Here is a 57,671-nt window from a genome sequence, read left to right as displayed (position 1 = left end):
TTAATGATGAGCAATTTACCATTATTCAACATGACATTGATGAAATTAACAACTTACGAGTACTTAATCCCCAAAAGCCTGCTGAGTGGTTAAAACAACATAAAAATCTCCAATGGCATGCCGGCATCTGGAAAAAAATTATTAAGAATACGAATGAAGCCAATAGGGAAATTAATAACCTTCCTGTTTATAAACCAATTGAATCAACTCCCGTAGCCAAGAATAGAATATTATCGCGCATGGCTGACGGCTTTAAAACCGGAACGAATTCAGTAGCGGGGATTGTCAGTGCTTTTGTTAAATGGGCGGTTTTATCACCTTTTAAAGGGTATGGTACATCGTTTAAAGCAGTTTGGAATACGATAACCCCACAACGTAAAAATCTGGGACTGGGTTTATGGATTGCAATTAATGCTATGACTTTTACATTAAGCCTTCCTTTGGCAGCTGTAGGTTCCATTATTACTATTCCTGCTGAGTATTTAAAACCGCTCACTAAAACCATTGGGAAAGGTTTAAATTATTTATATGGGAAAATGTACCCCACTGATACCTCCTATAACCTGGAAATTACTGAACAAGAAGCTAGTCGAATAAAAGTTATGACTCAAAGTGGAGCTGATGAAATTTCCCAAAAAACTGCATTAACCATTGTTGGAGAACAGGCAGCTAGAACGCCAGAACAGGTTAGAGATGCTATAATGACCCGTTTTGGAATGGTTCTTTCCTCACAAGTTGTCTCGGGAACTGAGACGGAGGAGCTTAGCACCATAGATTCTGTTATAGGTTCTTTAGTGTCATTAGATGATACAGACCGTGAAATGCACAGAATAATTCGGGCAGTTGAGTCTGTAACACCGGGCGGAGCCTCACCTTTCAAATTACAAGGTGGTGAACATGTTTTTAGTGTTGGCGGACAGCCTGAAACGGTAACAGCGTTTGAAAGAGATCTTATAAGTAAACTCGTGGATTCACCGCATGTCTTTGAGTCTTACGGCTTGAAATTCACTAAAGAGGAACTCGATAGCATCACCAGCTATCATCAAAATCAAAAACGTTCCGAACCTTTAATTAATCTAATGAATCATGTTTGCAGTGAGTGGGGGGGGTATGAAAAAATACCTGGCCAGAATGATTATCGACAATTAGGTCCGGAGGCATTTGCAAGAGGCCAAAAGAGATTTCAGGAAAAATTATACTTAGCGGGTAAATCGTTGCAGAAAGCGGCATTAAACCTTAAAGAAGGAGAAGCATTATACATTGAAACAGGATTAGAAGGTCATGCCATGCAACTTGTTATAAAACGACAAGGCGGTCAGTTTAAACTATCAACATATGATTCGTCTGGTGCATTAGAAAATACGGCTAATAGCCAGTCACTTTTGGGTTTACTAAAATTGTCACGCATCGGTTACAGTGGAATGAGGAAAAATGCTCTTTCATTTAATGTATCCGAAGATCGTCTTAATTCTGAGGATGGATTGGCCTATTTAACTGAGTTGATCCATTCAAACAGCTTCGCTGGTTGGGCAAAAACCCATATAGAAGGACATGTAAGACATACCTCAATGGAAGAGCGAAACCAAATGGGACACTCCCTGGTTGGCAGTATCAGAAGAGCTTTTGCTTTAAATGATCAAGCTTATGTTTATCAGCGCTATATTGAAAAGTTTAGCTCACTTGCACCTGATGACGCACCACCTCAATTTGAGGAGTTATTACAGCGACCGCAAAATACCGGTAATTGCTACGCTAAAAAATCACAATCCAATGAGTTATATGAATTAGGAAAGCACACCTATAAAAAAGTTCGTCTGGCGATGTTGCTTGAGCAACGAAATGCTCTGCTTGCTGATATTTGCGGTGATAAAAAAGGTGAGCGGGCATTCGTGGATGCAGAATATATTCCCATGCTTAAAGAACTGGACTCCGAATATCTTTCTCCTGGAGAATTGCATGAAGCTTCAATGCGTTTAACTGAAATAAAAGAACCACCTTCCAGTGAGTATTATCAAAACTACTTTAACTCATTGTTAGATCTTAAAGAAAAATTGGAAATACGACCACAAAATAGAAACAGAGATCTTACAATAAGGCGTATTGAGCAAAAAATTGCAAGTCATGCTAAAGAATTTTATTTGTATTTAAAAAATGCGGGAAGGGATCCGGAAATTGAAGAATATTTTGTCCCACGGGTCTATCAAGACCCCTCTTTTTCCTGGGATGGGCATGTAATGCCTTTCAAAACGGATGATGAGGGAAATATACATCCAAAAGGTTTAGATAAGCTATCAGAGCACGCAGCTGCATTAGCATGGAAAGCAAGCCTGCAAATGTTAAATCATCAGATTCAAAAATTAAGTGTTAATGAGCGACATATACATTCTTCTGACCAACGCCTGGAACATACTAGTTATTGGCGTGTTTCAGGAAAAGTCACATTAAAGGATTTGGAACAGGCGAACCTAGTATCATTTGTGACAGGTTTTGCCAGAAAAGAAGATATTAAGATTGAAATAAATATAGATGGTACGCGCAAAGAAATTGATAAAGCTACCTTTTTTCGTTTAGTGGTTGCTAATAAAGAAGCCTTAACGAATTCCAAAGTGATGGGATTACTTGATGCATTACGTAATTCAAAACCTGAAATCGAAAAAAGATACATTAAAGAAGTCTATTCTGCTCAACGACAAGCCTTCGTGGAAAAGTTAACTTCTAATATAGAACAAGCAACATCAGCAATAAATTCAACTATCAGACGCTTGGAGCAGGGGCAGGAAAAAGTAAACGTTTTAATGTCAGCGTGTCAGGTAAATATTGATAATCTCAATGATGAAATTTCTCGGGAACAAACATTAATCGGTATTGGAAATAAATCTGTAAAAATTTTAAATCTTGAGGCAAGACTTCGGCTATTAACCCAAGAAATGGAAGAGTTTAATGCTTTGAAGATATCCGTCGCTAATAAGCTGCTTAACCTACGTGGAACTAATGCTGAAAAAGCAAAAGCCGAATCAATCCTGGAAAGGTTAAATACTAATGATAGCGAGTTAAGTACGATGAATGCTGTTTCACGGGCTTTTAAGGAGGCAATGAATGAACTTAACGATGTTCACCAACAACTTAAATCCCGGGTTAGGGAATTTGAAGTAGACGAAGTAGAGCAACAATCCAACCACCGACTGAAAGAACTAAAAGCGTTCCGGGAAAAAATTATCAGTAACTATCTGGAAACCAATCCTGAGTATCGGCTTCTGGATGATCTTGCCATGGGGAGGATGGGAATTGAGAAAGAAAGAAATCCAGACTTATACTCTCAGACTCCTGAAAACAGGGAAGAATTCTATAAACAGGGGAAAAGAGCTTTCGTAAAAGGTTCGGTACTCCAGCAGATTCAGATGTTAAATCAAAAACTGAAAGAGCGTATTACTGGAGGAATTGAGCTTAGACTCCTTCTTGGAAGTGAAAGTTATAGCCCCAGTTCGTTAGATACAATGGGTAGTGGCAATAGCATTTATGCAAACTTAGAGGAGCAAACAAAATCTATTATTCAGACACCGATTTCCCCTGATATAAAAACCGAGTGGATGAAAGAAATGTTTGTTATATGGCTGCGTCATGAAGATAAAGAAAAGCTATATAGCCTGCAAAAAAAATCTACCGATGAAGTGGCAATCAGAGAACATTTTTATCACTTCCTTCATCAAAAAGCCAATATTAAACTGGCTGCGTTGAAAGAAACCGGTTTTCCTTTGGAACTCTCAATTCAAGATTTGGGTTGGAAAACGATTACTGAAGTTGAGATGATTAAGCATCGGGAAGTTCAGCATGCAGGTGCAATTAAGATCGCCCAACAATTTAAAGCCGTGTTTAACAAATCCGAATCAGTCAATGTACGAGTGCAGATTGTGCCTCCCGTACGACTCAGCGCTATGGACTTAATAGCAAGCCATGATACCACTGCAACTGTTCGAGAGTTTAATTCACCTGATAACGTGGTGTTTATTCCTTTATACTCAGATACTGTCATTGATGGTAGTACTCTGGATTTTTTGCGGGAAAATCCAACACCTACCCCACCACAGGTGTTAACTGAGACAAATTGTAATGAGTATTATCGTGCAATAAATTCTTATCTGAACAAATTAAAGGCACATCAAGGATTAGAAAATAAAGACCAACGTATCACGGAATTTTGTCATTATGCTATCAATACCTTTGTCTTGCCATTTCCACCAAGTACCGATCTGGTAAATAACTTTTCGACCTCTTTGTTAGCGCGCTATAAGGACGACAATGGAAGCTTTGATCCGTTATTTATGAAGCTGGAAAACACACAACGCGGTCAAATTTTAACAAATTTAATCCGATTGAATTTAACTCAAATACCTCATGTTGTCGGGGGAAAAACTCCGGTTGATTCGAAATTCTATTCAATTATCAAGCATTGGGAACGATTAATTATTCCCAAAGACAGCATGTTATCTGAAAAAATTGCGTCCCTGGAGCCTGGAGGTTCGATACCAATTGCAAGTTCACTGGTTGAAGCTGTCGACGCAGCAATTCAATACTCACCTATTTGCCTTGAGGGAATTATTGAAGGTCAAACAGGGCAACAAATAGCACTAACAGATTATGGGAAACAAAAACAAGAAGATCATGACGAAAAATTCACTGGCTTACGTAAATTAGCAGATCGGCTCGGCATGCGTAATGGTGTTAAACTTTTAGCACATCAGTTTATGCAGTTCTATGATGAAAAAATGCTGCTCTCGTCCGATGGGCTTAATAGCACAGCAGGCCGTGAGCTCTTTTTGAGGGCTTTTATTGATGCATTTGCCAATAGTTCAGACTCTGAAAAAGAAGAGCTCTTATCTTATGTTGAATTAATTCGATTTGATTCTGAGCAGGCAAAAACGTGCAAGCTCATGGTTTCGCACGAAGCGTTCCTGGAGGAGGCTATATATCGAGCTTCAATTTTGGATTCAAAAGCATTTAAAGACACCAAAGAAGCTTTGTTTAATAAGTCAAGGGAGCTGATAACAGAATACACTGAACCAATCCAGAGAGACGGACTTAAGAGACTTTTTGGTTTTGCCAAAGAAATTAACTTTGTTGCATTACAAATTCAAAACGCTCGTGTTAATGGGGCATCACAATATGAAATTGATTCATTGTACGCAAAACTGATTTGTGCCAATTTGGCCTATCAACTGATGTACGATCAAACTCCCGAAGATACTTTAATAGGCATTGGCAAAAATTTTGAAATCACCCGTGAGATGGCTCTAGTTCAAGCTAACATTAATAAAGAACAAAATCACATGATTCAATTTTCCCAGGATTTAATAGATCCTGATAAAGCAGATGTCTTTAAAACGGAATTTAAAGCTTTTGCAGAGGCCAAAAAATTCAATGATATGATGGTTGGTTTGCAGGGAAGACCTTCACCATCTCCCGTGCCTGGTTTCATCTCATTGGGCGGTATTAATAGCCTGGATACCTTGAATGGGGCAATTTATATTGGCGCAAATAAAATGGGATATATGCCAGCGCATATACAATCCAACATCGCTTTAGAACTATTATCTATTCATCGACTACCATTTAAGCCTAAAGACGGTGGTTATATTTATACAGAAGGTAAAAAAATAAAAGCATCAATCACTCCGCAACACGATGGAAGTCTGGTTATTCAGCGCGAATTAAATTCTATAGAGGGTAGTGATACTACCTTACAGTATATTCCACCGGAAAAAATAGAGGGAATGTTGCCTATTTCACTCAGAAGAAGAGTACATGCTGATCATTTTTTTATTGACAAGGAAGGGGCTATCCATGCATTTAGTTCGGATTTCACACCCGTCTTAAAATTAAGTAAAAATAATACTGTTTGGAGCGGTTTATTATTAGACCAAAACAAGATGCTTACTTCCGTCGTTTTAAACAATGAACTGGATATTATTAAAGAGCTTGCAACAATTTTTCCCACGGAAGAGCTGATTGCAGTTGATGACAATACTGTATATGTACCGTCAATTTCTAAATATGTTACTAAAGATCCAGACTCAGCACATTATTTTATCGCAGATTCACACGCTGATCTCTCAACACGAAAGCATTTGGAGATAACTAAAGAAGGAAATGCTATTTTACGAAAGGTACTTATCCCGGCAGAAATCGAAGAAATTGATCAATTGGAGAAAAAAATTGGTGCATTGAAATCAGATTTGACTGCCATTACTCAATCGAGTCTGGTCAACCTGCAATCTAAACGTAAAATTGATGATTCCATCAAAGCTTATGAAGAACGTATTCGTGAAATAAAAGATCTTGAAATTTTTATATTTGTAGCTGATTCACAGAAAATTCAAAACCTTGAAGAAAGCTATACCCGATCACGAAATGAAATGCTTGAAGCTTATGCAGCATTTAAAGATGGTGGTAAAGACAGAGAGCAACTAGCCTCTAAGTATGACGAGAGCAAAGCCGTATTTTTTAAAATTCAAAGTGAACTTAAAAAAGCTTATGCGACGACCGATTATTTACGTGTATATCAGGACAAAGGGGGGGCTTTAAGAGCAAAAGATTTCCAAAGCATTTTGTATATTGGGGCAGTAAAGGGAAAAATCACTCTTTTGACACAAATGTTAAGTGCCAATATTCTTGCCGCGCCATTAAACAAGAACGAGCTGGAGATTCTACACAATCTACAGAATCAATATGCTAATGCGTCTAATAAAGAAGAACGCCTGGCACGACTTGCACTAGCCGGTATTGAGGTACAGCACAACCTATTGGAACGAACTTCTGCTGCTACAGGCAAGTCATCTCAATGGGATAGAGCAGTTTACATGAATGCTATTAATGGATTTAAAGAAGCGATATCAGAAGTACAAAAAGCTGAAGAATCAATACCTATTCATCAATTTTCAGAACTATGGCGGGCTATAGAATCAGAATTTATCAACGATAATGACATTATTAATATCTTTTCCAAACCTGTAAAAGAATGGTCAACCAGTACCAAACAACCCCTAAGTCTCAATACGAAAACCCATAATATGCCTATTGAAACTTTGGCAGCTCAGTCTCTTGTGCAATTTCGAGTTTATGAAAATCCACTTTCTCTTATTGATAAAGAACAAATGGAGCTTGCAACCAGGCTAAGGAAACTGGAAGGCTTTGAAGATTCCATTCAAGCACAGGAAGATGGTTTTTACTATGAAAATTATGGTCTCTTTAATAACAAAGTATTAGAAAATTTATTTAATGTCACTGACAAACATCATGGTGTAGAGGGTCTAACCAAAATCAACATTGTCGATCTACTTAATCTAATGAAAGAAAAGAAATGGATAAAAGATGTTGCCAATATGGAGGGAAAATATCAGATTAATAAGCATCCGAGTGAATTCTTTTCTCATCCTGACGTAAGTGCTTTTCTAGCTGAAAAAGGTTTTGGCAGAAGTGCAATAAAAACAATCTCCGATCGATTAGAGACTTTTTTTTATCAGACCGCAGTAAATGGAGGAACATATACGTTTACAACCGGCAATAAAGAGGAGTTAGTTGTCCTAATAAATAATGAACAAAAAAAATACAACCTTGAGTATCTTGAAGCTAAAGATAAAATTGAGTCACTTTTAGCTCAGTCTCCAGTAGAAATCACTATGGCGGATTTGAATGCAGCGTATTTGCTAAATGACTATAGAGATATTCTTAGTAATTTTCCCACAGAAAGGCAGGATAAAATACAAATTGCTTTAAATAATGCGATGACACGAATGCTTTATTACAAAACAGAGTTGGACCACTTAAATGATGTACAAAGTACCTTTGAAATGGGACAAGAAAATAAAGCCATTTCCATGCTACATATTAAAAGAAACTATTCTCTGGATAAGCTTCTTTTGTCTGAGTCCAGGCTAAATACAAAATCGACACCTGAAGACATGGTACAAGAAGAACAAGATCAAAAGATGCAACGGGCATTTTTATTATTTGAATCTGAATTTACACACCGTTGTAATATACGTCAGGTGAATGTGTTTCGCGGCTTATTGTTAGATGACGAAACCAATCCGGATAAAATTGATTCTGCACAGGCAAGAATGGGCTTTGGAAAAACAACCCTTTTGCCTTTGGTGGCGCTGTACAAAACTGGAGGCGATAAATTAGTTCGTTTTATTGTTCCAAAGTCCGCTCTGGAGACCAATACGACTGACATGTCTAATACCTTAACTAATGTACTGGGTAAAAGAGCTGTAAAGGATGATTTTCAACGTTATAGTATTGCATCCGATCCCAAGCCTGACATGCTATCAAATAGTATCCGTCTTCACTCTTTGCAAAATGTAAAAGAAGATTTAAAAAAACGTTTAGCTTTGTATCAGAAAATTATTGTCAACAGAGAGGTTTTGGTTCAGGCTCCCAACGTTAGGAACTCTATGGAGTGTCAAGCTAAAATCTTTTTAGACATGTTACTGAGAACCCCTGAAAAACCAACGGAAACTGAACTATTACAAAATTCAGAGTTAATGGAATGCATTTCTTTATTAAATAAAATTCGCTCAATAACAACACTATCTGTTTTTGATGAGTTAGATGCCACGCAAGATAGTGCAACAACCGATGTTAATTATACCTCGGGCAATAAATTACCTTTCGATTCCAAAGAAATTTATCCCTTGGAAGTCATTACTCAAACTATTCTCGCTACAGAGGATAAATTTCCCACTCATTTAGCAAATCTATTATTAGATAAATTTGATATTCAAGGTGAAGAAAGGGGCGCTGTTTATAAATACGTCCTGTCTTTGGAAGAACAAGAACCCAGCTTTGTAACTCCGGCAAATAATATACCCATATATTTAATGCGAGCTATCTTGACTGATCCAAAAGGTATGCTCACACTGTTCACTGAGAAAGAGGCTGGAAAAGACTTTGGAGTCTGGTTTCAAAACGGTACCGATGGCAAGAAAAAATATGATTTTGAAGCGCTCAGAACGGATGCTGAAGGGCAAGCGAAAAATCCATTATTAATTACTGTTCCTTATTCATCTGCGAACCAGCCAAAACCTCAAGGTTCAAGATTTGACAATCCGGAAGTAACTGCAATTACAACTTTTCTTTATTATCTCGATCCTAATACGGAAATTTCTGCAGTTCCGCATTTTGAGTTTTTAATAGAATCATTTAGAAATGGTTCAGGAGAAAAACCCTATCTTGATCCTACAGGCCAACAAGTTGATCCAGAGTTTGCTGAGGCTTTAGATATTATAAAAAAAATTGCTGAAATACCGGAAATTGTTTCGCGAAATGAAAAAAGAGATGCCTGTTTTGCAGAGATAGATCGTATACCTGCGTTTAGAAGGATGTTAGCGCGTACTGTTATACAAGAACAAATTAAATTTGATGCTGGAAAAGCGAACAGTAATCGTTATGAACAAGGAACAGCTCATGACACGGTGATTGGATTTTCTGGAACAGCGGGGGATACATCATCTTATTTTAAAGAGAATATGCTAGATCCAGCAGCCGATGGGAATATGACTTTAGGGATTATGGCTCGTGCAGAAAATCAGAGTACTCATATTCTTAAATCAGTAAATTTATCAGAGGCAGATGAACATTATACAACGGCAATAATTGCGCGACTTGCAGCAACTTTCGATGATAGTACCAGAGCTTTAATCGATGTCGGAGGGCTGTGTAAAATATCCAACCGCGAAGTAGCTAAAGAAATTGCGCTGCAATTGAAAAAAAGCACCAATTCAAAACTCAATAGCCTTGAAGGCGTCATTTTTTATGATGATGTCAGTAATATGAAAAAGGTTTTGATGTTGGATGTGCATGGCAAAGAAATGATAAAGGATTTAACGCTTGATCTGGTTGCGAAATCCGACCGGGAAGGTACATTTTTTACATTCTATGATCAAAGTCATTCTCGAGGAGCGGATATCAAGCAAATGAATGGTGCCAAAGCGATCCTTACTGCAAGCCTGACTCTGGATAACAATGATTATAAACAAGCTATTATGAGAATGAGAAAAATTATTGATAGAAATCTACAACAGTCCTTTTCTGTTGCAGTACCTGATACCGTCAAGGATAAAATATTTGAGGATTTAAAGCTTCCTGAAACTCATACATTAACAGGTAATGATATTGGCTTTTGGCTGAGACACAAAGAATTAAAAAGTGATTTAAATAAAGTTTCGATATTATCTACTGAGTTGGATGCTTTAGTTAAAAACGCAATCCTCCAACAACAGGCAGCGATAACGAATTTAATGTCACACTCGAACTTTAATCCTGAGCAAATTAATATCTTTAAAGAGTGTATTCGTGAATTAAATGATTTATCTAAATTCATTTCTAGTAGCTCGTCTGATCTACAGGCTAAATATGGTGGAGTCTATGGAACGATAAAGAAGGACGTGTTTATAGAGGACTTGCATAAGAGGTTTAAGACTAGAATGGCAGATGTGTTTACCTCTGTAAATAAAGCCAGAACAGGATTGGCTCTCGATCATGTATCAGATAAAGTTAAAGAGCCTTATTTTGATATGGAACGAAAAATAATTGAAAGACGCGCAGCACAAATTCCTCCTGAATTCACTATACCACGTGAAGGAAACATGTTGTCTGAAGAGCAATCCGAAACAGAAAATCAATCACATAGCCAATCAGAAAGCCAAAGTCAAAGCCAAAGTCAAACTCAGACCCATGCATTTTCTGATGTAAAGAATGAAGAAGTAGTTGTAGAGATCAGAATTAAAAAACCCAATATTACTGTAAAACTGCCAACTCTCGATTTCCTAAGGGATGAACAGATTGCTAATCTTTTATTGGCGAGTCAAGCTCCCCATATGACGCATTTATTTAAAAATGATGATCCTATTAAATGTAGTCCTGGTTATCATGAGACTGGTACGAGTCTGATTCCTCCCATTCGCTATTTTCTGGCCAGAGAGTCAGGAAATCCCAAGATCATCATAGTGACTCAATCTGAAGCAGATGCTTTTATGAATGCCGCTGTAGACGGTTGGAGTTTATATGATGTTCGTCATGGCAACCAACAGGGTTTATTACCTCTGACAGGTTCCAATGTTGATTCATTAAAAGGAATACTTTTAAATAAATTGCATTTTGCCTCCTATCGGTATCACGTTAAAGGAAACACTGTTGACGAACTAGCTGTCTCTCTTGAGGGAATATGCACAAAAAAACAATTGGAACCTCTATTGACAGTGCACTATTCCAATACAAAAAATTGCTCCAATGAAAATCCTGTATTTGATTTTTCTGTTTTTGGCTTTGATGGTATTGATCAACATACGGTCCAAATTGGTATAAAACCGACAAACGAAACCATCATCGATGATAAAGGCATTACACATTTTAAAAAAGGTATTACCATATCAGCTCAGATAGCTGACACGCCTATTCTAACGGAACAGACAATTGCCCCTGAGTCAGAAAAAGGAAATCCAGAATCAGGAACTACAGATATTTTTATTTCATCTCAATTAAATGATCGTATATTAATGAAGAATCGTCCCAAGTTATCAGTAATTGAACAAGAAATTAGAGCATCTTATGAACAAGCCATGGTAAAAAGGTTGGAGATACGTAAAGAAATTGCAGAGGTTAAGGCTGCTAAAGCTGCATTGAGGCAAGAATATGAAGGTGACATCGAATATGGGCCAGATAAAGATTCCCAGGGATATCCAATTGCAGTAAAAGGGAAAATAAAAGACTTGGAAATGAGAATAGATAAACTTGTCCAAGAAGCAAAAGAAAAAATGGCAGCTCAATTTCCCGAATCCGCTAAAAATGAACTCAACCAAAGGAAAAAACATCAAGAGACCCTGGATCTTCAACTCCGATCTTTTTGCGCTGGCTTCGGACAATATGAAGAAGAAGGAGGTCTTAGAGTAGATGGCGTAATGCATGAGAATTTGGGCGATGCTTGTATTTATTTGATGCAGCAATTATATGCACAACATACAGTTAACAGGTTGAATCCTTCCCAAATTAGTGAACAACTGGACGAATATATTGACCAGGTTTTTGACGCTGTTGTGGAACGATATGAAGAGCATATTACCCCCAATGGTAAAGGCACATTAATGGACTCCCTTTACAAGTTAGCACGAGTTTCTAACACTCAGGAAAGTTATAAAGATATTAACGTAGAGGGGATGAGTTTAAGTGGTTTTTTGGGTTCCCACTTATATGATTTAGATATCTTTGATAATTTTTCCGATTTTAATGAACCAGAGCGATGCGCGAAAAAATGGGCACCTTTTATTGAAGGCATCCAACGTGAAATCATTCGCGCCAGGCGGGTTGAAAATTTAACACAAGAGGAATTTTACGAAGCAATGATGCTTCGGGTAAAGCATACAGTCGTTCAAATTAATAATGATGAAGAAATTGCTGAACTTAGAATTCCTAATATAAGGGAATGTGTTACAACGGTTATGCAAAGATTATCCATCTCAGTGAACTCAGAAGAAGATGAGGAAGAAAATAAAGCGGCCTTAAAAAGAAATTTGAGAAATGTAGTTACAGAAAGATTACTTAATGCCACAGCTAATCCATCCTCACAAGATAGAAGGGAGAGAAATTTCTTTGTAATTCTTAATGGCATTATGAAGAATAAACTGGGTAAGCCTGATTATGATTTACCCTCAGAACTACTGAATTATGATAAAGCACCAGTTAAAGCCGAGGATATTAGACCAGCAATTATTAAAGCACTTGAAAGTCAGCATATGGTAGTTCCCACTAAAGAAATTGAAAAAATGACGCAAGATGCGGTTATTTTTTTGAATGGTCGTAAGGCTGCTGAAAAAATACTCAATAATTACAAGGCCAAATCATCACGTTCCAGAGAAGTTTATGTTGAAGGTTCAGATCGAGAGCGAACAAAGGGTGCTATTTTGAATGAGGATTTTAAAATAATAAGAGACCTTGATAGAAAAGTATTACCATTACAAATGCAGTTAATAAAAGCAAGGGAACAATATAAAGCTGATATGAAGAAAAAGGAAGAAGAGCATGTTGGGATTCGTGATAGAGCAAGACAAAATGATGAAGAGGTTAATAAATTAAGTGAAGAAGTGTCCGCGTTTAATAAATTAATAAGTGGAATTAAAAAATTATTGAGAATTTTTGAAAATAATCATATTAAGGTAGCTGAAACCAATCCTTTAGAGTTTATTGATGCTCATTTTGATGTCCCTGCTATCATTGAGAGAGCTGTTATTGCTGACGCTGTTCTAACATTCACACCTCCTGAATATTTGGAAGTTAAAAAAGATATGAACGCACAGGCTGAGCAATTGCACGGACTCGATGCAGGGCGAGAAGAATACTGCGGTTCTTCTTTTGATAGAAGTGTACATTCTGTAGTTATACCCGAAGCGACAATAGTTCGCCAAAGGGAATGTGTCATCAACCTATTGGAATATCAACATGAATCGGAGCTTCAATTAATAACTCCAATACAGGATGAATGCCCATTAGTAGAGCAGGGTGCAGATGTAAATGAGCCGGGACTGGAGGGAGAATTGAAACGAGACCCTGCCATCGAAACAGAGCAAGATGCTGGCAACCCTCATTTTACAGGTAAATTTAATGCTATAGAAACAGATAGTCAAAGACAAATGAAAGAAAAAATCATTAGTTGGCGTGAAGAGCATGTAGAAACCAATACGCCCTCCACTAAAATTTAAATTTTTTGGGACAGTCAAGTCACTATCGGGTGTAACTTAATCTGATTTCAATAAGATAGAAAGCATTTGAGTCACTTCTAAAAAGTATTCGTTGAACGTTCAGATGAGTCCTTGTTCGGGGATTGTATATACATCCGAGCTGCATCCTGCTGCTGGAACATCACTGCGTTCTTTACTTGATTTAAATATACTGTGTCCCGGTAAAAAATAAGAACTTCTTCTTTTGTGAAAACTCCCGTCTATAGGTGCTTTGCTCTTTGCTGGTTCTTTTGTATCTCCCAATTCCAGCAAGGGCATTGATGGCTCTATCGATTTTTTCAATTCCTCCAGTTTAGCCAAGAGTGATTCTGGGCTTTTCATTCCCGTTAATTGTTCTGGCTTGTAATACAACTGATTGATTCTAACTAGCTCGGGAATAGCTATCGTTAATTTACTTAAAATGCTGAGTAACAAGAGTAATTCTTTATGCGGTACAGTTTGTTTTTTTGATTGCTTTTTTTCATATTCTTTTTTGAACGTTTTAATTATTGAAGTGATAGAATCCATTAAAAAAACAGGTAGATGTTTAGGTTTGATTGTTTTTTTAGGGGTGATAACGGATGGAATAATATCATTTAATAAATAGTTGCTGATTAAAATGTTTAAATTTGATTTGAAGTGTTCAGTAGTATGTTCCCACTGGATGGCATCACTTTTTCTGGGTTTTCGTCTTAAAGAAGCTCTATGAACACTGTCCTCATCAAGGCAATTATACGCTTTTAAAAATACAGGAAAATCAGTATGGAAATGGGTTCTTTCAAAATTGATTAATAATTTAATTTCCAAAACATTCTTTAATATTTCACCACATGCTTCAGCGCGTACTATTTTTTCTGAATTATCATTGCCGTCATGCGCAAATGTCATATCTCTACGCAATAAACCTAAAAAGGGGAGCGTTGTTCTAAATTGTAGGTACAGATTGCGCATCACCTGATAATTTTTATCTCTGGAGGTTATGGTATCGATCTCCAGGCGATAAGCATTATCTTCTGCAGATAAGTCTGTATCAAAATTGACGATACGAGAGATATTCACATTGTTAAAGATACTGCTAATTACCATTAAATGATTAATATCTGGATAAAGTTCATCATTTAGAGGGCATAAAGCCTGGGCAATTTCAATGAGTAGTTGCAGCGCGTTAATTATATTTTTTTTTGGTTGAGATAATATTTTTACAATGAAGTAATTACTTAGCTTGTTAAAGTTTTCGGTAAATTCAACAATATGCGGTGCCAGGGTACTTTTACCTGTTTTGGCACAATTGTTGTCACAAGCATGCCCTTCTTCTTCACTGTTAGGGCATGCATCCATTTTTTCCCAGTTTTTATTATGAAATTCTGAAATCGATACCTGTTGATAAAAATAAATAGTGAGCATTCTAAGTTCATGGGCTATGATTCGTACTTCTTCAGTTCTTTTAGCTCTGCTTTTTGTAAGAGCCTGATCAACTATCCTATCAAATGATGTATGCCGTTTGACTAAATCAGGCAGATTTATGCTTTGATTTAAAATGTAATAATTACGTAACAATGGAAGTTTGACATATCCGGAACATAAGTCGTGGACTTTTATCAAGTGCCGATTGATGTCTTTTCCAAGTGTCCCTAATCCCATTTCCTCATCAACATTTAATTGGGTTAATAACAGTATCTCTATTGTACTATTTGCTTTTGGCTTCACAGAGTCAATTGCGTTGTAATATAGCAGTTGTAACACCACGAAATTTGCTACTATCTTCTGGTCTTTATCAAAAAAGGGATATAACGACCTCAAATTGATTAATAGTTCAAATAGAGACCATGAACTCAAGATTCCCAAAGCCCTATGGGTTATAACTGAAAAATTAAATTTCCTTTTGGATTCATGCGATATTTGGCACGAAGTGAGCTGCCATAAGGTTTCTTTAATCTCATTTTCTTTTTTACCTGAATTAAATATTGGTGGATCCCTTGGCTTGGAATAGGCAATCGAAATATGAGAAGAAAGTATGTTAAGAAAATTGTATATTAATTTAGAGGTTTTACTTTGAATTCGAGAATACAGTTCATCAACACGAGTATAAAAACTACTGATAAAATCATCGATTATTTCCTTGTTTTCAGGTATTTGAAATAGCGGTTCACGAGATAAATCAAAGTCATCAGCCAATAAACTCTTCTCGCACAACTCATTGAATTCATTGTATAACGATACAGCGATTACAGAGCGTTTATTGGTTTGATATGCTTTAACCAGATTTTTTAAGAATTGCAGAACCATTTTATTCCCAATAACCTGCCTTTCAGCTGTATCAGCTTCCTGCTCTAAACTCAAATCTGATGAAGCTGGTTCTGAGGCATCTGAATTCGGATACCTGAATGAGGGGTGCAAGGATTCAAGGCTGCTCAATGTTGATAAAGAGGTATCGGAAGTACGTCTGGTTGAAAGTAACGGACACGATTTACGTAAGCTTTCCACGCTTGTCGGGCTTCCTTTTCTATGGCTTGAAACCTGTGTTCGATATCTTAGATCCAGAGTGCTTACTGTACTTAGATCAATTGCCAATAAGGCCAATCTTAAATCACTATTGAGTTCAGCCAGTTCCAGAGCAGTTTTGCCATCATTGTTCTTTACTGATCTATCGCATTTGTTGTCTACCAGCTTTTTAACAGCCCAAAGATTTTGCGTTAAAATCGCTTCATGCAAAGGCGTGTTGCCGGAGGTATTTTGTGTATCCATTTTATTGGGAAAATATTTGAATAAAACATCCATTGTTGCACTTGTATTCTCATCACCTAGCGCTGCGTGGTGGAAGAGAGTCCATCCATTTCCGTCAGGGGCAGAAGCAATTTCATGCCAGGATTTATCCTGGAGTATTTTCCAGGTAGTATCTTCTAATAGTGCTTCGAGAACCAGATGTTTATTTTTAATGACTAAAAGATGAAAGACAGTTCTATCCAATATATAGCGTGAATCAATTAAATCAGGTTGGGTTATAAACCATTTTATCAATTTTCTTGTAATTTCCATGTCATCTGTATCAGAACTAATTAACGCCTGTATTCTTGCTTGATTCATCGTGTTTTTCCTTAGTAAAATCCTGATTAAACTTCATCTATTAAGGGTTATATAGATTGGATATACCCCTTTAATTGAGGTTGGAATTTTAAAATCCTGGCTTATCTTTTATTAATTTTCTTCCTAACTTATGATAAAAAATAAAGCGGCATGGTATCACAATGATCACTTGAATTGAATCCTGGCATATTTTTTATATGCACTAATTGGTCAAATTAACCTCATATCGAACGAAAGGAGATATCACCTGAAACCAGCATAATTCCTGTTTTTGGAGTTCCTTCAGCACGTTCGTGATCTGAGTAATCCCCTCATAATATTTAAATCGGAAAATGAATTTATTTAAGCCATAATGGTCACATAAATACCCGTCATTGCGAGCAACGCGAAGCAATCTAGAAAGGAGCCTGATTGGAACTGTGTTCTGGATTGCTTCACTTTGTTCGCAATGACGAACGTTTATTCTTAATGGCCATATAAATACCCGTCATTGCGAGCAACGCGAAGCAATCTAGAAGGGAGCCTGATTGGAACTGTGTTCTGGATTGCTTCACTTTGTTCGCAATGACGAACGTTTATTCTTAATGGCCATATAAATACCCGTCATTGCGAGCAATGCGAAGCAATCTAGAAGGGGGCCTTATTGGAACTGTGTTCTGTATTGCTTCACTTTGTTCGCAATGACGAACGTTTATAATGAATAGTAGAACATTATCCTCGGTAGAATTATGAGGCGATACCTCAGTTCGTGATGACGAAATTCTTGAGGTTATTGAGTGCTAATCAGTTAAAACTTCCTACTAAAGCCTGAACAATCAAGTCCCAGCCATCGATGAGTATGAAGAGTAAAATTTTCACTGGCAAGGAGATACTCAAAGGCGGCATCATCATCATGCCCATGGTCATCAGGATTCCGGATACAATCAGATCAACCAGTAAAAAAGGTAAAAAAATCATAAACCCTATCTGAAAAGCGGTTTGTAATTCACTTAATATGAAAGCAGGGATGAGTTGATACAATTTTATTTCATCTGCAGAAGCCGGTAGAGGTTCTTTTGCCAGTTGAAGAATGACATGCATGTCTTTTTCTCTGGTCTGCTTAATCATAAATTGTTTTAATGGTATGGCTGCTCTGTTAAGAGCAGTGCTGGTGTTAATCTCCCTATTCTCATAAGGCTGATAGGCTTCTGTATAAATCGCTTTGGCGACAGGCATCATGGTAAACAGTGTTAAAAACAGGGAGAGGCTGATAAGTACCGTGTTGGGTGGTGTTTGCTGTAATCCAAGAGCGTTTCGTAGCATGGATAAAACAACAACAATGCGGGTAAAGGAAGACAGCATAATTAAAATACTGGGCGCGAGGCTTAAGATGGTCAGAAGCGCGAAAGCCTGTAAGGCTGGAGATACATTATCCTGATCAAAGTGTATTGGTCCGATTTGGGTTCCAGCCAAAGCATTACTGATAGGGAAGAAAAATAAAAGAAAATAAAGAAGGTGACTCATGTTTCTGGGAAAACGATGAATGGGTTTCTGCCCTGAATGAACGCTTGGTGTAGCAGAAAGGGGGGAGTGAGATACAGTGTAAGCATTAACATGGCTTGTTGAATCGGGGGACAACCCCTCAATACTGGATTGATAGTGATTATTCATGATGTAATTCAGTGTCCTGCAAGGGAAGTAGGGTTAAAGCATTTTGATTATCTGCTAATAAAAACTGCTGCCCCTGATAATCAATAACAAAGATTTTGGTTTTGTTATGTACTGATACTTGTTCAATGACCTTGCATTTGGAACTCGTAGTCTTTGATTTTTTTGAATATTGGGCAAGAATGAATAAAACCGCGAGCAAAACAAACAGTATCAGCACATAGGGAGACCAATGCGTATTCGTTACAAGCTCCTTTTTAAATACCACGGGTTGGTTTGCTAATAACGGATTTATCCAGGAAATTAAAATTAATAGTAAAAAACGCTCCATCAACACATGACCTCTGTAATCTGGACGGCGAACTTGTCTTCATAACTCATTAATTCCCCTTTAGCGATTACTTTATCATTAAGAAGTACTTCGACAGGTTCATTGGTTTTTTGTTCTAAATGCATGACTTGTCCGGATTTAAGTTCCCTTAACTGAGCGATTGTTACCGTTAGAGTGCCAATACGTATGGTGCATTGAACTTCAATACTTCCTACCAGACCTAAATAATTGTGATTAACTGTTTGAGCCTCTGGTTGGGAATGGTGTTCAGCCAGTGCTACTTTTTTTACTGTTGTATTCATGATGACCCTTTTAAAATGATTGATTTGAAGTGATTGGATTGCCCCAAATCGGCACGGGCAACCAATTGGTGATTTTGTGTTAATGACATCGGAGCGCTTATTGGGTGATCCGTAGCAATTACATCTCCAACTGATAAAGTAATGAGTTGGTGCAAAGGCAGAGTGAGTGGATGGAGCTCCAGATTTAAAGCTAAAGTTTGGTTTGCCAATGCCTCTTCCAACGAAACCGGTTGTGTGCGTTGGCTGTTCCGTTGAGGCAGGTTTTGATACACCCAATTGGGATGCAGAATAATGGTGAATTGAAATGTACAACACGCTAACCTGAGCAGCAGGCTTGTTGAACCTCGGTAAAACCAGTCCTGAGTAGAGCTTGTCTCAGAATCAATAGTGCATTGATTGACTTTCAGAAGTTGATGGATAAGAACTGAAAACAGCTCCTGACTTACGGAATTAAAACAGGGGTTGTCTTTACCAAATAAAGCCTGATTTAAAACATTGAGATAATGTGTATCAATACATGCCAAGGTACTATCATTCTCTTTAATTGAATAACCTTCATTCGGTGAATACTCTTTTGTAGGTACATGAAGCTCCATAGTTACAGGATGCAGCGTGTATAAAGTGTTCCAATTCTGTAGTTCTCTGAGACATTGTCGAGATAGTTCCTGTAGCTCAAATGAATTAATTAATCTAAAGGGTTTTATCATCTTGATTCCAGATCCTCTAATAGTTGTTTATCTATATCCATTATTTGAGAACAGGCCTGAAACATTCTTTGCAAAATGACGATATTGGCAAATTCGGTAGTGGAATCAACATTGGATGATTCCAGTTGCTTTGCTTTTATGCTGCCAAATCCGTCTTTATTAGCACGACCAATATGAGTTCCTCGATCATTTTTTGCTTGAAACAAACTGTCATGGGTTTGAACCAGAGTGTGTTCCAGTTCATCAAAGCGCGCCAGACCAATGTAAATGCCCTGTATGGTTTGACCATTATCGTAGTTATATGAAATTTGTCCGTTTTCATCAAAAGAAAAACTGATTTGTTTCCCCTCACCGTATCCATCATTTTGATAGGCTTCAATTTGGGTACCTTCAGGATTAAGCTTCGATTCTTTGAGTTGAACGGAGTTGTCGGCTCCATCTTTAAAAGTACCAAATTGCAGTTTTATTTCCTGATCGCCATTCATTGTAAAGTGAATGGAACAATTCTCCAGTTTGGCTCCTTGGGATGTACCATTAAAGATGATTTTCTGATCTCCTAAAATAGGAGAAATATCTGCGTCAGTACAGGTTACCTTGATTAAATTCCAGCTTGTTCCATTATCATTTATAGTTGTATTACCTTCATTAACCAACACAGGTGTTGATTCGAATTCCAGTTGAACTTCATGTGCTTTGCCCTGTTTGTCATAAATTTTTGCAACAGAAAATTTAATATTTTTATAATTGTTTTTAAATGGACCAGGTTGATTTTTTTCATCGTCTGTTTTTTCCTGCAGGATGAATTGGCCATTCAAAAAAATCTCATGACTGGCTTTACCTGGAGAATTTTTGGGACCTTTTCCATGAATGGGCACCAGATTACCGGCATTATTATACCCTTGGACTTCACCTCCGCTGTGTCTATCGATTAAAATGCCATCATTGTTGAATTCAAATTCACCATCACGAGTATAACGAAGCTCGCCGTTTTTAAGTCTGATGACGAAAAAGCCTTGTCCAACTATAGCTAAATCGGAGGGGTTACTGGTTTCGAGATAATTACCATCACTAAAATTGGTTGCATTGCCACCGATACAAACTCCTGAACCCAGACCTTCTTCGCCACTGCCATTACCTAACGAAGAATAAAAAACATCATTGCGTTTAAATCCAGGACTTTGCATGTTCGCCACATTGTTGGATGTATTTTGTAACCCATAGCTGGCGGCCAGCATTCCTGACATACTTGTATAGTAGGTGTTGCTCATTATCGCTCCCTGACTTCAGTTATTTGACCCAGCTCTACTTTGGGGACTTCTCCGTTACTCATGGCAACAGTCACTAATGGAGGTGAGTCATCATGAAACTCGACTTTGGTGACTTGACCTTCACCCTCAATATCCTTTACCCGTACTTTTTTACCTAATAAAGCAAGACTCTGGTTTCCACTGGTCATTCCCAGTAATTGAGTCAAATGTTCATTCGTTGTCCTTGCTTCCTGAAGTGCAGAGAATTGAGCCATTTGAGCCATAAACTCACGGTTATCAACTGGCTTTAAGGGATCCTGATAGGTTAATTCCTGCATGAATAGTTTTAGATAATCTGCTTGATTAACACCGGAGGCACTCACGGGTTCAGTCATGTTGTACTCCATTAATTAGTAACTGTTTTAAAGAAAGGCCTTTATTTTTTAAATTGAGTTTTATCATGTGTTTTAGTTCAAGTTGTTCTTCTTTATCCAGCTCTTCCGCATAAAGGGATAGTTCGACCTCATCGTTTTGAATAAACAGGTGGTGGTTTTTATGCTGACCTTTGCAAAGATCTTTGAATTCAGCGGAACGTGTTTTTTCAAATTGAAGTTTCTCCGATGCGTTTATTTTTGAAGCGGAATTGGATTCTGAAACAGGTAGTTGTGAATTATTCTGTTTCAGTTCAACGATAGCTCTCATTAATTCTGTTGATAGTAGTGTAAGACGATTATTTGAGTTCGTTTTGGAGTGTTCCGTTGTTTGCTGCATTTGATCGGTATCAATAACTGTTTTTGGATCCGACGTAGTGCTCAGAGTGTCTGTCGTGCTTCGTTCTGATACGTTGTCACCATGCTGATCAAGAACCGGGTGATGTTTAAATTGCAAACTGGATTGCTGCAATTGATCTTGATGTTGCCAATAAAACTCATCTCCGCTGTTTTGTTTGGTCGGGGTTTGTAACCAATCGTCAAAATCAGGTTGAGTCTTTTGATTATTTTGAACGTTTTGAGTCAGTGATACTAAAGGGGGTATGCTTACTTTCATACGGACTTCCTGTTTTGGAGCACCCATTCTTCAAGAGTGTTTTCCTGTGATTTTATGTGTTGTTGTCTGCTAGCTTGCTCTTCACGCTCCATGTAGTGTTCCAACATTTTGAGTTCTGTTTTGATGCGGAGCAATTTATCTTTTAATTTGGCTTCCAATGCCTGGTGATTTTTTAAAATCATCAGTAATTCTTCTTTCTTTTCTTGTTGCTGGGTAAGAAAATTTAATTTATTGATTTCCAGATCAGGATTGATGCTGATTGACGCAATACAGGATTGATTTATTAGGTGTTCCAACTCCTGGATTTGTTGCATCACGATCCGGGATTCATTTTCTGCTGCCTGTAAATGGATGCTCAGCTCATTATTTTGCCAGGTTAATCGGGTCATTAGAGCCGTTAGAGTTTGACTCATTGCAGAATCTCCTTAAAGCTTTGGATAAGTTCATTGAATGATAAAGAGTGATCTTCATCTTGGGTTAATATCTGATTAATGGACGCGATTCGGCTGACAGCATGATCCAATAAATCATTGGTACCTGGTTTGTAAGCGCCCAGCTCGATCAGATCCTTGTTTTGTTGGTAAATGCTTAATGTTGAAATCACATGCTTGACTATTTTTTGTTCCTCACCTGACAAGAGTTGACTGGCCAGACGTGAAATACTGTGCAGCACTGAGATGGCTGGATAATGGCCTCGTTGTGCTAATTCCCTTTTGAGAACGATATGCCCATCCAATAATGCACGCATATGATCGGCCAGTGGTTCATTAAAATCATCACCTTCGACCAGTACGGTATATATAGCGCTGATACTTCCTTGTTTTTGGAAATTCCCTGTTCGTTCTATTAATCCAGGTAACAGCGAAAATACACTTGGGGTATATCCTCGAGCTGTAGGAGGTTCACCCAAACTCAAGCCGATTTCTCTTTGTGCCATGGCAAAGCGGGTAATGGAATCCATAAATAACAGAACATCTTTACCTTGCTGGCAAAAATACTCAGCCAGGGCGGTTGCTGTATAAGCTGCCTGACGTCGCATTAAAGCGGGTTCATCACTGCAGGCGACAACCAGAATTGATTTTTTAAGAAGGTCTTTATTTAAATGATGATGAATAAACTCATTAACCTCTCTTCCACGTTCCCCAATTAAAGCAATGATGTTGATGTCACTGGTACTCTGTTGTGCAATTGTTGCCAGCAAGGTCGTTTTTCCCACGCCACTGCCGGAAAATACACCGATTCGTTGTCCTTTTCCCATGGGAAGCAAACTGTCTATAGCATGAACTCCTGTATAAAGGCGTTCTGTAATAGGTTCGCGGATGAAGGGATTTATTTTTTTATTTTGAGTCGGCATGTTTTTTGTGAAGGAACATTGAATGGGGTGATCGATGGGAGAAGCGAACGCGTCGACTACATGCCCAAGCAGCGAAGGGGACGCATTAATTGTTACTGGATAACCCGTCGCTCTAACTCGATAACCCATACGAACCGGGGAAGTATCATAGGGCATCAGGTACACTTTCCCTTCTTCAAAGCCAACCACTTCAGCTTGCATAATTAGTTTATGGTTTTGATCCAACAGTTCACACACTTCGCCAATAAAGGCATGTGGTGGTCCATTGGCTACCAGTTTTAAACCAACACACTGTTCAATTTCCCCCCATCGCTCTACGGACTGTAATCGGTTAATCCAGGAGTGCATGTTGTCTCCCATGTTTCATATGAATGAGTATTTCTTTTAATCGTTCAAGACGTGTTTCCAGGCTGGCATCAAAAACTCCATGCTCCGTTTTGATTAAACAACCACCTGGTGCAAGACCTGGGTCGGCTTTGATCAACAATCCATTGAGATGAGCTGTCTCCAGTTTGATATTGGCTTGGTGTAACGTTTTAATTTCATCAGGATGCACATGTAACTCAATGCTTTGTTTACTATTTAATTGTCTTAATATTTGGTTGATTTGCTGGTGGAGCGCTTCGGGTTTTTGTTGTTGCTCTATGAAATATTCCTGGGTAATTAATAAAATGATATCCGCAATCTCATCGTGCAAATGCAGTCGATTTTGCTCTATAGCTTGAGGAATAGCTGACAACAGGGTCTCCAGGTCTTGCTTTGATTGGGCCATTTGTTGTTCTGCAAGTAGCATTCCCTCCTTTTGTCCCGCTATAAATCCTTGTTGAAAAGCCTGAGTTCGAAGCTCTTCCAAGTCGGTTTCATTTATTTGGAGGGGCATTTCAGTTTTTTGGTCAATTTCATCAGAAGTTGTTACAGGTTTTGCGCCTATAGTAACCGTTTCATGACTGATTAATGCCTGTTGAATTAATTTAGCCATAATTCATCACCAGTTGATCATCAAAATTAAGCTGGTTTTGCCATTGTCTAAATACATGTGACCTGGTATCGGATTTCAGTGTTTTGACCTGATCATTCATTATGTGTTGAATTTCACTCCCATTATTCAGTGATTGAATAAAGTGCTCGCTCCAGGGAAATTGGCCCCGTTCGAGGATTATGGCGATGTATAACGAATCCTGGTGCTTCAGCTCATCACAGAGTGCGGGTAACTTTAATTCAGGAGTTACTTTGACAGAATCCTGATAGGCAAAAGCCCGAAATCGCCGTGCTTTGGCGAGTAATTTCTTCCCTTCTAATAGCTCAAACTGTTTTTGTTGACTTGCAGTTAGTTGATTCAGGATCCATTTTTGATCGGATCTTGGCAAAGCAGCTATTTTTAATAATAATTTTTTGAGTTCTTTATTCATGGTGAGACAGCCAGTGCGTTAATTCGATTAATAATCGTTGGCGTTTTTTATGCCGAGCTTTTCTTATCATCAACACTGTTGTAGTACTGATGGCAAGACAAAAAATCCAAAAAAGCAGAGGCAACTGAGCAGGGGATTGTTCCATAGGAGCAGGTGGGGTGATGAGTGGCTCTAGCTCCAGATTTGGGGTATCCATTGGTTCAATCAACGCTTCAACATTAATAACATCCCCACGATGCTCATTGAAACCTACGGTGCTTTTTACAAGTCTGCGGATCTGATCCATAGTCTGAGCTGGTGTATTTTGCGGCACAATAACACTGATGGTAAGGCGCTCAATCGTCCCGCTGGCTTTTTTGAATAATTCTTTTTCACTGCCTAATTGGTACGATTTCTCAAGAGTGACATCCTGATTGTGTTTGTCTTTATCTGTTTTTCCGGAAGAAGAGTGGGTTATTTCTTTTTCATGAGTGATTAATCCTTGAGTCTGGGGTTTGATTAATTCTCTTTGTAACTCATCATAGTTGATGGCTGCGTCAATTTTCACCATAACCTGCTTGTTAGCGAATATTTTATGAAGCATTTGAGTTACTTTATCATTGAGATAATTCTCTATAGTTTTCTTGGTTTTGAAGTGATTGGAGGTATCATCCGTCTCTCTCTGGGACAGTGTATTGCCGTTTTGATCGACTACTACTACATTTTGAGCAGTCAAATGGGCAATGCTTGCCGAGATCAATTGCTGAATACTTTGAATTTGTCTGTTGCTTAGAGTGTGTTTTAATTGAAGGGTCACTGCGGCTTTAGGTTGATTGTCTGTTTTATCAAAAAGATGATTTTCAGGAATGACTAAATGAACTCTGGCTTGTCGCACCTCTTCTAAACTGGAGATGGTTCGTTCCAGCTCACCTTGTAACGCACGTTGATAATTGATTTTTTGCGAGAAATCAGTCATTCCGAAGTCACTTTTATCAAAGAGTTCAAAGCCAACACTGCCTGCCAATTGCACACCGCTGCCCATAATTTTAAGACGGGTTTTGGCAATCAGATTTTTATCAATCATGATGTCTTTGCCACCGTTTTTTAATTGGTAATTGATGTTGTTTTGTTCCAGATGACTTACAATTTTATTGGCGTCCTCTTCTTCTAAATGATTAAAAAGTACTTCATAGGTTGGTGATAACAACCACCATCCTGAAAGGGATGTAACAATGAGAATGAGTATTAGTGAAAACGAAAAACTTAATTTTCGCTGTATCGTTAAATCATTGAACCAGTGTCGTGTTAGGTGTAGATAATTCACTTTAGATTTGCTCTCTTAATAATTCTTGATAGGCCGACATCAAGCGGTTTCGTATTTGTTCTAAATACTGAAACGATAATTTGGCTTGCTCAAGCGTAATCATGGTCTGATGCAGATTCTCTGCATGACCACTGGCTAATTGGGTTAACGCCTCATCTGCTGCATTGAGTTGGTTATTGGTTTCAGAAATTTTCTCCCCCATCCAACTGGAAAAACTCGCCTTAGGTTGTTCAGGGCGTTCAATCGAAGGTGTTGTTGTGGTTAAAAGCAAGTTATTTACTGGAGTAATGTTCATCGTTCCTCTCCAATACTTAAGGCTTGTAAATACAGACTGTGAGCTGTATTGATGATCTTGATGTTCGCTTCGTAAGCACGTGAAGCGCGCAAAAGAGTAGTCATTTCATCAATGGTGCTTATACCAGGGTAGGTGACATAACCTTGCTTGTCTGCAGCTGGGTGGGATGGCTGATATACCTTATTGGGTGGTACTTCTTTTGAGACTATTTCAACAGAATCAATCCCTGTTTCATCCCCTTCTAATAAGGCAGAGAAGGGTTTTGCAGTGGTTACAACCTGACTTGCCTGAAATAATGAGCCGTCCGTACTTTTCAGAGAGTGTTGGTTGGCGATGTTATTGGCTACCACATCAACACGAAGTTTTTCTGCATTCATTCCCTGGGTTGCAATCGCATAAATTTGATCGTAATTCATTATTGACTCGTTCCTTGTAATGCCAGTTTCATGATTGCCAGTTTTTGATTTAAGCCTTTGATCAAGGCACGATAGTGAGTCATATTCTGGACGTTTAATGCCATTTGTTCATCGATAGATGATTGGTGATCGCTCAATTGATAAAAAGGCTTAATAGCGGATAGTTCGTCCGAGCTGCCAATGAAGTGAGTTTCAGTTAATTGTTGTTCAAAATTCACTTCCATAGTCTGGTAATTAGCGCTGTTGCTATTGGCAATATTATTGGCTATGGCGGTCTGACGCATCAAAGATGCATCCAGTGCCATGCTTACCCGTTCTATAGTAGAGTCTGAGTTCATATTAAGTTCCTTATTGAATGACCAGTTCAGCATGTAATGCTCCAGCCCGTTGCAGACTTTCTAAAATTGCAATGATGTCTCTGGTTGAAGTCTGTACCTTGGTTAACGAGGTAATTAAATCCGCAACTGTTGCTCCCTGGTTCAGGTTTACTGTATTTGCCGATGCTTCTTTAACATTGATATTGGTAGAGGGAGTTACGGCTGTATGGACCTGTCTTCCCATGTTTTGAATCAGAGTGGGTTGAGATACATTAAATTCAGTGGCAATTGCTATTTGCAAATTGCCATGAGATATAGTGACTGCATCAATTTGTACATCGGCTCCTGCTACAACGACTCCAGTTCGTTCATTGACTACGACTGTGGGTAGATGATCAGGAATTATCTCGATGTGCTCCAGTTGACTCACAAAACGTATAAAGCGCTTTCTGTAGGGCAGGGGAGGATGAATTTCAATATCCTGGGCAGAACGTGCCAGGGCTGTATTTTTGCCAAATTTTTTGTTAATGGCCGCTTCTATATGATCTGCGGTAGTAAAGTCAGGATGATTTAGAATTAAATGAAGGTCTCCAGTTTTATCGACTACATCATTATAAAGTGTTTTTTCAACAACAGCCCCACCGGGGATTAAGCCGGTAGTTGGATGATTTTTTTGGATAACATTGCCATAGAGATCGTATTTAAATCCACCTATGGAAATTGGACCTTGAGCCAGAGCATAAACCCGATTATCAGCTCCTTTAAGAGGAGCCACCAATAAAGTGCCGCCCAATAGACTTTTCGCATCGCCCAGAGATGCGACATTGATGTCAATTTTATCGCCTTGATGAGCATAGGAGGGAAGATTGGCGGTAATTATAACGGTGGCGGTATTTCTGCTGTTAATCTCGTTTGGATTGATATTGACACCAAAAGTCTGTAATAAATTGGATATCGCCTGAGTTGTATCTTTATTCCGTCTGGAGTCTCCAGAGCCAGCTAATCCTATGACCAGACCATAACCACTTATCGGGTTCTCCTGTAAACCTGAAAGACGAGCCAAGGATTTCAGGTGGACAGCGGAATATACGTTTTGTTGTAACGTAATAGAGACGAGGAATATCAGCAGGGTTTTCAATTTTTTCATCAGACTAACCCTACAAATGAGAGAATTTTATAGAAATAATTTCGTGTCTGAGAGTCTGAAACGGAACCATTTCCTGCATAAGTGATATGAGCGTCTGCCAGACGGGTAGATAACAGCGTATTTTGGGGACTGATATCTTCGGGTCTTACTATGCCGCTTAACAATATGTGTTGTTGCTCACCATTAATAGTAATGGTCTGCATGCCCTCAACAAGATACGTATTGTTAGGAAATATTTGTTTAATCTGTACGGTTAGGGAGGCTTTAATTTTACCATTGCGTCCTGTTTTTGCTGCTGTTTTCCCTTTTCCCTTCAGACCAAACTCTACTTCATGATTATTCTTGTTATACCCAACTTCCAAAGCTGATTTTATTTCTTTTCCTGATGACAGGTCAGCACTGGTCTGAGCATTGGATGTTTCCAGAACAATGACCGTAAGTATATCCCCGGGTAATGAAGCGACACGATCAGCAATTAAGGGGCGATAAACTTCTTCATTGAATAAATTGACAGCCCAACTCATTTGAGGCGAAAAAAATACAGTGAGTAACAGAATGATTAACTTGTTCACGATGAAATCTCGGCTTGATGTGGTGCGATGACTTTCGCTACAAAATATTTATTGGACAGAGGATTCTTCATGCGAATGAACTGACCGGTATATCCATCATGTTCTGCTATAGCTCTGGATAGTAAGGAAATGCTTCGATTCATTACGGTGACCTGAACCCATTGTCCCTTGATAATTTGTGGTGTGGGTGCTACATCACTTTGTTTTAGAATATGATTTTTATTAATGGATTTTTTTAGCCAAATCCCCTGTGGCAGTTTGGTAAGCGGTTTATCCCTTAATCCAGCAATATTACGTTTTTTTAGAATAAAATCAGTTTTATGCAACTGGGTTCTATTGGTGATCGGGTATTTGGCCACCAGTACGGATTGAAATGCGTTAATCTTGAACCAGATGGGAATAGTGTGTTTACCATGTGTCAGACGAACACAGATCTGTTGTGCTGGTGGGTACGCTTCTGGAATTTCAACATGAAACTCTGATAATGGAAACTCACTGTCTTTAATTGTTCCTTTGGGACTTAGAGTAATGGAATCATACCTGCTTTTAAATTGATGTTCTAAAGCAATTTGTGCTTTATGGCGTAATTCATTACCAGTAGTCTGGAACAGCTTTTGAACCAGGGCAGTACTTTTCCCTTTCCATTGATAGTCTAATGATCCCGTTTTTCGGGTTACCCAATCGATGATTTGTTTTTTGCTAATCGTTTCCCCGGGTTTCGGATGACTGTCCAATGGGATTTTCATTAAATCGTTCCTGTCATTACTGATATCAATCAGATCACCCAGGTATTGCGCATGAGGTGTAATGTGCTTTTGAAAACGCATCACTGTCTCAGCATGAGCCTGTCCTAAAAATACAAAAGGAATCATCAGATTAATCACGAATTTCATTAGTCAATTTTTCCAGTTCATCAGCAATTTGTACTGCTTTTGCATTTAATTGGTAAACTCGTTGTGCCATAGTTAACTGCATCAGTGAATTAACCATGTCGACATTAGAGCCTTCGATTTGGTTTTGTGCTAATGATCCGAGTCCGCTACTGCCGGGATTGTCAGTCAACGGTTCCCCTGATTCATCAGTTGGCAGGTATACTCCAGCCCCGATTGGGTTCAATGTTTCAGGATTGATAAATTTGGCAAGTTGAATTGTGCCCAGTAACTGGGGTTCTGGTTCGTCACTCAGAGTAACTTCGACATCACCATTGGCTTGTATGGTTATCTTGGTAAAATCATCAGGAACCTGGATGTTATCTGCTAATCTTAATCCATCTTGCGTTGTAAGATAGCGGTCAGAATCGATACTCAAGGTTGAGTTTCTTGTATAGGCAATAGTGCCATCGGTATTGAGGATTTGAAAAAAGCCCACTCCATTGATTGCTACATCATTCCAGTTGTTTGTAGCTTTCAACGGACCTGTAGAAAAATCTTTTCCTGATTTATAAACAGCAGTGCCTAATCCAAGTTTTATAGAGGCTTGGTTGTTAAACAGCGATTGCTCTCCATTGATATTCTCATAGAGTACGTCCTCGAACGTTATTTTAGTGGCTTTGTAATTGGCAGTATTGAGATTAGCCAAATCATTGGCAATTTTATCTATATAAAACTCTTCGGATTTAAGACCACTTGCGGCAATTGAAAGCGCGTCAGACATTTCCTTCTCCTAGCTGATTAATTGCGTTTGAAAGCAGATTATCCGCTGTTCGCATGACTCGTTGACTGGCTTCAAAGTGACGTGAGGTTTTTATCATGTCCATCATTTCGTCAATGGATTTTACGTTTGACTGCTCAATGAAGCCCTGTAATACACGTGTAGTACCATCGGAGGGATTTGGCGACTCATTGGTTTGATAGAGTCCATTGCCAACATAGTCAAGTAACTGAGGTTGTTCAAATCGAACAATATTGAGTTGATCTACTTTATGATGATCTATATAAATAGAACCCTGAGTATCCACTGTAAAGGAGTTGTCTTCAACTTTTATGGCACCTCCTTTTCCCAGTACCGTTTCACCTGTAGCAGTACATAATTCGCCCTGCTTATTGATTTGAAAATCACCACGTCGAGTGTAGAAAATACCCTGATCGCTTTGCACCTGAAAATAGCTGTCTCCTGTCAATGCGACATCATTCAGGTTATGGGTTTGAGTTAAAGTACCCTGGATGCTTATTTGCGCCCTTTGTACCTGCTGTATTGAGTTATTGAATTGGGGTTCTAATTGATCATCAAAGCCTGCACTTTCTACCAGCTGTCTTTTAAATCCAGGGGTATTCATATTCGCCACATTTTGACTGATCGATTGCAGTTTTAATTGATCAAATTCCATTGCGAATTGTGTTGCAGTTATAGCATCGAACATCTTATTTCCTTATTTTACAACCCCAAAGGATTCCACTTGAACATTGACCGGAATTTCATTCATTGCCAGTACTGTTAAATGAGGGATCACTCTTTGGGTTAATTGTTTTAAATGTCTTCTTAATTGCGATGAGCAAAGCAGGATAGGGCGTTTACGTTCGCCCAGCATATGCTCTACCTGATTAGCCAATGAGGTAATCAGACGTTCAGTTAAGCCGGGTTCCAATGAAAAAAACTCTTTATTGAGGATGTTTTGATTGAGTTTTTGTTCTAATGTGGCTTCGAGTGTCAGTACATGCAAACTGTCTTGATTGACGAGCAGTTTTTGACAAATTGGAACGGCTAAACCAGATCGTACCATTTCAGTCAGTTGGATGGGGTCGGGTATTTTTTTTGCGTGCTCTAATAAAAGTTCCAGTATTTGAGTTAAATAACGGATAGAAACTTTTTCTTTAAGTAAGTTTTGCAGTATGCGTTGAACATGGCCTAAGGGCAAAAGAGAAGGAATTAATTCATCACTTAGCACTTTAACTCCCGGTTGTAATAATAAGTGTTCTGTTTCTTCACGAGTCAATAATTCAGCAATATGAGATTGAATGGTTTCATTGAGATGCGTCGTTAGTACCATGAGTGGTTCACAGACGGTGAATCCGTTATCAAGAGCATCTTGTTTGTTTTGATGTTCAATCCAGATGGCTGGAAGACCATAACTGGGATCGCGTACTTCAATGCCGGCAGGTAAAAGAGTATTCTTGCTGCGCGTTGAAACTATTGCCAACGCCTTATCCAAATGCAGGGGGTTTGTTCCATCGTTATTGCCCTGTATGCAAATGGAATAGAAGGGAAATCCCAGTTTTTTATCTGTTTTGATTTTGACTTCAGGTAAAACAAAACCTAAATCAAAAGCAATTCGTTCTCTAATTATTTGAATGGATTCAAGCAAGTGGTTTTCATAGGGAATTAATTGGCTATAAAGTTCTTTATTAAGATTTATTTCAACAGGATGAATGCGAATTTTTTCATAGAGATTCTCCTCAGTTTCTACTATGTCCTCCTTCTTTTTTGCTTTTATGGCAAACCAGGTACTGCCCGCAAAAAGGCTTAAAATGAATAGTACAGGAACAGCAGGGATACCTTTTACAAATAATAGTCCAACTAAACTACAACAAACCATAATTAAACTTTTGGGATAGGAGCTTATTTGTTTTGCCACTTCACTGCCTAATTGTGCATCGGTAGCAGCACGAGTGACTATAATCCCAGTAGCTGTGGAAATAATTAAGGCTGGAATTTGAGTAACAAGACCATCACCCACGGTAAGAAGGGTGTACGTTTGAATTGATTCGGACAAACTGAATCCTTTCTGGATAAGGCCTATTGCAAATCCTCCAATGATGTCTACGAGAATAATCAGGATCCCGGCTATTGCATCGCCTTTAACAAATTTACTGGCTCCATCCATAGCACCATAAAAGTTGGCTTCTTTTTCAATTTGTGATCTTCTGGCTTTGGCATCACTCTGAGAAATACTGCCCATATTCAAATCGGCATCAATACTCATTTGTTTGCCGGGCATACTATCCAGGGTAAATCGCGCAGCTACTTCCGCTACACGCTGGGCTCCATTTGTGACTACAATAAATTGCACAATAATGAGGATTAGGAAAACAACCAAACCCATCACATAATTGCCATGAATGACATAATGTCCCATTGCCTGAATTACTTTTCCTGCATCACCATCAGATAAAATCAGACGGGTGGCTGAGATATTGAGCGCTAAGCGAAACAGAGTGGATATGAGTAACAGAGCCGGAAATGTAGAAAAGCTTAATGGTTTATCCGTGTAAAAGGTGAGCAGTAAAATGGTTAATGCCCAGCTGAAATTGACAATGAGAAGAAGATCCAGCAAACCCGAAGGAATAGGGATGAACAGGATAAATAGAATTCCGGTAGCAAACGCTATCATGATCAGTTCACTGCTGTTATTCAAAAAATGTGACTTACTGATCATGAGTTTTTCCTTGCTCGTAGAGTTCTCTAAAGATACTGGCTATGGCAGGATATAAATCTCTTGAGATCCATTGATTCAGTTCTATTGTTTGGTACAGCATGCGAGCTAACGCTTTGTTTTCTATTATGGGTACGTTGAACTTTTTTGCTAATTTTTTTACTTCTATGACCATTTCTCCTTTTGCCTTACAGACTACCTTTGGCGCAGGCATGGAACCGCGTTCATATTGAAGCGCGATAGCGATATGAGTAGGATTGGTTACCACCACATCAGCTTTTTTGACTTCGTTTAAAGAGGCGGTTTTCTGCCGAAGTTGTTGCTGTAACTGTCTTATTTTATTTTTGATTTTAGGATCGCCTTCCCTTTGCTTGTATTCATCCTTGACTTCTTGCTTGCTCATACGATTGTCTTTGTTGAACTTCCAGCGGGTGAATAATTTGTCAAACAAAGCAATAATAAAAAGCAGAATAATTATTTGAACCATGAGTTTTAAAAGAAATCCCATCATTACTTCGGGATCCTGAGAGGGACTGGTTATTATTAAATGCAGAATATTGGATAATTGAATCTTGATAATAAAAAATAAAAGAAGGAAGGTTAATCCTAATTTGAAGGTACTCTTTATTGCTTCAACGCATGTTTTGACTGAGAAAAGTCGTTTGAATCCTTGTATCATATTAAGGCGTTTAAAATCCGGGATTAATGGTACTGTTGACCAGATTATCCCTGTTTGAGCGAGGGTACACAGTATTATGGTCAATCCGCTCGCCAGAGCAAATGGTAGCCACAAGTTCAGCAATTGAGACAAAATGAATTGGTGAAGATGCATGACATTGTCACTATTGAATTGAAGATGAGCCGCAAAATGGAGTATGTGTCGAAGCATTGATTTAATTTCGTGGAATTCTTTAGGCCATAAGGCGGTGATCATTCCAGCCAATACAAGCAGAGTAGTACATGTAGTTAATTCAATACTTTTACTGGCCTGTCCTTTTTCTTTGGCTTTTTGTAATTTGTATGGTGTGGGTTTTTCGGTTTTTTCACTCATGACATGAGTTCCTGCCAGGTTTGAAAACATTGCTCAAACACCATATTAGATATTGGGTAAATGAAGCCAAGCATCATGGCCAGTAAGAATAAACCGAGACAAATCTTAAGAGGCAGGATCAGGAAATAGGTATTTATTTGGGGAATGTTGCGGGTGATAAGTCCACCGAATAAATCTATAGCTAATAATGCCAGGATGATAGGGCTGGCTATCATGAAGCCAACCGTAAACATAAAACCAAATTGTTTGATAATGGGGGTAAGTCCTGCAAAGATCGCAAGGGTTCCTGGTGGAATGATGACAAAAGAATAGGATAAACCTTGAAATAACCAAAGATGACCGTCAAGACCAAAGAAGAATAAAACCGCTAACATAGATAATACTCGACTGGATAAATATTCTTGACTGTGTTCGGCAGGGTTAAATAGTGCTAACGAGTTTAATCCGGTCTCATTATCAATTAACTGTCCTGCGATTTGAAAAACTGCAAAAGCGGCAAATAAAGCTGTAGCAAGTATCAATCCGTTGGCAAACTCTGCCAGACCACCTAATAGAATTCCTGTGTTATTGAGCTGCACCTGGTGCGATACGTTAAAAGTCAGTAAACAACTTAAAGCAAATACCAAGATTAATCTGATCATTATGGGGAGTTGATGTATTGCCTGAACAGGGGTAAACAATAAGACTGTACCGAGACGAATCGTGATAAAAAATAAATGGATTAACCAGTTGATAGAGATCGTCATGATTTGATTATCCCTGGAATACTGAAAAATATACCCTGAGCAAACTCAATCAGGGTATGCAGCATCCACTCCCCGCAAAGCATGAGCATAAGCACTAACGCTAATATTTTGGGTATAAAACTTAAAGTGGAGTCTTGTATTTGAGTTACTACCTGAAGAATTGAGACGACTAAACCGGTAATCAGGGCAACGAGAATGATTGGTGCTGCAATAAGCAGGCTATGCCAAAGTAATTGTTTGCTTAAATAAATTGCCAGATCGTTAGACATCATCCGTTTTCCATAGTTTCTAACTTGCAGTCATCCAGCTTGATTTGTTTCATTGAACTTGCCAAGCTTACTTTTTTTCCATAGTGGTGTTTAAACACACTTCGCGGATTAAAACAAATTTAAAAATGTTAAACAACCCTGTACGTTAAAAAAAAACCGTTGATCGTTTTTCGATTATTCATGTTGATTATCAAATTTTAAATTTGTCATAAATTACAACACCTCAGTGTTTATAATTATCTGATTTGGATTCTGTTGGTTCTGTATTAGGCTTCTGTGCTCCGGGAATGTTTAGAGGTATAAATTAGTCCTGTATTACTATTGCGCCTAATACAAGCATCGACTCAATGCCAGATATTTTCCCCTCTGGCTGATTTAATTATAATCTTTTTGGACATAATGTTAACTTGGTGTTATACTGCGCATCGCCTTTTATTTATTCATTACGGTTTATGTATGCCCAATCAAGTTAAACTTTCAACTAAAAGAACTCGAAAAACTCCTGGTAAATATGCTGACTTTCACCTTTCTTCAATTTTTGATATAAAAAAAGTTGAAACCAGTGCTATAAAGTCTGGCAAAAGAAAGTATTCATCTCAATTTGATAGGCAGACCTTGTTTTCTTCCTCTAAAAGAACACCAGTCGAAAAAATACTGCGTACAAGGTCTAATAAAAAATCAGCAAAAATAGAACAAATCTTGAGTAGTATTGGTATTGATAATATGAATGTGGATGAATATATACCTTCTCCGATCGATTTATCAGATACCGTTGCGGTTAAGATAGTTGACTTACTTAAAGAAATGGGAGGTCGCGGACTTTTTGCTAATGCCGATATCGAACAAGGTACTTGTATTGGTACTTATACAGGTGAAGAGTATTCAAGTAATGCAGAGTTTGAGCGTTATTTAAGTGATCATCCAAATGCAGATAACAGTTATGCTATGACTGTAGGACGTCGAATTATCGATGCGGCAACTAAAGGCAACTTTACCCGATATATTAATTTTTCTGATAGTCAGGATAACGTTGAATTCAGGGAAACACTAAGTAACGGAGTAAAAATAGTTGAGGTCGTTGCGTTAAAAGATATTCGTCAAGGACAACAAATATTAGTTAATTATAATACCTATAATGAAAATGCTTCCAAATTGTATTATTTCCTTAATCCTGGAGATGGATGGCTCTCTGCAAATGAAGTGTATGAGCAAAACAAAGCCAGTTATGAATTATGGACAATGTCTGGTGAATGTGAGGCATTCAAGATTGAAGATAATGAAACGTTTCTTATCAACCGTGTCGCTTCAGCAGTATTTTCTAATCAGCTTCTGACTCATTTAAAGAATGTGAATAGCAGTGAAATCGATCTTCCCATTCTTAAACTGAACTCATCTAATGAGATTATTGATTTTAAAAATGGTGATACTTTTACATCATTGATGATGGCTTGTTATTTAGGGCAGTCAGTAAACGTAAATTGGTTAATACGTGAAGGAGCAAACGTAGATCAACAGCAAAATCATTCGGGAAATTGTCCCTTATTCTTTGCCTTATCAGGATACAGTACGGAACAAGGTAATAAAAATAATTATTTAAACATCATGAGTTCATTAATTAAAAACAGTGCGAATTTATGTGTTCATGATAGAGCTGATAGATCTTTTTTACATAAGGCGATTGACATTCTCTCTGATACAGATTTTAAAAAGATACTGAACACTATTAAGACTCAAACCGGCCCAAAGTTTAATGAATTATATGATTATATTGACGAAGATAATTTTGATGTCGTTTTGTATGGCCTTAAAACAAAACAATTTAATAAAGTACAACTTTTATTAGAAGCTAACCCTGAGTTTTTCAATCAATATATAACTCGTGGAAAATCTCAACAACGAAGAGAAATAGAGTTATTTAGAGTTGCGATACAGGATTATGATAATGATGAGCTAAATTCACTACATGAAATGCTTGGAGAAGATGGACTGGATTTACCAAAAAATCTATTGGATGGATTGATTAACATCGATCAACTCAATTCAAATTGTTCAATGTCTTAGATATGATTCTGAGAATGTGTTAAGGATTCCGACGTCAAGATTAGTCTAAGTCCAGGTGTTTCCAGTTTTTAACTGGTTTCACCTTAAGCGCTTGATGGAATTGGTGGGTCGTGTAGGGATCGAACCTACGACCAAGAGATTAAGAGTCTCCTGCTCTACCAGCTGAGCTAACGACCCGCTTTGGAACCAAGAGCCCTAATAATAGCTATCCTATCAGCTTTTGTCGAGATCTGAAGCTGAAAATTGTTTCTGCCTGAATCTTTAAATCTGAGACTCATAACATGAGTCTATAGACTCTCTCATCTTTTTGAAAAAGACCATTGTGCTTTATAAGATAGAGTCAAGTGGATTTCTATATTGAATCAGATGGATAGTTCGAGTGATATTCTTTCCAGGTTATCATGTGTCCTTTGCTCTCGTCATAGAGCTTTAATGAAATCAAGGTATTCATATCCTTAAGTCCAAACTGAGACACAGTGTGAAAAATGGGGTTTTCGATATGACATTTGGGTAAATTATAAAAGGGGATACGTGGTACTAAAGTATGGATGTGGTGATAGCCAATATTTCCAGTAAGCCATTTAAGGGGTTGAGGTAATGCGTAAAAGGTACTTCCTAGTAATGCGGAATTTTTTAAACTCCATTCGTTGCCGGGAACAAAATAGCGATTTTTAAAATTATGCTGCACATAAAATAAATAAATTCCGACTATCCCGCCAATCCATTGAGGTACCAGGATGGCTAATAAATAGAATTTTATTCCACATAATATAATGATCAATCCATATAGAATCAGAACTCCAATATTGGTCAAGATAATACTTCGATGTTCCTTTTTACCAAAACCTTTTCGTTTAATAAAAATACGTTGCTCAATCATAAAGACATAAATACTGCCTAAAACAAACATGACTAGACTATTTCGATACAATTGATAGGCAATTTGCTGCAGCTTTTTTTTGTTCCTGTATTCATTTACAGTAAGCACCTGGATGTCTCCTTTCCAGGGACGTTTATCCGTGTTACCCCCACTGGAATGGTGAATAGTATGGGCTTTTTGCCAAAAATAGAAAGGTGTTAACAGAAGAATGCCGATGAACATACCTACCCGGTCATTGTATCGTTTGGGTTTAAAAAGATTCCCATGTGCCAAATCATGCAAGATGATGAACAAGCGTGTAAAAAGTAGTCCAAGTGGCAGCGTGAGGAAATATAAAGGCCAATAATTATTGTTTATGGCCACATTCATAATATAAATGCCCAAAATAAGTGGAGCCAGGGTCATTGTCATTTCAACAAAACCACGCCAATTGTTGATTGAATTGTATTTGTAGAAATTGAATTGAAGACTTTTCAAAGGATACTTCTTTTTAACCAGAACTCTATATTACTAATTATAGAGTGTATTTTATAACTTACTATTTATAAGAAGCATATATTCTGATTCCTATGGGAATAATGCATCCAGGTTCATTAATTCGTCATAGGTGCTCTATAATTAATCAAATGGATTTGATTTGAGAACGGGAATGATTTTAATTACCAGAATTAAATGGATACTTTTCATCTTTTTGTTCATCCTTTTGGGACAAAAGGATTTAAATGCCTGTCAATGTTTTAACGCTTACTTTCTTAATTCCGTTTTTTACACTAGCGCAGAAGTCAATTGTTATATTTCAAGAGATCATGGTGTAATCGTCAATGCCAGAATTTCTGATGGCAGGAATAATGCGGGTTCCTTTTTTTATGGGTGTTCTTTGAATTCTGTAAACAGTAACATCAATAGGGAATATTTTGACTTATATTCCAACGATAACGAATTATGTATTGATGAAATTATGCAGGCCTGCATGATGCTCAGAGCAGAGCTGTACTCGGAGTGATAGGCCTTGCTCTCATAGAGTGAATGCATTAGCGCAAATTCCTCATGATATAGAACCATATGCTATGCTTTAGTTATGTCAGATGAATCCTTAGAATTCCTCTATGAAAGTTACATTATTCAGAGATGATTATGAATCGATTTCACAAATAGTCAGAGATCAACTTCGGCAATTAATGCCTGATAATGAATTTGCTCAAACTGAATATTTGCTTTTTGGGCCTGAGTTCATGGCTCAGCCTCTGCGTATTTCTACACCATCAACTAATTTTGATTTTGATCCGGTGCATACAGGATATATAAATATTCTTAAGGATGAAATTAATTCGACTGATGACAGCCCAGAAAATAAGCAATTAAAAAAACAACAACTCGAAAGCATTATCCTCTTTGGCCAAATACTTTTTTCTCAGTCAGCAAGTCTTCATTTTTTAAATAAATCTGCGATAGACGCTTCGCTGGAAGAGGATAATCCTATTGCACTTAAGATAGAAAGATTAAGAACTTTGGTTCAAAAAGAAGGCATTCAATTTGAGTCTTCTAAGTTAGAGGCTTTATCAAGACGAAAGGAGTTTAATGATGAGCTTACTGATCTCAAGCGTACTATAAAAGATTCCTCATTAGATGAGGAGAATAAAGCTCAACTACTGGATAACTTGTCGAAAACTAAAGATTTTTATTATCAAGCGAATGATTTTAATTTTAAGTATGCGAATAAACCTTCAAGAAGTTATTCAAATTTTGTAAATAATTGCGAGCGTCTTGGATCAAAAATAGCACTTACTGCATCACTAGTAGCAATTGGAGCAACTGCTCTTTCTTTAGTTCCGGCTTTTGCCCCAGTGATGATTCCTATAGCGCTCGCCGCCAGTACTATTTCGCTGGTTATAGGATTACCCTTGGCACTGAAAAAAGTAGGTACAATGTTGTATAACTTAATTAGATTTGGGGCGGCGCCAACCCCAGGAGAGCTAATTACAACTGCTTTATTGGGTACCAGTCTGATTATGGCTGGAGTGAGTAATGTAATAGGTCAAGCTGTAAATTCAGGTGTTTTATCAAAAACAGCTCAATTGATTACTCAAGCAGTTGCTGCTGTAAGTAATCTGGGAAAAGCCGCTATAGGAATAGCCGGTCAAAATATTAGTGAAGAGCATTTGGATAAAGTGGAATTCTATAAGTCAGAGCTGGTTCGGCTTAAACCCCAAGAGCAAGGTTTAGAACTCAATATGCAAAATAGTGAAGAAGTTAACGAAGCTGAAAAAGTTGAAGCTGTTGAAGCTGTTGAGGATGTTGAAGAAGCTGATTCCCATTTAGATTCTGGTTCGCCTGGCATGCAATTGAGTTAATTCGACTACTCGTAATCATCGGTTTATCCAGGATTAGTTAATCAGTATTTGTGTTTCATTCCATAGTTTATCTGATCTGGAGAGACAATCTTTTGGTTCAATAAATTCCTGTATTCTGTATTTTTATTAACTAACCCTCTTGATTATGTTCTTGTTAGTGATCCTGTATTTTATATCTGCAACAGTTTTATTCATAGAGCAATATTAATGTTTGAATTTTGTAAGATAAATATGTACTGTAATAAAGCAGGACATTTTTACAAACACCGATCAAGAATTGGTACGTATTCCATGCCAATTCCTTGTTGGAGCAATCGAGTCTGTTTAAGGATACTGGATTCCGAATGCGTTTAGTAAAACATTGCGACATAATGGCGATTCAAGGAGAGAACCATGATGGGACGAATTAAGTTTGTTAGAATACCCTTGGCAAGTACTAATCCTGATACTTCTGTAACTCCTCGTGCAACAACTTCAAAATGTCCAACGCCAGCTCTTCCTCCTAAGGCCATATTCAACACGACACAAACGATTAAACCGGCGAACCATACTGCGCTTAGTGTTGTTGACCGAAAAATGAAATTTCCAGATTCGAGATTTTTTAATCAATTAAAATCTGAAGAACATAAACAGTTTTTTAACCGAAGACGGGAACGTTATAAATATTATGAAAATTATAGTGCGGCTCTTGCTTTGCCTTGTTCGAAATATGAATTGGTAAGAAAACAGAATGATCGAAGTGCGATGCTTGCACTCTCTAGAAACAATATCATCGAACACGCAAATCGGCGTGTTGATTTATTCTTTTATACCTTAATTGCTTATTATAAAACAGGCCTATTTCCTACAAATGGTCATACCAGTCTACAGCATGGACGAGGACGAACTTTATTTAGAGACGATAAAGAGTCAAATTTAACTCAGGCATGCCATAGTAGTTTTACTCCAGCATTACTCGATAAATCAATTTATCAAAAAAGCCGATTTGGAAAACAGCATAAAAGCTTACTCTCCGGCACTCACTTGATGGATAGTCTGAACTCAACTGTTGAGCTACCTCCATTTGTAAATGAACTGGATGATGTGCTAGAGCATCTGTGCAGACAAAAATCTTTGGAACTGGTAGGGCAGGTTTCGCAGGGAACATTAAATCCAATTGAGGGATTGGAACTTTTTCTTAAAATGATGAAGGACGCATTGACTGAACTGAAACAGTCAGCAGATAAGCGGATACCATCTGCTGTATTACAGCATTCTTTGTCAGGGCAAAAATATATAAATCCAAAATTGATAGATCTGGTTATGAGAGGGACGTTACGCACTACTTTTTTGACTGACACAGATACTGTTTCTGATGAGTACATTCAATTATTACTCAGGATGAACCCGGAGGAAAAAGCATTATCTGAACACAATAATGAGACCAGACAAAAATTATATCTGGATAAAATTGCAGACATGCAGAAAGAAATTCTGGAGACTAAGAGCGAATTAAATTACTCTACATCCAGATCTCACTGGAACAGATGACAGGGAGTTGACTCATTTACGTTACAGAACCCCATGGAGCCCACTTGATGAATAAAACTTTTCGATTTTCATATAGGCCTGTTGAACCAACACAAAAAAAATGGGTATGTGATGGGATAGTACAAAAACATATCAGCGAATGGCTGCATGGTGAGGGTTTAAAAAATACGTTTATCGACTTGGAACACTTTCCAGATCGTGGCTCATGGGGCATTCATTGGATAGCATATGATAATGAAATTCCTTTTGCCTATTTAATAACGTCGAAGCTTGAACAACTCTCTCCCGATGATAAAGAAGCGATTACTCTTGATTTATTTATATGTAATCTGGATTACCTTGGTAAAGGACTTGCAGTTCAGATGATTCATGAGTTTTTACTCAGCCAATACTCTTATGTTGACAGGGTACTTATTGATCCTGAAATAGCAAATCAACGAGCCGTTCATGTTTATGAGAAAGCAGGATTTCAGATTATTGAAGAATTTATTGCTGAATGGCATCCCGTCCCCCATTACAGAATGCAATTAGACATGGAGCATTTAAGAGGCTCGAAAGTAATTCAGGAGTAGGGTTATTAATTTGAACATCGGCCATTCATACTCTGTGAAAGATATCTGGAAGCCAAGACAGTGTCTAACATGAATAACTCAAGACACGAGATCTGGGGTTTTCCTGGAAATCATCTTTAATGTATGGTCATTGGGCTTTCTTGTTATAACACAAAGAGCAAGAGTAGCCATGCTAAAAATCAGCAGGTACAATAAATCCCAATATACTGGTATCAGATGCGTTCCGCCATAATTTCCATAATATGAAAACAGGCCGAGACCCACGAGATAAATCAAAAGCCAGGCTGCATTTGGTGCGTCAATGTCATGGGTGGATTTTTTTGCGATACGAGAATAAATCAGGTAAAAAACCAAACAAAGAAAAGTCAGAACCAATACTTTTTGAATACTTTTCAGACCGGACCAATAAATTCCAACAGTACATATATAAAAACCTGCCGATCCAACTATACCACTGAATCGTAGGCGAAAGGGTCTCGGGTGAGAGGGTAGTTGTTGGCGTAAACAAACCAGACTGATTGGGCCAACTGCATAGCTAATCATGAGTATTGCTACTAAAAAAGCAGAAATTTCTTGCCAACCATGTAACAAAAAGGACATTACTGCGGCAAGGAAGAAATTTATAATCAGACTAACCCATGGAACTTGATACTTATTCATTGTGTTAGTGATAGGTGGTGCAGCGCCTGTGGTACCCATACTGGCTAACATATGGGCTGCGGTGGTGCTGTATACTAAACCGGTAGAAAAAGGCGATATAAATGCATCAAAATACAGTAAAAAACTCAGCCAAATTAATCCCGCAAAAGTTACCAGGGCTGCAAATGGTCCAGCATCTCCAGCAAAGGAGAGCTTTGCCCAGCCTTGGGTAAGGGCCTGTCCGTTTAAACTGCCAATAAATGACCACTGTAAACCAGTATAAAGTAAGGTGGTGAGCACGATGGAACTTACAATAACTAACGGCACGTATTTGCCCGGTTTATCTATTTCTCCCATCATAATAATGATTTGTCTGAAACCTAAAAGAGAGAACAGTACACCACCACTTGACATTGCAGCCATTACACCTTCCCAACCGTAGGGCATGAACCCTCCGTATTGAGTAAAATTTTCACTATGGTAGTTGGTATACACTAATGCAATGATGGTAAGACAGGGGATGAAGAGCTTCCAGAATGTAAAACCGGCATTAATCCGAGCAAATAATTTAAGACCAAAATAGTTAAAGAATACGAAACTCATTAATAACACAATATTAACCAGAGATCCTATAGAGGTATTATGGTAATGAGTGCCAAAACGAGTTACCAGACCGGGTATGTAATTACTGGCATACTGGACTAACCCTTGTGTTTCTATAACAGGAATAATTGCCAGGGAAATCCAGCCCATGCCACTAATCATCACGCTGGTTAATCGACCATGCGTATAAAGAGGAAGACTCGCCAGAGCATCTGACTGAGGGAACATGGTACCAATTTCGGCGTAGGATAAAGAAAGCACCAGTAGTAAAAAGCCTCCAATTGGCCAGGCCAAAATTGCAGCAGGTCCTGCAAATTGCGCAGAATATAAGGTACCAAATAACCATCCGGAACCAATGATGCTGGTAAAGGATATCCATAATAAACCTAAAGGGCTCAGTTTTTTATTCATGTATGCTTTCTTGTTGTTTTAGTTGTTGGGTGTTGATATAAGTTTAGTCTAGCATTGTCCTTATTAATGAAAAACCCCAATTTTTTTGTTAAAAAGAATCGTGTTGTATTTCTGATAGGTTCCTGCTTATCGACTTGATTGAATCATCTTATTGCTGAAGATAATCGAGCAGGGTATGCTTGATATACTCTTAAATTTAGAAAGCAGAGAACCAATGAACTATATCCGAATTATTGTTTTGTTGATTAGTTTGATTGTTTTATTTCCTTATTCAACGAATTGTTTTTCACAAGCAATGACTCAGGAAGAATCAGATGCTGCCCGAATTTCAATGTTGGAACGCGCTTTGGCTCCTGAAACACCTGATGCGCTGGCATCGCTCTTTGCTTCAGCGAATAAACATAGGAACGCAGCGGTGCAGTTTATGTTATTTTCTGAACCGTTAAAAAATAAATATAAAGACAATTGGCCATATTGGGTCTCAGGTACTTCAAGTCCATGGATTACTTCGTTCAAAATTGATAAATCAGTGATAAATAAACATCAATGGCAATTTCAAATTACCTATCAATGGGCAACTGCTGATGGTCCATTTCAACCCTCTATGGTCCAGATGATTCGCGTAGAACCCGTTCCGAAAAATTTGAGTTCTTCACAAAAATTTTGGATTACACAATTGACTGAACAATAAAATTATATAAAAAAATAGTTTAAAAACAAATTTGTTCTATATTTCAGCCTATACTTTAGTTAATCAAATTTAAATTCTAACTGTATAGGTTATCACTCAGATGAATAATTTAAAAAGTGATCTAATTGTAGTTAGTAAGTTGGATTTATTTAATTATTATGGGGACTTTTTTTTATTGCCATTAGTTTGGTGTGGTGATGTATATTATATTTTTCAGTATTCTCAATTTGATGTGTCAGTAGTAATTGCTTTTATCATCGGTTTTATTCTATATGGTGGGGTACTTGAATATGGATTTCATCGATTTATTTATCACGGAAAACTAAAAAGTATTAAAAAAATGCATTTAATACATCATAAACTTCCTCAAGCATTAGTTTCTTCTCCTCCTTACGTTACTGCTATTTTGTTATTGATTTTGCATTTAATTTTTTTGAGTTTATTGGGATATCAATTAGGTTGTGCTTTTGTAGGAGGAATAGTCTTTGGCTATTTTTGGTATATTACTATTCATCACATGATTCATCATGTGGATAATGATCGATCAGTAATATTAGATTACTTCAAAGCGCAACATCAGATTCATCATGATCGTGCTAAAGAGAACTATTGTGTCAGCCAACCATACTGGAATAGCATTTACAGAAAATTCAAGTCAATTAAAAATTCATAAGGTCTCATAAATTAAGTAATGTTGAATATTTTTGTAACATCTCAATAAACCCATGAAAAACAATCATCCCGAGTGAAACGAGTGATCTCTTAAATGTGGCAGAAAGACGTGTTCATTACCCGTATATGGAGATCCCTCACGGTGTTTGGCAAGACGATAAAACCGATAAAACCAACCGTCATCCCGAGTGAAGCGAGGGATCTCCTGAAGGTGGCAGAAAATCCTGTTCAGTGCCCGTAGATGGAGATCCCTCACGGTGTTCGGGATGACGATAAAACCGATAAAACCAACCGTCATCCCGAGTGAAGCGAGGGATCTCCTGAAGGGGGCAGAAAGTCCTGTTCAGTGCCCGTAGATGGAGATCCCTCACGGTGTTCGGGATGACGATAAAACTGATAAAACCGATAAAACCAACCGTCATCCCGAGTGGAAGCGAGGGATCTCCTGAAGGTGGCAGAAAATCCTGTTCAGTGCCCGTAGATGGAGATCCCTCACGTTGTTCGGGATGACGATAAAACTGATAAAACCGATAAAACCAACCGTCATCCCGAGTGAAGCGAGGGATCTCCTGAAGGTGGCAGAAAGTCCTGTTTAGTACTCGTATATGAAGATCCCTCACGGTGTTCGGGATGACGATAAAACAGATAAAACCAATAAAACCAACCGTCATCCCGAGTGAAGCGAGGGATCTCCTGAAGGTGGCAGAAAATCCTGTTGAGTTCCGGTTTTAAAAGAGTTTATATGAGGTTAGGGCATTACTTGTTTTGTTGTATTAATCAGCTATCTAGAGATTTTATGGTAAAAGTGAGTGCCTTCGTCTGAAGCTGTATCAGAACGAAGGCTTGAAATTGCTCTATCGTCCATTAGTGGCAGCTGGATTCACTTCAGGAGTCTCTTTTGGATGGTGATGACGTGAACGATGTTTTCTCTTTTCTGCATGAAGTCCCAGATTGTTTATTTGATGCGCATGCTTCAAGGGGGGGGCTTCAGTTTGTCCATGTGTTGGTTTTACAAAAACTGCTTTGGATGATTTTTTAGCTGGAATTTCTTGTTCCAATCGTTTTATCACATCCCCTTGTCGATTTAACAGAGCTTGATACTTTTTCTGGAGGCGATCAAATTTATCCTGAACAATGAGAAGTTCTTCATTACGTTTCTGTATACGTTGAGCGACTTGTTCATAGCTTTTATCTCTGTCCGTTACAAATTCTGTTAACTTTGATTGAAATATTGTTCTATCTTGTTCATTTTTAATGGCTTGATCCGCATAAGATTCTACTACTTTTTGTAAGGATTGAACCACTGTATTAAGATTCTTTAATTGTTGTCCCATTTCAAGCTGAACTTGATTTAATTCCAAAGTTTTTTGAGACAATTCCCGCTGATTTTTTTCAAAGGCTTGAGTCACCTGAGTTATCTCTGTTTTGATTTGTTCATACAACCTGGTTTTTTCTTCTAGAGTGAGTTTTAGGTCTTGATCTGTTTTTTCTAAACTATGTTGAATGGATCGTAATTCCTGCTCTCTTTTTTTGAGCTCCTCGGCTTCATTTGAGAGTACAGAGACCTGCTCAGATAAATTACCGATCGCATCAGTAAGTCGCTCATTCTCCTGCTGAAATTTTTCAATTTCACCTGCTATTTGAACACCCAGATTTTCCATTGTTTGGATGAGATTGATCAAAGATTCAGCCAAACCTTCCATACCTTGTTTCAAACGATCAGTAATTTGTTCATCGTGGTTGTAATGATTATCCAGAACAACACTGCTTGGTATATAAGCAATCAGAGTCAAGGCACTGATGGCAATAAGCATGTATATCTGTAGTGCAATACCTAAAATCAGCGTAGGGGCTATCAATACAGTGCCCAAACCAATTTTTTGCCAGAGAGGCACTTTTCCCCAAAGAAGTGCTGCTCGTGTCAGCATGCTTTGATTTTTTGCCATATTATCGATTATTGAATTAATGAGGGCTTTAATCTCGGAAACACCTTTTTGAGTTTCTTCTACTTCTTTCAGGGATTTATTCACTTTTTCGACATCGATGATTGCGGATGACTGATCAAAGATGGCTTGTATCTTGGAGGCATGTTCTTGGGGTTCTTGTAATGCGTCCTGAGATAAAAGAGTGTTATCGATTTCTATGCTGGAAGAGGGCGTATCATTGGTAGCATCCAATTCTGTTTCATTGTTTTTATCAATACTAACCGGAGTGTCTGTCATATTCGATATCCTTATATTTTATGGTGACTTCATGCAACCGAACTCAATTCCTGGACAGGTTATTTCTATTGATTCTATCGGATAAATTTAAGTCAGTCATTGTTTTATTTAACCGACTTATTCTATTTTATTACCTATTGATTTCATTGAATTTTTTGCATATATCAAGACGTCAATTGAACTCATGGCTCAGATTTATTCAGATGAGGGTACTGTTATTTTAGGGTGGTCTAACAACCGATTGGTGTATGCAATAGCCAAAGCGGATATTATTAATGTAACATGAATTATTACTTGCCACATCACAGTAAAGTTACTTAGTTTTGAGGGATCGATAAATGTCCGTAACAAATGTATAGACGATATGCCAACTAATGACAGGGCTAATTTAATCTTCATAGCACCAGCATCGAGATGATCCAGCCATTCCGGTTGATCCGGGTGCGAATCGAGCTGCAGATGCGACACAAACGTTTCATATCCTCCCATGACCACCATAATGAGGAGGTTTGCTATCATGACTACATCAATCAGATCTAAAACTCCCAACATGATATGGGTGTCATCAAAACCATTGAGATGAATAATTAATTCAAATAACTCACCGATAAAACGATATACATAAGCTGCTAAAATGAGGATAAGCCCCAAATACAAGGGAAGTTGTAACCATCTCCCCATGAAAATCAAATTACTGATACCACGTTTAATGTTATTCATTACTGACCCGAATAAAACCCTAATGCTGAATATTGTTATGAATAGTAATCGTTCCTGTTACTTTTGTTAATACTTTTATTGTATTAATTAAAGGCAATTGAAGGTTGATGTGCGGAGTATGTTCCTCCGGTGAGTTAAGTCAAGGATAAATAAATAAAAATCAGTTTGTTAATTCTGTAAATATTTCGTAAAGAATTCCCTGCTTAAGTTTCTCTTAATGTTGAAAGACTAAGTTTATATAAAGATGTACATCAATTTTTCTTTATGCGCATTTACGCATCATGGAGAACTATATGACTAAGATAGTATTTTGTTTTGCGGGAACAGGTGATCCGGGTGATGGTTATGCAGATAGTTTAGAGAGTGCAAATAACTTTAAGCCTGACGTAATCCGAGTTTATATGAGAGGATGTCAACATGACAAAGTTGGCGGCGGTCTTCTTTTTCCCGATTTGGATATTGTTTCGAATAGTATACGCAAAGCATTTAATGGAAAAGATAAAACAATAGATCTTGATACACTGAAGGAATTGATGGGGGATGGAATTTGCCGTATTGAAGGGCCAACATACTTAAGTAAGCATCAAATAACGGATATTGGCTTACAAGGATTTAGCAGAGGGGCTGTGACAACCTTTGCCGTTGCAAAAAAACTCGATGATCTTAACATATCTATGGATATTATCGCCAATCAACCCGTTCCAGGTCAAATTGCTGAAAATACACCCGGTTCTTTGTTTTCAAAATATCATGATTTGACTAAGTGCAAAAATATCCGGGCAGCTACAACATTTTTGGCGTCGCATAATTTGGAAAATGGTGTTATTCAAAATTCGTTTTTTCAACAAATGGTCGCAAAATTTCCTTCTACCACGCGATCTAATACTTATATCATGCCACATCAAGCTCATCTAGAGTGGTTCAGACATTGGATAGTTCCTATTCATATAATCAGGCAATTTGCGCAGGCAGGTTATTCAACAGATCGTTGGACTAATTCAGCTGGAGTTTTGAAAACTCAGTATCGAGAAAACGATGTATATTTTACTCCTAAGGAGTTTTCTCAAAAGGTTTTTGGTATTGATTTGGCTACTGTTTCCAAAGATCCAGTTTATCTGGAAATGATTCAAGAAAAAGCCAAAGAAATATTACAAAACACTGATGTTCAAATAACCGATGAACAAGCAAGTGCTGTTGTCGCTATATCGAAAGTGAACGATCTGAGTGAAGAGCAAAAAACTCAACAGTTGGATTTAGTGTTGCAGGATAATGAGGCAGGAAAGAGTTTTACTCAAATTGTTAATAAAACTCATGATGTAGTTGAGTACTTATCTCATGTCACCAGAGGGGAACCAGGAAATCAATCAGAAAAATCAAGATTGATAGAAGAACATTCTAATGCGTATAAAAAAGAAATTTTTAGCAAAAGTTGTGAATATTTAAGTAAGCCGGCCCCTACCGCTGAAGATAAAAAATCGTTTTTGGTGGGTATTAATCAAGCAGATAAGGAATTTGAAGGAAAGGCTCTCAATGTTGATAGAGGAATTATGCGTAAAGCAATGAAAATCATTGCTAACACCATATTGCATGTCACTGGATTATTTTTGATTGCGAATACAATCAATATGGCTGTAACAGGTGATTGGTTTTTCTTTAATAAAACCCGTTCTGCACAGGTAGTTAATGCGGCTTCCAGTGAGATAAAAACATTGGCAAGTTCAACACAAGACACGATAGCGAAAAATCAGGATATAAAAACAAAATATCAGGATACGATACATGATGAAGTGCGACCAGATGATCTCCAAGAGCAACAAGGAAAATCTAATAAGTTATAACCCTGGTTATTGGTGTTAACAGAGTTCTGAAGGCATAAGTTAACTCTTGGATGGTTCTTGAGTTTTATTAGCCTTCACTCTGATGAACAGATAACCTATTACCACACCAGCTATAATTAATCCAATAGATACTAATGGCCTGGTAGCAAACCAGGCTATAGCCGTTGTGAGTAACCACACACTCAATCCACAAATAAAAGCGATAAAGCCAGTACCAAAACCAACAATAGTGCCCAGGAATGGCAGAACATCTGCCAGGACAACCAGTGGGTTAAGTATTAAGGAAAAGCCACCGATTAACATGATTAAACTGACCAGTCGTAAAATCCAGGCTATCATCTTGTTTTGAGATTGTGCTTCTTCAATCATCTGATCCGAAGAGTGCTGTCCCGTAGAGAGTAGAAATACTGGTTCACCAGCTGGAGCAAGAAAAGCCTGGAGGGTAGTTCCGGTTTGTTGCGCGATAATGCTGACCGTCTGTGGATATGCGGCAGTCAGATTGATGCGGAGATCACCTGGTTGTGGGGTATCAGGATTTTGCCCCAAATACAATTCGTTATTAATCAGATGAACAGGTTTGTCATATTGTGATTTTAACGTTTCCTTATTTACCTTGGATAAATCAACAGGTTGACTTACGTCAATTTGTTTAACCAATTCATATGGAAGTATGAAATCTCCCAAAGTTACTGATTGAGCATATTGTTGCGCTGATTGGATGGGCATGGATTCAGGATTTTGATGCCCTTGAGGGTTTTTAAATTGTGCGCTGCTTATCAGATTACTTGACCATATTTTATTATAGGAATAGGTTTTTGTTTGTTTTTCCGAGCCCCCCATTTGTGACTCTGTTTTCGTTTCTGTTTTTTCTTCCCACTGATACATTTCTACTTTACGGTTGAGGTTAATCGCATTGACAGACACATCCAATAGCGAATCCTTCAATTGATCTTTGGTCGTTGCCAATCCATTCAAATACACTACTTTCAAGTTATTTTGATTATTGATTGGTGATGACGGCACTGATATGAGGACTTTATGGGCTTGCTCCAGAGATTGGGCTGTGTGCAAACTATGCTGTTCATTCCAGAATATCAGCACGATAGCGCCTATTATTAATCCTATACCGATCAATATGCCTACAAAAGCATCTTTAATACGACTCCACCAGGAGCGAGTTGTAATTTCTTCAGTCATACTGGCTAACTCCTTTAAGCAAATCTTCCTTTAATTACTTTTAATAATAGTGCTAATTTAAGCAAATGGTTACTGTTGCGGGTACTTTTCTGTTTGATTTTATTTTGTTTCGAATGGGGTGAGTTATACTTAACATAAATGTTCCAAGTTTAGGAGCTTATGTGACTGTTTCATTAAATCAATATTCTTCCTTACCTGAGTTGATTGAATTGGGTGAAGAGGGGCTTAAAGGAGTTTTTGAAGAAATTACTAATGGAATACTAGTTACCAATGAGCATTCCCAAATTATTTATGTCAATCGCGCTTTTACATCCATTACAGGTTATGAAGCTCACGAAGTAATCGGCGATAATCCTGGCATGTTCCATTCCGGTCGTCATGATAAGCCTTACTATAAGAATATGTGGGATACTTTAAATCAATGCGGGCGCTGGCAGGGTGAGATATGGAATAGGCGTAAATCAGGAACTATTGTCCCGGAACTTTTAACGATTACTAAAATAGTTAATTCAAAACAACATGTATTTTACATCGGTATTTTTTCTGATATTTCATTCCTTGTTCAGGAAAATGAAATGAAAGTGAATCTTGCCTTGCGCGATCCACTTACGGGGTTATGTAACCGCACTTTATTCGAAGATCGATTTCATGTTGTTCAAAATGAGTATAAACGCCACAGTGCCGAAGTGCGATTTAAAAATAAACAGGTGGCATTACTTTTTATTGATTTGAACCGTTTTAAACAGATCAATGACTCCTATGGTCATTTGGTTGGCGATTCTGTTTTAGTTTTTGTTGCTCAAACTCTAAAAAAATGCGCACGAAGTATGGATACCGTTGCTCGGATTGGAGGTGATGAGTTCGCTGTTATTTTATCTGATATCACTAAAAATGAGCATGTAGAAGGATATTGTGAGAGGGTACACCAGGAGCTGAGTATTGGAACACTGAATAATGAGGTGCTTTTAATTCCTGAGCTGAGTATTGGTGTCAGTTTGTTTCCAACTGAAGCAATAGATTTTGATAAACTTATTGCCTATGCAGATAAAGCGATGTATCACTCTAAAAAGCTGGGTAGTTATTTAACCTTTTATTCTGATCTGGCAAAAAAAACTGGTTGCATTTGAAGCGGTGTGGCGTGCTACAATACATCCTTTATAATAAATGTAACTTGTGATTTTATTAAATATAATATGGCGACTCTTAATACACTGCTACAAACCTGTTCCGACAATGATGAAAAACTCGAGTTTATGTTTGATTCTTTTGAACGGATTAAGATAAAAGTTGATGAAGTACTTACGTTTGGTGCATTTAATAGTGCGGAAGTCATAAGAGCTCGCAATAAATATGTCGAACAAATGAAAATGGCAGAGCGGAATCGATTTTTTAGGGCACATTTTGAAGAGGCGGATTTACAAGCTATTCCTGCAATTTTGGCTGGTTATAAGATATTTGAGGATGACTCTAAATCCATAACATCATCCCCAGAGCTCCATTATGAGGAATTATTTAAGATCGGTTATCTGTATGGAACAGGAACATGTGAGATTTTTTCTATCGTTGGCGCTTATTTTATGGCTTTGGAATTTGAATTGGACTTGTCCCTTGAAACACTTTATTCAGATAGCAGTCATACTTATATCAGAGTACATACTAATCCTGAGTACATTATAGACTTCTGGGGGCCAATGCTTTGCTTCTATGATGATACTGTATCCTGGAACGAGTTTTTTGGACAGGATCTGTTGCGAAATGAAAAGGCTACAATTAAAAAACATGTTACATTTAACAGTGAACAACTTATTCAACTGGGACATAAGATTTTTACTCAGGACAATTTGGCACAAAGGTCTATAATACATAAAGAAATTAATGAGCAAGTTCATTTTGAAAGTCCTTCAACTTTGAGTTGCTGAATAAATATCGTTTCTTTGCTTATTCACATTTAAAAGAACGCATCCGGATGAATGAACAACTGATTTTAAAACACAGTACTTATCAAAAAACGTAGAAATACTAAAAATCTCTTGACAGTTTTGAGGTACCTCTTTAAACTGCGAGACTTATTTTGGGGCTATAGCTCAGCTGGGAGAGCGCTTGCATGGCATGCAAGAGGTCGGCGGTTCGATCCCGCCTAGCTCCACCATCAACATCTTTGTATGTTGATGGCAAAATAGTTCAGGGTCCCCATCGTCTAGAGGCCTAGGACACTGCCCTTTCACGGCGGTAACAGGGGTTCGAATCCCCTTGGGGACGCCATTATTTGGTGTTGTGTAGTTGTTAGTAGTAAAGTAGTACATTAAGTTCCAGGTCCCCATCGTCTAGAGGCCTAGGACACTGCCCTTTCACGGCGGTAACAGGGGTTCGAATCCCCTTGGGGACGCCATTTTAGTCAAGAGCTTTCTTGATTGGAATGACTGCAAAAACATCAAACAAATTCAAACCAAAAATCAGTATTCAATATCACTCTTTTAAACTAATCCAGCAGATTTTACTCAGTTATGTTGGGTACAATTTTTATTGAACTCATTCATAAATGTACCCAGCTCCTTTACACTCAATGTTGTTTTATTTTTAGCTATGTAGTCTAAGACGAGCTGATTAAAGCAGGCTTGATATCCCGTATTATCGTTGGACTTCAGTTCAGATAAGGTGTCTGGATCATTGGCAAACTGAATGGATGTTAATGTTGCTTTAGTACTGTCTTGTTGTAAATCAGTCTTGTATAAGGCTGTTGCAACACAGCAAGCCGCACAAGCATCCAGATCATCATATGCTTGTAATTTTTTAGGATTATTATTGCTAATAGAAAGAAAATCTCCTGGTGTAATATTGGAAGAAAAAGATAAGATATTTTTATTTTGCGTTACCTCATCCAAACCACCGTTACAACGATCTCCACCAAAAGGTAATGTTTTAATATGCAATTGGTCATGATCACGATTAACTAAATATATAGATGAAAAATGACCGCTCCCTCCTGTGTTGCTAATAGACAGAATGGTATAGAAGTGATTAAAGTAACCTATTACTTTATAATAACTGTAACTGGATGTAGAGTCTGACTCATCCTTCATTTTGTATTCAAAACCAACATATCCTTTATTTAGTAACTCTTTAGACTGTCCAACTACAACTATTGGTGCAAGACCACAGTTATTAGTCAATGACAGGGTTTTATTTGAACTTTCTTCCTGATCAAAGCATAAAGGATTAATTGGTTTATTGTCATACATTAAATCAGCGGGCATTGTTGGAGAGGGAGATGCGTTAATTATTGAGCTGATGCTGAATCCAAAAAAGAAAATGGGTAACAGTAACGTCGTAGTTAATTGATTCATCGGAATCATCTCCAGGGTCGATGTATTTTAATAGTGTAGTCCAGCAATTCGCTCTTAACTATTCCAGGGATCTTTTTTTCTAGCCCCGTTAATCAATAGATACAAGGTATTGAATACATCTGATCGATACAGCAATGCCATTTTGATTCTTCAATGATTGTGTAGCAGGCTTGTACTCTGTGGGCAGTTTATCGAGTATTAGGGGCTGTTGACAATTCAACTCCTCCTCCCTACGTGCCGCGCTTTATGCGCGGCATCCACTCATCCTGTATTAACATATTACAACACAAGATTCGTAGTTCAACTGGATACCGCGCATAAAGCGCGGTACGTAGGCGATTTGGGTCAATTGTCAACACGCCCTAGAAGCTTTTATCAGGCGGGTATTTATATTGGGGTAGTCAGGCTATACTCAATATTAACCTGATGAAATTATCCCATGCCATGATGCTTCGTAAATATAATAACAAGGGAGAATATACTCCTTTTCCTGGCCTTACGGTTGTGGCATCCGTGCAATCTGCTGATATGTGTCTTTGGTCCGAGGTCAACAGATTAATTACTGAATGTACTCTTCTCGATCTCTGTTATGCTCCTCTTTCTAACACCAGTTATCATATGACCGCACTCAATCTTTTTACAGAGCGGGCTATAGGAAGTGAGAAATGGAAGGATTTTATTATCTCGAACACACTATTTTTTAAAGCGATTCAAACTGCTTTTGAATGCAATGCTTTTTGTCCTGAAGTCAGAATTGACTCGCTTAAAGTGAGCAGAACCATTAAATTAGTTGTCAGTGTACCGTCAGTACAAAAGAAGGCTATTGATGACATTGCGAAACGGTTTGAGTTGAAAAGAAAAATCCCTCATCCTTTTCATATAACCCTGGCCTATCGTTTTAAAACAATTGATAAAAAAATAGAACATGAAATTGAACATCAATTAAACAAGAGTCTGGAGCATTTCTTGATTGGTCGTACTGTTCTACTGAATCCACCTGAATTGTGCTTCTTTAACGATATGAGCGCTTTTATACCTTGGGATGCATCCAGTTTTCCTTTCAAACCTTCTCTGCAATAAGCAATCGAAGAACTACTCTTTGTCATTAAATTGCATTTTGATTGAAGAAATCGTTTACGCCTTGTAATATAAGATTAATTCGTCATCTTCTGGCACATCATTAATAGTTTTAGATTCTCGGATTTTATTATCTATTAATTCGTGTTGCATTTTAGTCAGTTGAGCAAGTGTACCCCGACTGGTACTTGTCATAAACCATCCACGTTGGACAGAAAAAAATTGATTTAATGAGCTGTTAGAAGATAAACACTCTCTTAAAATGGTTTCCTGAGCATCGACGTCCAAACTTTTAATGCATTTGATGACCATCTCTTTAGCATGCGGATATCTGGCTAGCAGGGATATATGTTGTTTGCAGATTTTATCTTGTTGCAGATCATTTACCAGTTGCAATACACCCTCTTTATTAATTAAGTAGTCAATTAAATCAGGCGTAAACAATTTTCTTTCCCGGGGGGATATTTTACTTAAAGCGACTAATTCACTGCTCCGCTCAGGCTTATCCATTTTTAAAATGATCTCGAGTAAGGAGGTATTATTTCGATCTACAGAATCTGGATCTGCTCCATTTCGTACCATTACTATATAATTGTCTGCTGTAAAAGGTTGACTATGCCTTAGATTCATCATGAGCTGTATTGGTGTGCCTTCATTACTCGTGTAATGGATACTCTCTGGATGAATTTTGATGAGCTCCAGCGCATAGATGAATTTTGATCGTATAAACAAATGAATTGGTGCAGTTCCTGATTTGTTTCTTACATTCGGGTTAGCGCCCAGCTTGATCATATTGAACAGGGAATCAATGCTGTAATTTTCATTCAACATATAATACAAAGGCGTAAATCCGTATTTATCCTTTATATTGATATTGGCTTTATAGTGTTCAACCAGTTGAAAGGCTTCGGTCATGTGCTTATTAAAAATTAACAGATGAAGTAAACTGTACCCGCTAGCATTAAGAATATTGGGGTCTGCTCCTAATTCCACTAATGAAAAAGCGTCTTTGGTATAAATAGATTTATTGAGTAAATCCAGTAGTTTTGTATTTAAATCCATTTAAATGCTCGCAAGAAAAGCAGGCTATACAATAATAAAATTTTAGTTATTAATCCATAAACTTTTGAATATATTTATGATTATCTATGTGGGAGCTATCACTAGGGGCACTGTTATTAATCTATTGATTTTTCTTCCAATGTACCCTTATTCCATTCTGGCTGAAGTGTTCTCGTGAAAGTAATTATCTACTATTCAATGTAAATGTTCGTCTTTGCGAACGTAGTGAAGCCATCCAGAACCCAGCTCCAATTAGGTCCCGATGTGGATTGCTTCGCGTTGCTCGCAAAGACGGGGTTTTACAAGATCATTGAGACGTAAATAAATACTTCCCGGTTTTATAAATGATGAGACGATAATTATCTACTATTCAATGTAAATGTTCGTCTTTGCGAACAAAGTGAAGCAATCCAGAACCCAGT

43 protein-coding genes and 4 tRNA genes (1 of these 47 only partly in view) are annotated in these 57,671 nt (G+C 37.8%); 14 read left to right on the top strand and 33 right to left on the bottom strand.

Annotated features, from left to right (window positions below):
* Nucleotides 1-13,748: the 3' portion of a hypothetical protein gene (locus Lqua_RS07870; protein ID WP_058473711.1), read on the top strand. It extends 385 nt beyond the left edge of the window; 13,748 of the gene's 14,133 nt are visible here — the last part of the coding sequence; the start codon falls outside the window, past its left edge; the stop codon is at nt 13,746-13,748.
* Between the two features lie 99 nt (nt 13,749-13,847).
* On the opposite strand, the gene Lqua_RS07865 is transcribed toward Lqua_RS07870, so the two are convergent.
* From Lqua_RS07865 to fliQ, 25 genes are all read right to left on the bottom strand, one after another.
* Entirely contained in the window at nt 13,848-16,850 is a 3,003-nt protein-coding gene (locus tag Lqua_RS07865; protein ID WP_058473710.1) for a RasGEF domain-containing protein, read from the bottom strand.
* 783 nt (nt 16,851-17,633) lie between these two features.
* Entirely contained in the window at nt 17,634-18,500 is an 867-nt protein-coding gene (gene fliP, locus Lqua_RS07860; RefSeq protein ID WP_238585543.1) for a flagellar type III secretion system pore protein FliP, read from the bottom strand.
* Nucleotides 18,493-18,828: a flagellar biosynthetic protein FliO gene (locus tag Lqua_RS07855; protein ID WP_058473709.1), complete on the bottom strand. Its 336-nt coding sequence runs from the start codon at nt 18,826-18,828 to the stop codon at nt 18,493-18,495. The genes fliP and Lqua_RS07855 overlap by 8 nt, the downstream gene beginning before the upstream one ends.
* Nucleotides 18,828-19,130, bottom strand: coding sequence for a FliM/FliN family flagellar motor switch protein (locus Lqua_RS07850; RefSeq protein WP_058473708.1), 303 nt, complete (start codon nt 19,128-19,130; stop codon nt 18,828-18,830). Before Lqua_RS07850 ends, Lqua_RS07855 begins: the two co-directional genes overlap by 1 nt.
* A complete protein-coding gene (locus Lqua_RS07845) occupies nt 19,127-19,837 on the bottom strand; it encodes a FliM/FliN family flagellar motor C-terminal domain-containing protein (protein ID WP_058473707.1) in 711 nt (236 codons plus the stop codon). Before Lqua_RS07845 ends, Lqua_RS07850 begins: the two co-directional genes overlap by 4 nt.
* Nucleotides 19,834-21,105: a flagellar hook-basal body complex protein gene (locus Lqua_RS07840; protein WP_058473706.1), complete on the bottom strand. Its 1,272-nt coding sequence runs from the start codon at nt 21,103-21,105 to the stop codon at nt 19,834-19,836. Before Lqua_RS07840 ends, Lqua_RS07845 begins: the two co-directional genes overlap by 4 nt.
* The gene (locus tag Lqua_RS07835; RefSeq protein ID WP_058473705.1) at nt 21,105-21,479 is read right to left on the bottom strand and encodes a flagellar hook assembly protein FlgD; all 375 of its coding nucleotides are present in this window, start codon (nt 21,477-21,479) and stop codon (nt 21,105-21,107) included. Before Lqua_RS07835 ends, Lqua_RS07840 begins: the two co-directional genes overlap by 1 nt.
* On the bottom strand, nt 21,472-22,131 hold the full coding sequence (locus Lqua_RS07830; protein WP_058473704.1) for a hypothetical protein: 660 nt from the start codon (nt 22,129-22,131) through the stop codon (nt 21,472-21,474). Before Lqua_RS07830 ends, Lqua_RS07835 begins: the two co-directional genes overlap by 8 nt.
* Nucleotides 22,128-22,544, bottom strand: coding sequence for a hypothetical protein (locus Lqua_RS07825; protein ID WP_058473703.1), 417 nt, complete (start codon nt 22,542-22,544; stop codon nt 22,128-22,130). The genes Lqua_RS07830 and Lqua_RS07825 overlap by 4 nt, the downstream gene beginning before the upstream one ends.
* Entirely contained in the window at nt 22,541-23,833 is a 1,293-nt protein-coding gene (locus Lqua_RS07820) for a FliI/YscN family ATPase (protein WP_058473702.1), read from the bottom strand. The genes Lqua_RS07825 and Lqua_RS07820 overlap by 4 nt, the downstream gene beginning before the upstream one ends.
* Nucleotides 23,817-24,464: a FliH/SctL family protein gene (locus tag Lqua_RS07815; protein ID WP_058473701.1), complete on the bottom strand. Its 648-nt coding sequence runs from the start codon at nt 24,462-24,464 to the stop codon at nt 23,817-23,819. Before Lqua_RS07815 ends, Lqua_RS07820 begins: the two co-directional genes overlap by 17 nt.
* Nucleotides 24,457-24,894 carry a hypothetical protein gene (locus Lqua_RS07810; RefSeq protein WP_058473700.1) on the bottom strand — a complete coding sequence of 146 codons (438 nt, stop codon included), beginning with the start codon at nt 24,892-24,894 and terminating at the stop codon, nt 24,457-24,459. Before Lqua_RS07810 ends, Lqua_RS07815 begins: the two co-directional genes overlap by 8 nt.
* Nucleotides 24,887-26,197, bottom strand: a complete 1,311-nt coding sequence (fliF, locus tag Lqua_RS07805; protein ID WP_083501285.1) for a flagellar basal-body MS-ring/collar protein FliF — start codon at nt 26,195-26,197, stop codon at nt 24,887-24,889. The genes Lqua_RS07810 and fliF overlap by 8 nt, the downstream gene beginning before the upstream one ends.
* Nucleotide 26,198: 1 nt before the next feature.
* On the bottom strand, nt 26,199-26,492 hold the full coding sequence (gene fliE, locus Lqua_RS07800) for a flagellar hook-basal body complex protein FliE (RefSeq protein ID WP_058473698.1): 294 nt from the start codon (nt 26,490-26,492) through the stop codon (nt 26,199-26,201).
* Nucleotides 26,489-26,908, bottom strand: a complete 420-nt coding sequence (flgC, locus tag Lqua_RS07795; protein ID WP_058473697.1) for a flagellar basal body rod protein FlgC — start codon at nt 26,906-26,908, stop codon at nt 26,489-26,491. The genes fliE and flgC overlap by 4 nt, the downstream gene beginning before the upstream one ends.
* Nucleotides 26,908-27,246 (bottom strand): hypothetical protein, encoded by a 339-nt coding sequence (locus Lqua_RS07790; RefSeq protein WP_133141041.1) that lies wholly within the window; start codon nt 27,244-27,246, stop codon nt 26,908-26,910. The genes flgC and Lqua_RS07790 overlap by 1 nt, the downstream gene beginning before the upstream one ends.
* Nucleotides 27,247-27,256: 10 nt before the next feature.
* Nucleotides 27,257-28,372 (bottom strand): flagellar basal body P-ring protein FlgI, encoded by a 1,116-nt coding sequence (locus tag Lqua_RS07785; RefSeq protein ID WP_058473695.1) that lies wholly within the window; start codon nt 28,370-28,372, stop codon nt 27,257-27,259.
* Complete coding sequence (locus Lqua_RS07780) at nt 28,372-28,944, bottom strand: flagellar basal body L-ring protein FlgH (protein WP_058473694.1); 573 nt, start codon at nt 28,942-28,944, stop codon at nt 28,372-28,374. The genes Lqua_RS07785 and Lqua_RS07780 overlap by 1 nt, the downstream gene beginning before the upstream one ends.
* Complete coding sequence (gene flgA / locus Lqua_RS07775; protein WP_058473693.1) at nt 28,941-29,837, bottom strand: flagellar basal body P-ring formation chaperone FlgA; 897 nt, start codon at nt 29,835-29,837, stop codon at nt 28,941-28,943. The genes Lqua_RS07780 and flgA overlap by 4 nt, the downstream gene beginning before the upstream one ends.
* The gene (locus tag Lqua_RS07770; protein WP_058473692.1) at nt 29,821-30,597 is read right to left on the bottom strand and encodes a flagellar hook-basal body protein; all 777 of its coding nucleotides are present in this window, start codon (nt 30,595-30,597) and stop codon (nt 29,821-29,823) included. Before Lqua_RS07770 ends, flgA begins: the two co-directional genes overlap by 17 nt.
* Complete coding sequence (locus tag Lqua_RS07765; RefSeq protein ID WP_058473691.1) at nt 30,590-31,303, bottom strand: flagellar hook-basal body protein; 714 nt, start codon at nt 31,301-31,303, stop codon at nt 30,590-30,592. Before Lqua_RS07765 ends, Lqua_RS07770 begins: the two co-directional genes overlap by 8 nt.
* 9 nt (nt 31,304-31,312) lie before the next feature.
* Nucleotides 31,313-33,316, bottom strand: a complete 2,004-nt coding sequence (locus Lqua_RS07760; RefSeq protein ID WP_058473690.1) for a flagellar biosynthesis protein FlhA — start codon at nt 33,314-33,316, stop codon at nt 31,313-31,315.
* Complete coding sequence (locus Lqua_RS07755; protein WP_058473689.1) at nt 33,306-34,364, bottom strand: EscU/YscU/HrcU family type III secretion system export apparatus switch protein; 1,059 nt, start codon at nt 34,362-34,364, stop codon at nt 33,306-33,308. Before Lqua_RS07755 ends, Lqua_RS07760 begins: the two co-directional genes overlap by 11 nt.
* Complete coding sequence (locus tag Lqua_RS07750) at nt 34,361-35,110, bottom strand: flagellar biosynthetic protein FliR (RefSeq protein WP_058473688.1); 750 nt, start codon at nt 35,108-35,110, stop codon at nt 34,361-34,363. The genes Lqua_RS07755 and Lqua_RS07750 overlap by 4 nt, the downstream gene beginning before the upstream one ends.
* The gene (fliQ, locus tag Lqua_RS07745; RefSeq protein WP_238585542.1) at nt 35,107-35,382 is read right to left on the bottom strand and encodes a flagellar biosynthesis protein FliQ; all 276 of its coding nucleotides are present in this window, start codon (nt 35,380-35,382) and stop codon (nt 35,107-35,109) included. Before fliQ ends, Lqua_RS07750 begins: the two co-directional genes overlap by 4 nt.
* A gap of 453 nt (nt 35,383-35,835) precedes the next feature.
* Between fliQ and ankI the strand changes: the two genes are divergently transcribed.
* Nucleotides 35,836-37,440 carry a Dot/Icm T4SS effector AnkI/LegAS4 gene (gene ankI, locus Lqua_RS07740; protein WP_058473686.1) on the top strand — a complete coding sequence of 535 codons (1,605 nt, stop codon included), beginning with the start codon at nt 35,836-35,838 and terminating at the stop codon, nt 37,438-37,440.
* A gap of 101 nt (nt 37,441-37,541) precedes the next feature.
* Here the strand turns inward: ankI and Lqua_RS07735 are convergent.
* Together Lqua_RS07735 and Lqua_RS07730 are read right to left on the bottom strand one after the other, a co-directional pair.
* Nucleotides 37,542-37,617, bottom strand: a tRNA-Lys gene (locus Lqua_RS07735).
* Between the two features lie 175 nt (nt 37,618-37,792).
* A complete protein-coding gene (locus Lqua_RS07730; RefSeq protein WP_083501282.1) occupies nt 37,793-38,797 on the bottom strand; it encodes a fatty acid desaturase family protein in 1,005 nt (334 codons plus the stop codon).
* Between the two features lie 629 nt (nt 38,798-39,426).
* Here Lqua_RS07730 and Lqua_RS07720 point away from each other — a divergent pair.
* From Lqua_RS07720 to Lqua_RS07710, 3 genes are all read left to right on the top strand, one after another.
* Nucleotides 39,427-40,671 (top strand): hypothetical protein, encoded by a 1,245-nt coding sequence (locus tag Lqua_RS07720; RefSeq protein WP_058473683.1) that lies wholly within the window; start codon nt 39,427-39,429, stop codon nt 40,669-40,671.
* Between the two features lie 393 nt (nt 40,672-41,064).
* Nucleotides 41,065-42,201 (top strand): hypothetical protein, encoded by a 1,137-nt coding sequence (locus Lqua_RS07715; protein ID WP_058473682.1) that lies wholly within the window; start codon nt 41,065-41,067, stop codon nt 42,199-42,201.
* 47 nt (nt 42,202-42,248) lie between these two features.
* Nucleotides 42,249-42,773 carry a GNAT family N-acetyltransferase gene (locus tag Lqua_RS07710; protein WP_115148697.1) on the top strand — a complete coding sequence of 175 codons (525 nt, stop codon included), beginning with the start codon at nt 42,249-42,251 and terminating at the stop codon, nt 42,771-42,773.
* 78 nt (nt 42,774-42,851) lie between these two features.
* On the opposite strand, the gene Lqua_RS07705 is transcribed toward Lqua_RS07710, so the two are convergent.
* Entirely contained in the window at nt 42,852-44,426 is a 1,575-nt protein-coding gene (locus tag Lqua_RS07705) for an APC family permease (protein ID WP_058473680.1), read from the bottom strand.
* A gap of 214 nt (nt 44,427-44,640) precedes the next feature.
* Between Lqua_RS07705 and Lqua_RS07700 the strand changes: the two genes are divergently transcribed.
* Together Lqua_RS07700 and Lqua_RS07695 are read left to right on the top strand one after the other, a co-directional pair.
* Nucleotides 44,641-45,117, top strand: coding sequence for a hypothetical protein (locus Lqua_RS07700; protein ID WP_058473780.1), 477 nt, complete (start codon nt 44,641-44,643; stop codon nt 45,115-45,117).
* A gap of 100 nt (nt 45,118-45,217) precedes the next feature.
* A complete protein-coding gene (locus Lqua_RS07695; protein WP_058473679.1) occupies nt 45,218-45,790 on the top strand; it encodes a sterol desaturase family protein in 573 nt (190 codons plus the stop codon).
* 853 nt (nt 45,791-46,643) lie between these two features.
* Here Lqua_RS07695 and Lqua_RS07685 read toward each other — a convergent pair.
* Together Lqua_RS07685 and Lqua_RS07680 are read right to left on the bottom strand one after the other, a co-directional pair.
* A complete protein-coding gene (locus Lqua_RS07685) occupies nt 46,644-48,011 on the bottom strand; it encodes a LegC2/C7 family Dot/Icm T4SS effector (protein ID WP_058473677.1) in 1,368 nt (455 codons plus the stop codon).
* A 195-nt stretch (nt 48,012-48,206) separates the two neighbouring features.
* A complete protein-coding gene (locus tag Lqua_RS07680; protein ID WP_058473676.1) occupies nt 48,207-48,731 on the bottom strand; it encodes a TIGR00645 family protein in 525 nt (174 codons plus the stop codon).
* A gap of 293 nt (nt 48,732-49,024) precedes the next feature.
* On the opposite strand from Lqua_RS07680, the gene Lqua_RS07675 reads away from it, so the two are divergent.
* Nucleotides 49,025-50,569, top strand: a complete 1,545-nt coding sequence (locus tag Lqua_RS07675; protein WP_058473675.1) for a hypothetical protein — start codon at nt 49,025-49,027, stop codon at nt 50,567-50,569.
* Between the two features lie 39 nt (nt 50,570-50,608).
* On the opposite strand, the gene Lqua_RS07670 is transcribed toward Lqua_RS07675, so the two are convergent.
* The gene (locus tag Lqua_RS07670) at nt 50,609-51,766 is read right to left on the bottom strand and encodes a TMEM43 family protein (RefSeq protein ID WP_058473674.1); all 1,158 of its coding nucleotides are present in this window, start codon (nt 51,764-51,766) and stop codon (nt 50,609-50,611) included.
* A gap of 161 nt (nt 51,767-51,927) precedes the next feature.
* On the opposite strand from Lqua_RS07670, the gene Lqua_RS07665 reads away from it, so the two are divergent.
* The 5 genes from Lqua_RS07665 to Lqua_RS07645 all read left to right on the top strand — a co-directional run bounded on the left by Lqua_RS07665 (nt 51,928) and on the right by Lqua_RS07645 (nt 54,155).
* Nucleotides 51,928-52,893, top strand: coding sequence for a GGDEF domain-containing protein (locus Lqua_RS07665; protein WP_058473673.1), 966 nt, complete (start codon nt 51,928-51,930; stop codon nt 52,891-52,893).
* 66 nt (nt 52,894-52,959) lie between these two features.
* Nucleotides 52,960-53,685: a hypothetical protein gene (locus Lqua_RS07660; protein WP_058473672.1), complete on the top strand. Its 726-nt coding sequence runs from the start codon at nt 52,960-52,962 to the stop codon at nt 53,683-53,685.
* Between the two features lie 154 nt (nt 53,686-53,839).
* A tRNA-Ala gene (locus Lqua_RS07655) sits at nt 53,840-53,915 on the top strand.
* 37 nt (nt 53,916-53,952) lie between these two features.
* A tRNA-Glu gene (locus Lqua_RS07650) sits at nt 53,953-54,028 on the top strand.
* A 51-nt stretch (nt 54,029-54,079) separates the two neighbouring features.
* Nucleotides 54,080-54,155: transfer RNA gene (locus Lqua_RS07645), tRNA-Glu, on the top strand.
* A gap of 109 nt (nt 54,156-54,264) precedes the next feature.
* Here Lqua_RS07645 and Lqua_RS07640 read toward each other — a convergent pair.
* Complete coding sequence (locus Lqua_RS07640) at nt 54,265-55,110, bottom strand: hypothetical protein (protein WP_058473671.1); 846 nt, start codon at nt 55,108-55,110, stop codon at nt 54,265-54,267.
* Between the two features lie 426 nt (nt 55,111-55,536).
* Between Lqua_RS07640 and Lqua_RS07635 the strand changes: the two genes are divergently transcribed.
* The gene (locus Lqua_RS07635) at nt 55,537-56,190 is read left to right on the top strand and encodes a DUF1868 domain-containing protein (RefSeq protein ID WP_058473670.1); all 654 of its coding nucleotides are present in this window, start codon (nt 55,537-55,539) and stop codon (nt 56,188-56,190) included.
* A 54-nt stretch (nt 56,191-56,244) separates the two neighbouring features.
* On the opposite strand, the gene Lqua_RS07630 is transcribed toward Lqua_RS07635, so the two are convergent.
* Complete coding sequence (locus Lqua_RS07630; RefSeq protein ID WP_058473669.1) at nt 56,245-57,249, bottom strand: ankyrin repeat domain-containing protein; 1,005 nt, start codon at nt 57,247-57,249, stop codon at nt 56,245-56,247.
* Nucleotides 57,250-57,671 lie beyond the last annotated feature (422 nt).

This window comes from Legionella quateirensis, from assembly GCF_001467955.1.
GTDB classification, from domain to species: Bacteria; Pseudomonadota; Gammaproteobacteria; order Legionellales; family Legionellaceae; genus Legionella; species Legionella quateirensis.
The sequence above is the reverse complement of the archived record's forward strand: the minus strand, read 5'-3'. Positions and strand labels throughout refer to the sequence as shown.

Excerpts from the sequence above, each read along its gene's own strand:
- Lqua_RS07865 (WP_058473710.1), bottom strand. The coding sequence starts at position 16,850 with ATGAATCAAGCAAGAATACAGGCGTTAATTAGTTCTGATACAGATGAC.
- fliP (WP_238585543.1), bottom strand. The coding sequence starts at position 18,500 with ATGAATAATCACTATCAATCCAGTATTGAGGGGTTGTCCCCCGATTCA.
- Lqua_RS07855 (WP_058473709.1), bottom strand. The coding sequence starts at position 18,828 with ATGGAGCGTTTTTTACTATTAATTTTAATTTCCTGGATAAATCCGTTA.
- Lqua_RS07850 (WP_058473708.1), bottom strand. The coding sequence starts at position 19,130 with ATGAATACAACAGTAAAAAAAGTAGCACTGGCTGAACACCATTCCCAA.
- Lqua_RS07845 (WP_058473707.1), bottom strand. The coding sequence starts at position 19,837 with ATGATAAAACCCTTTAGATTAATTAATTCATTTGAGCTACAGGAACTA.
- Lqua_RS07840 (WP_058473706.1), bottom strand. The coding sequence starts at position 21,105 with ATGAGCAACACCTACTATACAAGTATGTCAGGAATGCTGGCCGCCAGC.
- Lqua_RS07835 (WP_058473705.1), bottom strand. The coding sequence starts at position 21,479 with ATGACTGAACCCGTGAGTGCCTCCGGTGTTAATCAAGCAGATTATCTA.
- Lqua_RS07830 (WP_058473704.1), bottom strand. The coding sequence starts at position 22,131 with ATGAAAGTAAGCATACCCCCTTTAGTATCACTGACTCAAAACGTTCAA.
- Lqua_RS07825 (WP_058473703.1), bottom strand. The coding sequence starts at position 22,544 with ATGAGTCAAACTCTAACGGCTCTAATGACCCGATTAACCTGGCAAAAT.
- Lqua_RS07820 (WP_058473702.1), bottom strand. The coding sequence starts at position 23,833 with ATGCACTCCTGGATTAACCGATTACAGTCCGTAGAGCGATGGGGGGAA.
- Lqua_RS07815 (WP_058473701.1), bottom strand. The coding sequence starts at position 24,464 with ATGGCTAAATTAATTCAACAGGCATTAATCAGTCATGAAACGGTTACT.
- Lqua_RS07810 (WP_058473700.1), bottom strand. The coding sequence starts at position 24,894 with ATGAATAAAGAACTCAAAAAATTATTATTAAAAATAGCTGCTTTGCCA.
- fliE (WP_058473698.1), bottom strand. The coding sequence starts at position 26,492 with ATGAACATTACTCCAGTAAATAACTTGCTTTTAACCACAACAACACCT.
- flgC (WP_058473697.1), bottom strand. The coding sequence starts at position 26,908 with ATGAATTACGATCAAATTTATGCGATTGCAACCCAGGGAATGAATGCA.
- Lqua_RS07790 (WP_133141041.1), bottom strand. The coding sequence starts at position 27,246 with ATGAACTCAGACTCTACTATAGAACGGGTAAGCATGGCACTGGATGCA.
- Lqua_RS07785 (WP_058473695.1), bottom strand. The coding sequence starts at position 28,372 with ATGAAAAAATTGAAAACCCTGCTGATATTCCTCGTCTCTATTACGTTA.
- flgA (WP_058473693.1), bottom strand. The coding sequence starts at position 29,837 with ATGAAATTCGTGATTAATCTGATGATTCCTTTTGTATTTTTAGGACAG.
- Lqua_RS07770 (WP_058473692.1), bottom strand. The coding sequence starts at position 30,597 with ATGTCTGACGCGCTTTCAATTGCCGCAAGTGGTCTTAAATCCGAAGAG.
- Lqua_RS07765 (WP_058473691.1), bottom strand. The coding sequence starts at position 31,303 with ATGTTCGATGCTATAACTGCAACACAATTCGCAATGGAATTTGATCAA.
- Lqua_RS07760 (WP_058473690.1), bottom strand. The coding sequence starts at position 33,316 with ATGATCAGTAAGTCACATTTTTTGAATAACAGCAGTGAACTGATCATG.
- Lqua_RS07755 (WP_058473689.1), bottom strand. The coding sequence starts at position 34,364 with ATGAGTGAAAAAACCGAAAAACCCACACCATACAAATTACAAAAAGCC.
- Lqua_RS07750 (WP_058473688.1), bottom strand. The coding sequence starts at position 35,110 with ATGACGATCTCTATCAACTGGTTAATCCATTTATTTTTTATCACGATT.
- fliQ (WP_238585542.1), bottom strand. The coding sequence starts at position 35,382 with ATGATGTCTAACGATCTGGCAATTTATTTAAGCAAACAATTACTTTGG.
- ankI (WP_058473686.1), top strand. The coding sequence starts at position 35,836 with ATGCCCAATCAAGTTAAACTTTCAACTAAAAGAACTCGAAAAACTCCT.
- Lqua_RS07720 (WP_058473683.1), top strand. The coding sequence starts at position 39,427 with ATGAAAGTTACATTATTCAGAGATGATTATGAATCGATTTCACAAATA.
- Lqua_RS07715 (WP_058473682.1), top strand. The coding sequence starts at position 41,065 with ATGATGGGACGAATTAAGTTTGTTAGAATACCCTTGGCAAGTACTAAT.
- Lqua_RS07710 (WP_115148697.1), top strand. The coding sequence starts at position 42,249 with ATGAATAAAACTTTTCGATTTTCATATAGGCCTGTTGAACCAACACAA.
- Lqua_RS07705 (WP_058473680.1), bottom strand. The coding sequence starts at position 44,426 with ATGAATAAAAAACTGAGCCCTTTAGGTTTATTATGGATATCCTTTACC.
- Lqua_RS07700 (WP_058473780.1), top strand. The coding sequence starts at position 44,641 with ATGAACTATATCCGAATTATTGTTTTGTTGATTAGTTTGATTGTTTTA.
- Lqua_RS07695 (WP_058473679.1), top strand. The coding sequence starts at position 45,218 with ATGAATAATTTAAAAAGTGATCTAATTGTAGTTAGTAAGTTGGATTTA.
- Lqua_RS07685 (WP_058473677.1), bottom strand. The coding sequence starts at position 48,011 with ATGACAGACACTCCGGTTAGTATTGATAAAAACAATGAAACAGAATTG.
- Lqua_RS07680 (WP_058473676.1), bottom strand. The coding sequence starts at position 48,731 with ATGAATAACATTAAACGTGGTATCAGTAATTTGATTTTCATGGGGAGA.
- Lqua_RS07675 (WP_058473675.1), top strand. The coding sequence starts at position 49,025 with ATGACTAAGATAGTATTTTGTTTTGCGGGAACAGGTGATCCGGGTGAT.
- Lqua_RS07670 (WP_058473674.1), bottom strand. The coding sequence starts at position 51,766 with ATGACTGAAGAAATTACAACTCGCTCCTGGTGGAGTCGTATTAAAGAT.
- Lqua_RS07660 (WP_058473672.1), top strand. The coding sequence starts at position 52,960 with ATGGCGACTCTTAATACACTGCTACAAACCTGTTCCGACAATGATGAA.
- Lqua_RS07640 (WP_058473671.1), bottom strand. The coding sequence starts at position 55,110 with ATGAATCAATTAACTACGACGTTACTGTTACCCATTTTCTTTTTTGGA.
- Lqua_RS07635 (WP_058473670.1), top strand. The coding sequence starts at position 55,537 with ATGAAATTATCCCATGCCATGATGCTTCGTAAATATAATAACAAGGGA.
- Lqua_RS07630 (WP_058473669.1), bottom strand. The coding sequence starts at position 57,249 with ATGGATTTAAATACAAAACTACTGGATTTACTCAATAAATCTATTTAT.